The 57671-nt window shown below is 50.3% G+C and carries 37 protein-coding genes, 1 pseudogene and 1 riboswitch (2 of these 39 cut by a window edge); of the genes and pseudogenes, 30 read left to right on the top strand and 8 right to left on the bottom strand.

Annotation, left to right across the window (positions count from 1 at the left end; genetic code table 11):
- From TX85_RS15330 to TX85_RS15240, 19 genes and pseudogenes are all read left to right on the top strand, one after another.
- Positions 1–846 carry the 3' portion of a DUF4129 domain-containing protein gene (locus tag TX85_RS15330; protein ID WP_044480392.1) on the top strand. The gene continues 531 nt to the left of window position 1, outside the view, so only the last 846 of its 1377 coding nucleotides appear in the window; the start codon falls outside the window, past its left edge; it ends in the stop codon at positions 844–846.
- Positions 847–984: 138 nt separating this feature from the next.
- A pseudogene (locus TX85_RS27600) lies at positions 985–1245 on the top strand (IS4 family transposase); the annotation flags it as partial.
- A 612-nt stretch (positions 1246–1857) separates the two neighbouring features.
- Complete coding sequence (locus TX85_RS15320; protein ID WP_158297334.1) at positions 1858–2745, top strand: nucleoside hydrolase; 888 nt, start codon at positions 1858–1860, stop codon at positions 2743–2745.
- A 62-nt stretch (positions 2746–2807) separates the two neighbouring features.
- On the top strand, positions 2808–4070 hold the full coding sequence (locus TX85_RS15315) for an ABC transporter substrate-binding protein (RefSeq protein ID WP_049894983.1): 1263 nt from the start codon (positions 2808–2810) through the stop codon (positions 4068–4070).
- A 79-nt stretch (positions 4071–4149) separates the two neighbouring features.
- Positions 4150–5019 carry a carbohydrate ABC transporter permease gene (locus TX85_RS15310; RefSeq protein ID WP_049894982.1) on the top strand — a complete coding sequence of 290 codons (870 nt, stop codon included), beginning with the start codon at positions 4150–4152 and terminating at the stop codon, positions 5017–5019.
- Positions 5019–5858 carry a carbohydrate ABC transporter permease gene (locus TX85_RS15305; protein WP_044480389.1) on the top strand — a complete coding sequence of 280 codons (840 nt, stop codon included), beginning with the start codon at positions 5019–5021 and terminating at the stop codon, positions 5856–5858. The genes TX85_RS15310 and TX85_RS15305 overlap by 1 nt, the downstream gene beginning before the upstream one ends.
- 17 nt (positions 5859–5875) lie before the next feature.
- Entirely contained in the window at positions 5876–8011 is a 2136-nt protein-coding gene (locus tag TX85_RS15300) for an ADP-ribosylglycohydrolase family protein (protein ID WP_044480387.1), read from the top strand.
- A 31-nt stretch (positions 8012–8042) separates the two neighbouring features.
- Positions 8043–9053 (top strand): LacI family DNA-binding transcriptional regulator, encoded by a 1011-nt coding sequence (locus TX85_RS15295; RefSeq protein WP_044480386.1) that lies wholly within the window; start codon positions 8043–8045, stop codon positions 9051–9053.
- Positions 9050–9994, top strand: coding sequence for a ribokinase (rbsK, locus tag TX85_RS15290; RefSeq protein ID WP_044480385.1), 945 nt, complete (start codon positions 9050–9052; stop codon positions 9992–9994). Before TX85_RS15295 ends, rbsK begins: the two co-directional genes overlap by 4 nt.
- 73 nt (positions 9995–10067) lie before the next feature.
- Positions 10068–11750, top strand: a complete 1683-nt coding sequence (locus tag TX85_RS15285) for a glycoside hydrolase family 13 protein (protein ID WP_044480383.1) — start codon at positions 10068–10070, stop codon at positions 11748–11750.
- A 14-nt stretch (positions 11751–11764) separates the two neighbouring features.
- Positions 11765–12826: an NAD(P)-dependent alcohol dehydrogenase gene (locus TX85_RS15280; protein ID WP_044480382.1), complete on the top strand. Its 1062-nt coding sequence runs from the start codon at positions 11765–11767 to the stop codon at positions 12824–12826.
- A gap of 255 nt (positions 12827–13081) precedes the next feature.
- A complete protein-coding gene (locus TX85_RS15275; RefSeq protein ID WP_044480381.1) occupies positions 13082–13519 on the top strand; it encodes a DUF4129 domain-containing protein in 438 nt (145 codons plus the stop codon).
- A gap of 184 nt (positions 13520–13703) precedes the next feature.
- Positions 13704–14420 carry a response regulator transcription factor gene (locus tag TX85_RS15270; protein ID WP_044480379.1) on the top strand — a complete coding sequence of 239 codons (717 nt, stop codon included), beginning with the start codon at positions 13704–13706 and terminating at the stop codon, positions 14418–14420.
- On the top strand, positions 14420–16069 hold the full coding sequence (locus TX85_RS15265; protein ID WP_044480378.1) for a sensor histidine kinase: 1650 nt from the start codon (positions 14420–14422) through the stop codon (positions 16067–16069). The genes TX85_RS15270 and TX85_RS15265 overlap by 1 nt, the downstream gene beginning before the upstream one ends.
- 112 nt (positions 16070–16181) lie before the next feature.
- Positions 16182–17840, top strand: a complete 1659-nt coding sequence (locus TX85_RS15260) for an extracellular solute-binding protein (protein ID WP_044480377.1) — start codon at positions 16182–16184, stop codon at positions 17838–17840.
- A 99-nt stretch (positions 17841–17939) separates the two neighbouring features.
- Positions 17940–18818: an ABC transporter permease gene (locus TX85_RS15255; protein WP_233500781.1), complete on the top strand. Its 879-nt coding sequence runs from the start codon at positions 17940–17942 to the stop codon at positions 18816–18818.
- Positions 18819–18827: 9 nt separating this feature from the next.
- Positions 18828–19715, top strand: a complete 888-nt coding sequence (locus tag TX85_RS15250) for a carbohydrate ABC transporter permease (RefSeq protein WP_044480376.1) — start codon at positions 18828–18830, stop codon at positions 19713–19715.
- Positions 19716–19747: 32 nt separating this feature from the next.
- A complete protein-coding gene (locus TX85_RS15245; protein WP_044480375.1) occupies positions 19748–21016 on the top strand; it encodes a glycoside hydrolase family 125 protein in 1269 nt (422 codons plus the stop codon).
- Between the two features lie 26 nt (positions 21017–21042).
- Positions 21043–23781 (top strand): carbohydrate-binding protein, encoded by a 2739-nt coding sequence (locus TX85_RS15240; RefSeq protein WP_044480374.1) that lies wholly within the window; start codon positions 21043–21045, stop codon positions 23779–23781.
- A gap of 200 nt (positions 23782–23981) precedes the next feature.
- Here the strand turns inward: TX85_RS15240 and TX85_RS15235 are convergent, their stop codons facing one another.
- Positions 23982–25298: a hemolysin family protein gene (locus tag TX85_RS15235; RefSeq protein ID WP_044480373.1), complete on the bottom strand. Its 1317-nt coding sequence runs from the start codon at positions 25296–25298 to the stop codon at positions 23982–23984.
- 253 nt (positions 25299–25551) lie between these two features.
- A riboswitch (purine riboswitch) is annotated at positions 25552–25651 on the top strand.
- A 60-nt stretch (positions 25652–25711) separates the two neighbouring features.
- Between TX85_RS15235 and TX85_RS15230 the strand changes: the two genes are divergently transcribed.
- Positions 25712–27148, top strand: coding sequence for an NAD(P)/FAD-dependent oxidoreductase (locus tag TX85_RS15230; RefSeq protein WP_044480372.1), 1437 nt, complete (start codon positions 25712–25714; stop codon positions 27146–27148).
- A 729-nt stretch (positions 27149–27877) separates the two neighbouring features.
- Here the strand turns inward: TX85_RS15230 and TX85_RS15225 are convergent.
- On the bottom strand, positions 27878–29002 hold the full coding sequence (locus TX85_RS15225) for an IS110 family RNA-guided transposase (protein ID WP_044477366.1): 1125 nt from the start codon (positions 29000–29002) through the stop codon (positions 27878–27880).
- A gap of 406 nt (positions 29003–29408) precedes the next feature.
- Here TX85_RS15225 and pulA point away from each other — a divergent pair, with 406 nt between their 5' ends.
- Entirely contained in the window at positions 29409–31382 is a 1974-nt protein-coding gene (gene pulA, locus TX85_RS15220; protein WP_044480371.1) for a type I pullulanase, read from the top strand.
- Positions 31383–31733: 351 nt separating this feature from the next.
- Here the strand turns inward: pulA and TX85_RS15215 are convergent, their stop codons facing one another.
- Entirely contained in the window at positions 31734–32771 is a 1038-nt protein-coding gene (locus TX85_RS15215) for a LacI family DNA-binding transcriptional regulator (protein ID WP_044480370.1), read from the bottom strand.
- A gap of 35 nt (positions 32772–32806) precedes the next feature.
- Positions 32807–33865, bottom strand: a complete 1059-nt coding sequence (locus TX85_RS15210; RefSeq protein ID WP_044480369.1) for a carbohydrate-binding family 9-like protein — start codon at positions 33863–33865, stop codon at positions 32807–32809.
- A gap of 415 nt (positions 33866–34280) precedes the next feature.
- Between TX85_RS15210 and TX85_RS15205 the strand changes: the two genes are divergently transcribed.
- The 7 genes from TX85_RS15205 (at position 34281) to TX85_RS26305 (ending at position 48623) form a co-directional block, all read left to right on the top strand.
- Positions 34281–35210 carry an ABC transporter permease gene (locus TX85_RS15205; protein WP_044480368.1) on the top strand — a complete coding sequence of 310 codons (930 nt, stop codon included), beginning with the start codon at positions 34281–34283 and terminating at the stop codon, positions 35208–35210.
- Positions 35211–35223: 13 nt separating this feature from the next.
- Positions 35224–36156 carry a carbohydrate ABC transporter permease gene (locus TX85_RS15200; protein WP_044480367.1) on the top strand — a complete coding sequence of 311 codons (933 nt, stop codon included), beginning with the start codon at positions 35224–35226 and terminating at the stop codon, positions 36154–36156.
- 72 nt (positions 36157–36228) lie between these two features.
- Positions 36229–37857: an extracellular solute-binding protein gene (locus tag TX85_RS15195; protein WP_044480366.1), complete on the top strand. Its 1629-nt coding sequence runs from the start codon at positions 36229–36231 to the stop codon at positions 37855–37857.
- 116 nt (positions 37858–37973) lie between these two features.
- Complete coding sequence (locus tag TX85_RS15190; protein ID WP_044480834.1) at positions 37974–39338, top strand: alpha-L-fucosidase; 1365 nt, start codon at positions 37974–37976, stop codon at positions 39336–39338.
- Between the two features lie 8 nt (positions 39339–39346).
- Positions 39347–40399, top strand: a complete 1053-nt coding sequence (locus TX85_RS15185; RefSeq protein WP_044480832.1) for a glycoside hydrolase family 18 protein — start codon at positions 39347–39349, stop codon at positions 40397–40399.
- Between the two features lie 39 nt (positions 40400–40438).
- Positions 40439–43075 carry a transglutaminase domain-containing protein gene (locus TX85_RS15180; RefSeq protein ID WP_222860713.1) on the top strand — a complete coding sequence of 879 codons (2637 nt, stop codon included), beginning with the start codon at positions 40439–40441 and terminating at the stop codon, positions 43073–43075.
- Between the two features lie 268 nt (positions 43076–43343).
- Complete coding sequence (locus tag TX85_RS26305) at positions 43344–48623, top strand: endo-beta-N-acetylglucosaminidase (RefSeq protein WP_081671759.1); 5280 nt, start codon at positions 43344–43346, stop codon at positions 48621–48623.
- A gap of 65 nt (positions 48624–48688) precedes the next feature.
- Here TX85_RS26305 and TX85_RS15165 read toward each other — a convergent pair whose 3' ends face one another.
- From TX85_RS15165 to TX85_RS15150, 4 genes are all read right to left on the bottom strand, one after another.
- Positions 48689–51007, bottom strand: coding sequence for a glycoside hydrolase family 65 protein (locus TX85_RS15165; protein WP_044480364.1), 2319 nt, complete (start codon positions 51005–51007; stop codon positions 48689–48691).
- 89 nt (positions 51008–51096) lie between these two features.
- Entirely contained in the window at positions 51097–51756 is a 660-nt protein-coding gene (pgmB, locus tag TX85_RS15160; RefSeq protein WP_044480363.1) for a beta-phosphoglucomutase, read from the bottom strand.
- Between the two features lie 88 nt (positions 51757–51844).
- Complete coding sequence (locus tag TX85_RS15155) at positions 51845–52879, bottom strand: LacI family DNA-binding transcriptional regulator (protein ID WP_044480361.1); 1035 nt, start codon at positions 52877–52879, stop codon at positions 51845–51847.
- Positions 52880–53088: 209 nt separating this feature from the next.
- A complete protein-coding gene (locus TX85_RS15150) occupies positions 53089–54840 on the bottom strand; it encodes an alpha-glycosidase (protein WP_044480359.1) in 1752 nt (583 codons plus the stop codon).
- A gap of 433 nt (positions 54841–55273) precedes the next feature.
- Between TX85_RS15150 and TX85_RS15145 the strand changes: the two genes are divergently transcribed.
- Positions 55274–56596 (top strand): sugar ABC transporter substrate-binding protein, encoded by a 1323-nt coding sequence (locus tag TX85_RS15145; protein ID WP_044480357.1) that lies wholly within the window; start codon positions 55274–55276, stop codon positions 56594–56596.
- A 92-nt stretch (positions 56597–56688) separates the two neighbouring features.
- Positions 56689–57671: the 5' portion of a carbohydrate ABC transporter permease gene (locus TX85_RS15140; protein ID WP_044480355.1), read on the top strand. Its footprint extends 319 nt past the window's final position; the window shows 983 of its 1302 coding nt (coding positions 1–983); it begins with the start codon at positions 56689–56691; its stop codon lies beyond the right edge, outside the window.

The following is a 57671-nucleotide window of genomic DNA, read 5'->3' as shown; positions in this document are numbered from 1 at the left end:
AGTTCGCTTGCCTCTAGTTCAGAGAAAAGCGCAATTCCCAAAGGAGTGCGCCGCTACAATACCGTATGGATTGTATCTATTTTTGTAGTGGCGCTATTACTGGCTGCTGGTGCTGGGCGTTGGGCGGGAAATTTGCTGTTAGGCTTATTGAGGAGAATCGTGCAGTGGCTGCTGCGCCCATCGGATGAGCCGGCAAATGAACCGGAGCCGCCTTCTTCGCAGGGTCCGCCTGCTGAAATGGTATTGCCGGAGGAGACGGGACCGCCAGGCTGGTTATCCCAAGTGCTGGACATTCTCTACAATATCGTTGCAGGAGTGTTGTTCCTGCTAGTGCTTGCTCTAATTGGATATGGAATCTATAAATATGCGGGTCCAACGTTGTCCAGGCTGCTGCGCACGTTAAAGAAATTTTTCCTGCGCAAGGGGATAGAGCCTGCCAGGCAGGAATATGAGGATGAAGAAGTTCGTCTCACCATCCGGGGGAAGGCAGGAAAGAACCGGGGACAATGGGCGGGCAAATGGACCGCACGCCTTTTCAAGCAAGGGGAGGCCTGGGATAAGCTTCGAGACAATCGGGATCGGATCCGATACCTCTATCGAAGACAACGGCAGTTGGATGAAGCGAGAGGACTATCGCAGCAACTCTCGCTCACGCCGAGAGAGCAGGAGCAGGAGCTTCGGAGGCAGGTATCATTGACTGATGGAAAAGGAAGACGAACTTCAGCGGCATACACGAACCGCGATGTAATGGAGCCCCTTCTGGAGGCGTATTACCGGGTACGCTATGGTGATCAGCAGCCTGGAGATGAAGAAGTTAAATTGCTTAAGGATAAGATACAGCCGTAGCATCACAAATAGAGTATGGAATTTATCTGTAACAAACGAAAGGCTCGCACAAGCAGGTAATTATGACCTCCCTGCTCTGTACGAGCCTTGCTTCATTGCACGATTGAACTGCATTGTGCATATTAAACAGTCCCCATGGTGGTGATCGTGTTTGTCCGCCATCATTCCGAGAAAAGCGAATGGCTTGCCCTTCTTTCGACCGATCTTAGTCTGACGGCTCAAGACATCATCGGAATCTACCCGATGCGCTGGGACATCGAGGTTTCCTTCAAGTGCGCCAAATCACTGTTGCGTCTGCAAAACGAGTTCCAAGGCCGTTCGTACGACTTGCTCGTGAGCCACACGACCATTGTGTTCTCGCGCTATATCCTGTTGGCTTGGGAGCACCGACAAAGCAGCAGGTTAATTTCGGATCTCCCGATGCAACGAATAGAAACAGTCGGCTTTTGTCGATAGGGTATGCCAAGGAGGGAAATACAACAGATCAAGGTATACAAACGTTCACCCTAAAGCAAATTAAAAATAAGACAATCTTCGAAGAGATCAAAAGCAGCAGGCACGCCTCTTTCCAGCAAATAGACGGGCAGAAATTCACAGTGGCAGTGAGTTCTTTGACGCCGGCGGGCCACGAGGTGTTATCGGACCGGAAAATATAAAAAGAGGGCGAAGTGTGCTTTCAGGTCCAATTTAAGGGAGGGGCGGCGAGCAGATGAATGAGGTAGTTGCGTCCTTAATCCGCGAACGACAGTGGAAGATGAAATAATTTTAAAGTGTGTAAAATTTACATCTTAAAAATAAAGCGGATAAAAAGATGGAATATCCTTATGTTACATGGCTTTTTTTGATTGAAACTCAACGTGGACAAAAAAATATATAACTGGGCACTTGATGAAAACGCTTATATTTGTTATGATAGCGCTACAAAAAGCCGAAAATGATGTAAAATTTACACACTTAATTTGAAGGTGTAGCAAATTTTCCATTTTGATCGCTTTTGAATCCATAAAGGAGGTGATAGAGATAAGACGGATCGTTATTGATACGGATATTGGGGATGATATTGATGATGCGCTGGCTATCGTATTGGCTTTGAATTCTCCGGAATTGGAAGTGGCCGGACTGACGACGGTATACAGAAATACCGACTTGCGCACGAAGCTTGCGATGCAACTGCTCCAAGCTTACAAAAGGCCGGATATTCCCGTGGCCACCGGAATCGGCAGCCCGCTGCTGGCCAAAACCGATATGGACAGCATTCCTTGCCAATGGTTGGACGAGTATCTCGACACCGAACCAAACTGTAGTGAGCACGCGGTGGACTTTTTGATCGAGCAGGTGAGACGTGACCCGGCGATCACGATTGCGGCAATTGGACCTCTTACGAATATTGCCTGCGCCGTGATGAAAGCGCCCGACGTGATGCAGCAGGCGAATATCGTTATGATGGGCGGAATGCATTCGGCGCATTATCCCGAATGGAATATCGTTTGCGACCCGGAAGCGGCGGCGATTGTGTTCGGCTCCGGCATGAAGCTAACGATGGTGGGGCTTGATGTTACGTTGAAATGCCGCCTGATCCAGTCCGACGTGGAAAGGATCAAGCATAGGGGCAAAAGTGAAACGGCTTTCTTGTCGCGATTGCTGTCGCAGTGGATGGATTCGTCGAAGCATCTTCCCATTCTGCATGATCCCTTGACGATTGCTTATCTTAGTCATCCGGACTTGCTGGAGCTTAAGCCGAAGAAAATCTCGGTAGAGTGCAAAGGAGAGTTTACGCGAGGCATGACGGTGGAACATCGGGACGTCTTTTTCGACAGGCCGATGGATACGAACGTATTGGCCGCCGTAGATGTGCGAAAGGATGCTTTTATTCAACTATTCCTGGAAAGATTGCTTTAAGAGGTAGTTCAAAAAGTCATCTTTGGATCACGAAATCTTTTAAATGAACAGGGGGATTACAGATGAAGAATAAGAAGTTGTGGATCATTTCCGTCCTGGCGCTGGTGCTTGTTGTTGCAGGCTGCGGCGGCAAATCTTCCGGGGGGAACGCCGGCGAAGCGCAGGGAGCGAACCAGGGAGCAGGCAAAGAAGAGCAGGTGACGATCGAAATCTTTAACCAGAAGTCCGAGGTGAAGGACTATCTTAACCAGATTATCCAGAACTTCGAGACGGAGAATCCGAACATCAAGGTGAATCAGGTTCAGGTTCCGGATTCGCGGAAGGTTCTGTATAATCGGCTGGCAAGCAACGACGCTCCAGACATCATGTCCATATTCCCGAATGAATCCGATTTCAGAACACAAGCCGGATCGGATTTCTTCATGGACTTAACGGGCAGCGATGTGCTGGCGAACATCAACCCGCAGTTTCTTGAGGGCGTTAAGGTCGACGGCAAGGATTACAGTGCGCCGTTGACGATGAATGCTTACGGGATTTTCTACAATGCGGCCAAATTCAACGAGCTTGGCTTGAAGGTTCCGACGACGTGGGCAGAGCTGGAGCAGACTGCGGCGGCAATCAAAGAGAAAGGCTCCATTCCGTTCGCGACCAGCTTCAAAGCATCCTGGTCTGTCGGGCATCTCACCGAAGCGCTGCTGACCAATGCCGTTGGTTACGAGACGGCCGACAAGTTCTTCCAGGATCCGGCGGCCAAAGCGGATAGCGATCCGTCCATCCAGAAGCTGCTGGCGCAGATGGACTTTATCGGCGCCAACAGCCAACTGGACGCCGCTGGAGCGGACTATCCGGATGCCGTGAATCTGTTTGCAACCGGGCAGGCACTGATGCTCCCGCAGGGGATCTGGGCGGTGCCGGTGATCGAACAGGCGGGCATGGAAGACGAGTACAAGATGTTCCCGATTCCGAACGACAGCGGCAATGGCGTCGTCGTTGGCGGCATCGACTATGCGCTGGCGATCTCTGCCAACACGAAGCATCCGGAAGAAGCCCAAAAGTTTGTGAAGTTCATGACCGAGCAGCAAACGGCGCAATTTTTGGCGGACAACGAGAAATCGCCTTCGACGATCACGGGCATCAAGGCCGACGCTCCTCAAACGGAGGATGTCACAAAATTGCTATCCGAAGAGGGCCGTTTCTATCCGTGGCTGCACTTTAATTGGAAAGCTGGGCTTGATTCCAGCTGGGGTACGGAAACATCCGCCTACTTGATCCTGAATGATAAGAATGCCCTGCTGAAATGGATCAATCAGGAATTCGGCAAGTAAATAGATAGAGCCGGAACTGGAGAGGATACATGATTCTCTCCGGTTTCCGCATTATTTTTTTGAAATGAGGGGGATTGTGATGAAAACCATCAACAGATATGCCCATTACCTGTTTACGCTCCCAGCGCTTCTGTTGTACGCTGTTTTCTTCCTTTACCCGATGGTGAACGGCTTTTTGTACAGTCTGAGCGATTGGGACGGGCTGAGCAAGACGAGTCATTTCATTGGGGTGGATAATTACGTACGGCTGGCTCAGGACGACCGGATCCTGAACAGCTTGGGTTTTACCTTTAAATACGCATTTGGCTTGATCGTTCTGACCGTTGTGCTTGCCGTACTGATCGCCGTTCTGCTCAATCGCGTTCGCCGGTTTCAATCGTTTTACCGGACGACGTATTTTATTCCTGCCGTGCTGAGCATGATTACCGTAGGATTGATTTTCAACCAACTGTTCTCACAAGCTCTTCCCGCTTTTGGCAAGGCTATCGGCTCGGATGTGCTCTCGCGGAATTTGCTGTCTAATCCGGATTGGGCTTTCTTCGGCCTGCTGTTCGTAAGCCTGTGGCAGGGCTTGGCCATTCCGACGCTGCTATTCCTGGCCGCCTTGCAGAGCGTACCCAAAGACTTGATTGAAGCGGCCAGCCTGGACGGTGCGACTCCCTGGCAGCGATTCCGCTCCGTCGTGATTCCGTTTCTGATCCCGACCCTGAATATCGTCGTTATCCTTTCGGCCAAAAGCGGGCTCACCGCGTTCGATTACATTATGGCGATGACGGGAGGCGGACCCGGCAGAAAGACGGAAAGCGTTGGTTTGCTCGTCTACAATTTCGCGTTTCAGGAATTTAAATTTAGCTACGCGAGCTCGCTGGCGATCATTCTGTTCGTGATCATCGCCATCGTCTCGATCGTGCAGATCCGTTCCATGAGCAGACTCGAGGTGAATGCGTAATGAACAGCAGCAGCGAAAAAAGATTATCCGCAATCAGCTACATCCTGTTGTCATCCGGCCTCGTGGTCGTCTTTTTACCGTTGTACCTAACCGTGATTACGGCCTTTAAGACCAGCAAGGAGAGCGCAAGGAATTTCTTCGCTTTTCCTTCGGAGTTGTATTTGGGGAATTTCCAAGAAGTATTGTTCAACAACGATTTCGCGCAGTTTTTCACCAACTCGGTATTGATCACGGTGGTTGCCATCGCCCTGATCCTGCTCGTGGTGCCGCTTACGGCCTATGCGATCAGTCGCAATATGAACAAATGGTATTTCAAATCGCTGTATATTTTATTTATTATGGGGATTATCATCCCGTTTCAGGTCATTATGCTGCCGGTTACCAGACTGATGACGGAACTGGATTTGCTGAACCGTTTTGGCCTGATTCTGCTTTATGTCACGTATGCGTTGACGCAAGGCGTGTTTCTATACGTAGGTTATATTCGCACGACGATTCCGAAAGAACTGGAAGAAGCAGCCGAGGTGGATGGCTGCTCCAAGCTCAGAACCTATCGCTCGGTCATCTTCCCATTGCTGGCTCCGCTTACGGCAACGGTGATTATCGTCAATTCCTTCTGGATTTGGAACGACTTCCTGTTGCCGCTATTGATTTTGAACAAATCGGAGACGTACTGGACGCTTCCGTTGTTCCAATATAACTTCAAGTCGCAGTATTCCTTCAATTATAATTTGGCTTTCGCTTCGTTCGTCATGACTGTGATTCCGATCATGCTGGTCTATGTGTTCTTCCAGAAGCAGATCATTGCGGGACTTACGGGCGGGGCCGTTAAAAGCTAACCATCGGGGTGATGAGGATGAAGTTTCCTAACGATTATATGGAGAGATTGTACGGAGGCTGGCTGGGAAAAGTGATCGGCGTGATCCATGGCGCCAACATCGAAGGCTGGTCTTACGAGAGAATTGAGCAAACGTTCGGCGAAATTACGGATTATCCTTATTTCTTTAAACATTTCGCAGCCGATGACGACATTAACGGTCCTGCATTGTTCATGCGGGCGCTGGACGATTTTGAACCGGCGCGATTGACGGCGCAGGAAATGGGCCATACGCTGCGGAACTATACGGGAGAAGGGCACGGCTTCTTCTGGTGGGGAGGCTACGGGGTTTCCACCGAACATACGGCTTATATGAATTTGAAAAATGGCGTACCGGCTCCGCAGTCCGGATCGATCGAGCAAAACGGCAGAACGACGGCGGAGCAGATCGGCGGTCAGATCTTCTCCGACTGCTGGGGGCTCGTCTGCCCGGGCGACCTGGAGAAGGCGGCCGAGCTCGCGGGCATGATGTCGAGCGTGACCCACGGCGGGGACGGAATCCGCGGTGGACGGTTTATCGCGGCTTGCATCGCCTCCGCATTTGTAAGGGAGCGGATCGAAGATATCGTGGAGGATGGCTTGCCCGTAATCGAGGAAACCAGCGATTACGCACAGATGGCGCGGGATGTCATCGCCTTCTGCAAGCAGCATCCGGACGATTGGCGTGAAGCATTCGCCTATGTCAAAGACAAGTATGGCTACCAGCATTACGAAGGGGTCTGTCATATAATTCCTAATGCGGCCGTAATCGTGTTATCCTTATTGTACGGACAAGGAGATTTCAGCCGCACGATTAATATCTGCAACATGTGCGGCTGGGACACGGACTGCAATGTCGGCAACGTCGGCACGATTCTCGGCGTCCTTAACGGACCGGAGGGAATCGAACGGAAATGGACCACCCCGATCAACGATTTTGTCTGCTGTTCCGGTATCGTCGGCAGCTTGAACCTGCAAACAATCCCGCAGCTCGTGACCGATACGGCCAGGCTGGCGGTCAAGCTGAACGATGAGGAAATTCCAGGGTGGGAAGACATCCTGCAGGACGGCAGTACGCATCATCTGCATTTCGAGCTGCCGGGCTCCACACACGCGCTGGAGTGGAAATACCGTGGGAATGAGCGGATCCTGCTCGCCAATACGAGCCGCGAGGCTTATAAAGGGCGGCGTTCCTTGCAGCTGACGGCGCCTTCCGTATTTACGGGAACGACCTTCGATGTGTTTTTCCTCACCTACGGATCTCCGAGCGACTTCGACGACAGCCGCTATGATCCGGACATTTCGCCGACCGTATATCCCGGCCAAACCGTAGAGGCTTGGCTGAAGCTCGATGAATCGGTAGGTACGGGGCTGCATGTGCGCCTGTTCGCCGAGGACGACCTCACCGGGCGCCGCTTGTACAGTAATCTGTTCATATTGAACGGGGAATGGCAGAAGGTGAGCTATCGGATCCCTTATGCCGATGATTTCATCATCGGCAAAATCGGCATGGAGTATGCGGTCAGCGGAGATTCCAGCCTGCGGGAGAAATCGTTCTCGCTGAAGTGGTTCCTGGACGAGATGAAAATATATGGGCCTGCCGACTATGCCATCGATTTCGCTTCCCAGCGGATGGAGAAATGGAATGCCCTGCACCAGACGGTGTCCCAGCTTACCTATCTGCGGGGAATTTGGAGGCTGGAGGATGGTAGGCTGGCCGGCGGCCATGGCTTTGAACCGGCTGAATGCTATACGGGCTCGCACCGGTGGAACGATTACCTGTTCCGGGTCAAACTGAAGCCCCTTTCCGGCGATCATCACTCTGTTTTGTTCCGTGTCCAGGGGGCGATGAGGAGCTATGCCGTCGGATTGGCTCCGGGACAAACGATTGCTTTGCACAAAAATTTTGAAGGCTACAGGGAGCTCGAATCCAAGCCGTTTCCGTGGAAGCACGGTATAGAATACGAGGTCGAAGTTCGGGTCCAGGGCTCACTGATCGAGGTCTCGATCGACGGGAATGCGGCGCTTCGCTTCCGCGACGAGGATGCGCCTTACCTGCGCGGCTCCATCGGCTTCGGCAACTCCGGCGGCAGCCGTACGGCCTACTCGTCTTATCAAGTAAGATCTTTAGTATAAATATAGATATTTGATGTGGTGGTGTTGAATCTTGGCAACAATCAAAGATGTGGCGGAAATGGCCGGGGTATCGATTGCAACGGTATCCCGCATGGTAAATCAAAACGGATATGTCAGCAAGCAGGCCGAACAGCGGATTATGGAAGCGATGGATCGGCTCGGATACGAGCCGCTGATCTTCCGCCGGCTGGCGGATCGAAGCATGCCTACGATTGCGCTGATCCTGCCGGATATTACGAATCCCTTCTTCTCCGAACTGGCTAGGGCCGTTGAGGATATTTGCCAGCAGCGGGGGTATACCGTCTTCTTCTGCAATTCCGATAATCAGGATTTCAAAGAGAAGACCTATCTGGAGGCGCTGCGCAAACGGCGGATCGACGGGATCATCTATGCGTCCAACTATTTGACGCAGGAGGAGTTGAGCAAGCTCGGCCGGGAGAACATTCCCGTGGTTGTGCTGGACCGTTCGTCCGACACGCAGAAATGCACGCTGATCCGCTGCAACAACTACGAGGGGGCCCAGTTTGCCGTCAAGCATCTGCTGGATATCGGCTGCCGGAAAATCGCCCACATCTACGGTCCGCAAGAGATCGTCACCGCCCAGGAAAGGCTTAACGGCTACGAGGATTACGTCAAATCTTTTTCATGGTATACCCCGTCACTGATGGCTCCGGGCCACTTCCAGCTCGAAGGCGGGATGCAGGCGGTGGAGACACTGCTGCTGCGCCATCCCGACATTGACGGCATATTCGCCGGCAATGATTTTATGGCGATCGGCGCGCTTAAGGCGCTGCACCGGAGAGGCGTCAAGGTTCCGGACGATATCGCCGTTTGCGGCTTTGACGGCATCAAGCTGGCTGAGATTATCGAACCCGAGCTGACGACCGTCGCCCAGCCTATTTATGAAATGGGAGAAAAAGCAGCCCGCATCCTGATTAAACAAATCGAAGCCCGGGACACCAAATTCGATTCGGAAATGATAGAGATCAACGTGTCGTTAATCATCAGGGATTCAACACGAAGGGAAAGTGAGAAGAAATGATAGGCACTCAAGGTCCTAATATTGTCGTCATTGGCAGTATTAATATGGATATTGTCATAGAGACCCCGTTTCTCCCGGAAAAAGGCGAGACAATTATGGGCAGCGAGATGAGGCTGCTGCCGGGAGGAAAAGGGGCGAATCAAGCGGTGGCCGCCGCCCGCCTCGGAATGGATACTTCCTTTATTGGTGCGGTCGGCAAAGATCGCTTCGGCGAGCAGATGCTTCAGGAGTTAAACCAGCATTCCATCGTACAGTCGTTGACCGTGATGCCGGAGGAGAAGACCGGAGTGGCATCGATCTGGATTCACGACCAGGACAACCGCATCGTCGTTGTGCCCGGCGCCAACGGGAAAATTACCTGGCCTGACATCGAGGCCCGCAAGTCTTATATCGACCGCGCGGATGTTGTGCTGCTGCAGCTTGAGATCCCGCCGGATACCGTGGTAGAGTGCATCAAATATGCGTACGGGAAAGGGAAGAAGGTTATTCTCAATCCGGCTCCCGCCCATCCGCTGCCAGAGGAAATCTACCCGCTTTTGTATACGCTGACGCCAAACCGCCAAGAGCTATCGATATTGGCGGGCGCGCCGGAGATTTTGACCGCAAACGATTTTACGGTCTTGCATATGGCGATGCAGAAGATGATCGACAAGGGATTGCCTTCGATTATGGTTACGCTGGGTGCGGACGGCGTAGTATATATGAACGCATCCGGGCATACGTTCCATATCCCCGGCATGAAGATGGATGTGACGGACACGACGGGGGCCGGAGACTGTTTTAACGCCGCCCTAGCGGTATCCGTCGCCAGAGGCTGGAGCATGAAGCAAGCCGCCGAGTATGCCGTGGCCGCATCGGCGCTGGCGGTGACCAAATTCGGCGCGCAGAACGGAATGCCCGAAGCGGCGGAGGTTGAGCAGCTTATGGAGCGCGCGTATTGAATTATTCTATCCAATTATGAAAATTTCATGAAAATCGCAGTAATAAATTGTTTCTTTACATGGGGGAGAAAAAATGCGAAAGATATGGTGGAAGGAAGCCGTCGCGTATCAAATCTATCCGCGTAGCTTCATGGACTCGAACGGAGACGGGATCGGCGATCTTCCCGGCATCATGGCCAAACTGGACTATTTGAAGGAACTGGGCATCGATGTGATTTGGATTTCTCCGGTCTATAAGTCTCCCAATGACGATAACGGCTACGATATCAGCGATTATCAGGACATCATGGACGAATTCGGCACGATGGAGGACTTTGACAAGCTGTTGTCCGGCATTCACGAACGCGGGATGAAGGTGATCATGGATCTGGTGATCAATCATACGTCCGACGAGCATCCGTGGTTTATTGAATCCCGCTCTTCCCGCCACAATCCGAAGCGCGATTATTATATTTGGCGGGATGGCAAGGACGGGGCAGAGCCGAATAACTGGGAGTCGATGTTTAACGGCTCCGCCTGGGAATACGACGAAATGACCGAACAGTATTACTTACATTTGTATTCACGCAGGCAGCCGGACTTGAACATGGAGAATCCGGAAGTCCGCCAGGAGCTGGTCGACATGATCCGCTGGTGGCTGGATAAGGGCATCGACGGGTTCCGGGTCGATGCGATCACGCATATCAAAAAGCTGTCGGGATTGCCGGACATGCCGAATCCGCACGGGCTCCGGTATGTGGATTCGATGGCCGGACACCGCAATATCGAGGGGATTCACGATTTTCTGCAACAGTTCAAACGGGAAGCCTTCGCCGATTACGATATCATGACGGTGGGCGAAGCAAGCGGCGCACCGATCTCAGAGGCCGACCGCTGGATCGGCGAGCAGAACGGGGCTTTCAACATGATCTTCCAGTTCGAGCACGTAAATCTGGATTTCGGGCAAGAGGGACGCTGGGACTTCGGGTCTTGGGATTTGGCCCGGTTGAAGCAAATTATGAAGAAATGGCAAACGGGGCTCGAAGGCATTGGCTGGAACGCCCTGTACCTGGAGAATCATGACCAGCCCCGATCCGTTTCCCGCTTTGGCGATCCCGTAAATTATCCCAAAGAATCGGCCAAAATGCTGGCGACCTTCTTCATGTTGATGCAGGGCACGCCGTTCATTTACCAGGGGCAGGAAATCGGCATGACCAACGTGGTGTTCAGGGAGCTGGAAGATTACCGGGACGTGGAAATCTTCAATTTCTACCGCGAGCGGCTGATGGACGGCAAAGACGTGGAAGATACGATGCGCAAGATCGCTTACCGGGCCCGCGACAATGCCCGAACGCCAATGCAGTGGGACGATTCGCTGTTCGGCGGGTTTACGACCGGCTCGCCTTGGATCAATGCCAATCCGAATTACCACGATATCAACGTGAAGCAGCAGCTTGAGGAGGCGGATTCCGTCTTGAACTACTACAAAGCACTGATCCGTTTCCGCAAGCAGCATGAGGCCCTGATTTACGGCAAGTACGATAGCTGGCTGGAGGACCATCCGGAGATTTTCGCCTATTCGCGCACGTTCGAAGGGCAAGCGTTCCTAATTGTCTTGAACTTCTACGGCAATACGCCGGAATTTGCCATTCCAAAGGAGCTTGGCGGGCGCAAGCGGCGCGTGGCGTTTTCCAATTATGGCGACCGTTCGGAACGAGAGCAAGACCGCTTCACCATGCGCCCTTATGAGGCCGTCGTATTTGGCCTGGACGACTAAGGAGGAGAACGACAATGGAGAAAATGATGCAAGCCGCCGTACTGGATGCGCCATTTAAGCTTGAGGTCCGGCAGGTTCCCGTTCCGAAACTGGGGGCGGACGAAGCCTTGATCAAGGTGCACTGCATCGGGATTTGCGGCTCTGACGTGCATTATTATGAGCACGGCCGGATTGGTCGATACGAAGTGAAGCAGCCGATTATTCTCGGACATGAGCTGGCCGGCGTGGTGGTGAAAACAGGGGAACGAGTCAAAAACGTGCGTATAGGCGACCGGGTTGCCGTCGAGCCTGGCGTCACCTGCGGTACGTGCGAGTACTGCAAGAGCGGGCGCTACAACCTGTGTCCGGACGTTGTGTTTATGGCCACTCCGCCGGTAGATGGGGCCTGGGCCGAGTATGTGACCGTCCGCAGCGACTTCTTGTTCCCGCTGCCTACGGAGATGTCCTTCGAGGAAGGCGCCCTGCTTGAGCCGCTTTCCGTGGGGCTTCACGCCGTGAGCCGGGGCCGAATCCGCTCGCACGACCGGGTATTGGTACTTGGTCTCGGCCCGATCGGCTTACTGACGCTGGAAGCGGCGAAGATGCTCGGAGCCGCGCAGGTGTACGGCACCGATGTGATGGACTTCCGCCGCAAGCTTGCCATGGAAATGGGCGCACAAGGCGTATTCGACCCGTCCGTCCCGCATTCCCTGGACGTAGGGGTGGCTGCGGTAACCGGGGGCGAAGGCTTCGATCTAATCATCGAAACCTCGGGAAATCCTGGAGCTATCGCCGACACGATCCGTCTCGCCAAGCGCGGTGGCCGGGTTGTGCTGGTCGGCCTTCCAGCCACAGACGCCGTATCGGTCAATATCAGCGAGCTGATCGACGCAGAGTTGGACGTATACGGTGTTTTCCGTTATGCCAATACCTATCCGTCCGCCATCCAAATCCTGAGCCGTGGCAAGCATGATATCCGCAAGATCATAACGCATAAGTTCGCTCTCAGCGATATCAAAAAGGCGGTGGAGCTGGCCAGAACGCAGAAGGAAACCAGTGTCAAGGTGATGATTTACCCCGGCGAGGGGCTTGAATAAAGAACAACCGCATGATTGGAAAGGGCACCACAGCCGAGAACCCGACGTTCTCGCTGTGGTGCCCTTTCCAATAGCTGTGCCTATTACTGGATAGATTCCACTTCAACAACGGGAATCCATATTTGCTTAGACTCAGTAAGATTTTGAAGCAATCCATTCAGCTTTCCGTTAACCTGCCACCTGTCGGATTAACCACTTGGAGCGTTCCATCTGGCTGTACGGTCAGACTGTCTCCCTCGATCGAATAGAGGAGCAATGCTGTTATCCTGTACTTCAAAAGATGCCAAGCAAGAATATGAGGATGAAGAAGTTCGTCTCACCATCCGGGGGAAGGCAGGAAAGAACCGGGGACAATGGGCGGGCAAATGGACCGCACGCCTTTTCAAGCAAGGGGAGGCCTGGGATAAGCTTCGAGACAATCGGGATCGGATCCGATACCTCTATCGAAGACATCGGCAGTTGGATGAAGCGAGAGGACTATCGCAGCAACTCTCGCTCACACCGAGAGAGCAGGAGCAGGAGCTTCGGCGGCAGGTATCATTGACTGATGGAAAAGGAAGACGAACTTCAGCGGCATACACGAACCGTGATGTAATGGATCCCCTTCTGGAGGCGTATTACCGGGTACGCTATGGTGATCAGCAGCCTAGAGATGAAGAAGTTCAATTGCTTAAAGATAAGATACAGCCGTAGCGACCGTATAGATGGCATGACGTGATTGCCAATAGAGCAGGAGGCCTGAATGAGAGGCCTCCTATTATGGTTTCATTATACAAATAAATATATAATAATATGCTATATCGACTGGAAGCGCTTAACTTAAGGTGGAACCTGGTATTAAACTCTAATTTCACATTATCTTCTGGGGGGCGATTGTATGATGAACGTATTGGTGGTTGACGACGAAAGCACAGAGAGAGAAGGAATCAAAAATTTGATTGAACAGCATAAATTTCCTTTCCGCATTCTGGAGGCAGAGAATGGTCAGGCAGCGGAGAAGATATTGAACCGCAACAGCATCGACATCCTGATTACGGATGTGAAGATGCCATTAATGAACGGCATTGAATTGTGCCAGGTGGCTAGAAAGGTACAGGAGAATTTAAAGATTGTGATTTGCAGCGGCTATGGGGAATTTGAATATGCAAGAAGTGCGATCAAGCTCGGGGTAGTTAACTATTTGTTAAAGCCTCTAATTCACGATGAATTTCTGGAAGTGCTGGAGGAGATTTCAGAAGTGAAGGCCTTTGTGGAACCGGACAGAACTACAGAGGAATCCAAGGTGATTCAGCAGGTAAAGGACTTTGTAAAGAATCATTTTCAACAGAATATCTCATTATCAGATGCGGCCAATGAGGTATATCTCTCTCCGGGGTATTTGAGCATTCTGTTTAAAAAAGAGGCCGGTGTGAATTTCTCCAAGTATTTGACGGATTATCGGTTGCGTAAGGCCAATTATTTGCTCAGCCAATCCAATATGAAGATTAACGATATTGCCGAATTCGTAGGCATTGATAACCCCTCGTACTTTTGCAAGCTGTTCAAGACGAAATTTGGTGTTAGCCCTGCTCAGTACAGAAAGGCTGATGCTTAATGATCAGGCTGATTAAAGGCGTACTCAATGACCTGAAATTTCGTGACAAGCTGCTGCTATCCCACCTTATCATCGCACTAATTCCAATCCTGCTATTGGGAATCTTGTCCTTCTCGCAATCCTACAATATTCAGATGAAAGAAATGAACAGCGAAGCTACGTCCAGTCTGGAACAGACGGTAAATATTCTCGATTATAAGATCAATCGCTACAATATGCTTAGTGAGTTTATCGTATTGAACCGCGAGTTCTCCCGGATTTTTCTGAAGAACTACGAGGACAACTACTTTAATATTTATTTGGATTTTCGCGATGTGCTGGACCCGTTAATCTCGCAGATCAAATTCATGGATAGTGATATTGAAGAGGTCGAATTTTACACCTCGGGCGATTTGTTGGGTATTCGGGGCGATATTCATCCGTTAAGTGATTTACAAAACAAGCCCTGGTTCGATCAGAATGACAGTACGCGCTGGATTGTATATGACAAGCAGGTGTATTTGCTGCAACAACTAATTGGCAATCGAAAGACAAGCAGCTATATGGTCATCTCCATTAGCTATGACAGCATCTTCTCCAGTCTGGAGGGAGTCTCTGATCATATCGCGGTCTCTATTCGGGATGATCAGCAGGAGTTGATCTTTCCGGAGACGAGCGATCAGCTCATGCGGTCTGAACGGACAACGGAGTTGCAGAAGAGTCTGAACAATAATGACTGGACTCTGAACTTTTCAGTATCCCATGCCAATGCTTACAAGAATGCGTTAACGTTTTTTCAGATCACCTTTTTTGTCATTTTATTAAGTCTATTGATCACATTCAGCCTGATCTACATCTTCTCCAGCAGCTTTACACGACGGATTGTTCATCTGAAAAACAAAGTAGACAAGGTGGAGCAGAACAATCTGGGGATCATCATCCAGAGCCATTCCAGAGATGAATTTGGGGAATTGACGAATGGAATCGGGAAGATGCTGCAACGCATTAATGATCTGATCAGTCGAGTATATCAAGCGGAAATTTCCAAGAAAGAAAGTGAATACAACCAGCTCATTGCCCAGATCAATCCGCATTTTCTATACAATACACTGTCGTTTATTAATTGGAGAGCGGTCAAGAAGCAGGATATCGAGACTGGCTATATGGTTAACGCTCTGGCCAAGTTCTATCGGACGGCCTTGAATAAAGGGAAGAAGCAGGTAACGATTCAGGATGAACTCGAGAATATTAAGGCTTATATTGATTTGCAGCTGATACTGCATGACGGCAGCTTTGAGGTGGACTATCAGATTGACAACGAGCTGCTCGAATATCGCATTATTCACTTCATCCTGCAGCCGATCGTGGAGAATGCGATCAAACATGGCTTTGCAGAGCCGGGAGAGGACGAGCATCAATTGGTGATCTCTGTTCATGCAGAGCATGATGCCCTCTTTTTGAAGGTAACGGATAATGGGATGGGCATGTCTGTGACACAGCAGCAAAGGCTGTTGCTTGCAGAGAGCAGCGGATATGGGATTCGCAATGTTAATGAACGCATCAAGCTATATTATGGCTCTGCCTATGGGCTGGAGCTGATTAGTGAAGCCATGGTAGGGACTTCGGTGATCATTCGTCTTCCTTATGATGCAGAGTACAGGTCTGTATGAGCGGGTTTGGAAAAGGGATATAAATCTTGCTATAAATCAAAAAAACGTTGCATAGGAACCTCTTTTGAAACCGATTACAATTAGGGCATCAACTGATAAAGGGGTTAGTGACATGAAGAAAAAGTGGAAACTGGCTTTGGTTCTTTCTATTTGCCTCAGTATGCTGGCAGTCAGCGGCTGCGGTGGAGGCAGTAATAGCGGCAATGCTTCTGGAGGGGGCACTTCCGGGGGGAACGCCTCGACAGATTCCGGGGTCAATTATGAGCCTTATGGAAAATATGATGAGACCGTTGAATTTACGATTGGCCGTCACACCAACCATGTGAACAATTTGCCTGAAGGCGACACGATTGAGAACAATCTGGCTACGCGCTATGTAGAGAGCAGAGTCAATGTCAGAGCGAAGGTAGCCTGGGAGACAGATGACATGAAGCAAAAGCTGTCCCTGTCTATGACAACTTCAGATTTGCCGGATGTTATGCTGGTTGACCGTGAATTGTTCAATCAGTTGGTTGATAACGATCTGATTGCTGATATGACCGAGGTATATGAGAAGACAGCCTCAAGTGGTGTAAAGGAATTCTACAGCTCCTATGGTGATTTGCTGCTTGATCAGGTGACGGTGGATGGCAAGATTATGGGTCTGCCAATGACCAACATCGGTAACCAGCATCAACTGCTGTGGGTGAGAAAGGACTGGGTGGATAAAGTAGGCGCAGAGCTTCCTAAGACTCTGGATGATGTGTGGAATCTGGCACGGACCTTTATCGAGAAGGATGTCTCAGGAACAGGGGAAACTGGCGGCTTCGTTATGGATCAGAACGCGATGAACTTCTCTCCGGTGTTCGCAGTGTACAATGCCTTCCCGACCCAATGGATCACAAATGCAGAAGGCAAGGTTGTGTATGGCTCTGTACAGCCTGAAATGAAGGAAGCACTTCAGGATTTGAGCGATCGTTACAAGGAAGGTCTGATCGACAAGCAGTTCGTTATTCGTTCCAATGAAGAAAAGGAAGCTTTAGTAATCGACGGTAAGGTGGGCATGCTGTTCAACCCTTGGTGGATCGGCTATACGAACTATAAAGACTCGATCAAGCAAACGCCCGAGGCTGAATGGGTAGCGGTATCGGCTCCTGTGGATGACAATGGCAAGTTCAAGACCATTCGTCAGGACCCGGTTGGGGGCGGAATTGTAGTTGTGAAGAAGAGCTATCCACATCCGGAAGCGATCATGAAGTCAATTAACCTGACAACCGATTTCTTATATTCCTTGACAGATGATGCAGTGAACTACAAAAAGGAGCATCCGGATGAGCTTTTGACAGACAACAGCCGCTGGAACAATGACCCGACACAAATTCCAATGCAGGTTGACTATAACGATGTTCTAAAAAGATACTACGAGGATATTATCAAGGCTGACGAAGCTGGCGATGAGTCCATCATCCAGGCTGACCGTATCGTATCCCTTCGCGCATATCAGGAATTCAAGGAAAAGGGCAATGACGTTGATGTGAATACGTACGGAGAATATATCTCGCGTATTGAAGGACAGCGTGAAGCCAATAACCCGAACCTTGAAGTCATTCTTGGCGGATTCTATGGCACAACGGAGACGATGAAGCTCAAGTGGGCCAACTTGGAGAAGATGGAGGAGGAAACCATCCTGAAGATTATTATGGGCGAAGCGCCAATCAGCGAGTTCGACAAGTTCGTTGAGACCTGGCACCGCACAGGCGGAGACGAGATTTTGGCGGAAATCAATGGTTAATGACTTTGAACGCAGGATGTGATAAGCATGGCTCAGACCGAAACTGAATTAACACACAAAACGCAAATACCACTGCGGAACAGCCGCATCCGGAAACGGATGAATGGGCTCGCCTATCATGCGATGCTGCTTCCAGGCATGATCATGTTGTTCATCTTCTCGATTGTTCCTATGTTCGGTGCTGTCATGGCATTTCAGCGGTTCATTCCTGCCAAGGGGATCAGTAGATCCCCATGGGTAGGGCTGGACAATTTTACGTATATGTTCCAGCTTCCGGACAGTACGCAAATTTTCGTCAACACGGTGGTTATTGCAGTCGGGAAAATTGTCCTGGGATTGATTGTCCCGATCATTTTCGCACTGCTGCTGCATGAGGTTCGGCTAAAGGTGTTCAAGAGTACCGTCCAGACGATCGTATATCTTCCGCACTTTATGTCCTGGGTCGTTCTGGGGACAATGCTGACGATGATCTTCTCTTATGATGGCATGGTGAACAATTTGCTGGAATGGCTGGGAATGGAACGAATCATGTTCCTGGCAAGTAACACCTGGTTCCGGCCATTGCTGATTTTCACGGATACCTGGAAGGAGTTTGGCTACGGCACAATCATTTATCTGGCGGCACTGACAGCCATTAATCCTGCCCTATATGGATCGGCGGCTCTGGATGGAGCGAACCGATGGAAGCAGATGCTTCACATCACCCTGCCGGGCATTTTCCCGACCATTGTGCTGCTGGGCACGCTTAGCTTGGGCAATGTGCTTAACGCAGGCTTTGACCAGGTATTCAACATGTATAACCCGCTGGTCTATGAGACAGGAGATATCATTGATACATTTGTCTATCGAATGGGTCTGATCAATATGCAATACTCATTTGCTACGGCTATCGGATTAATGAAATCGGTCATCAGCTTTGTGCTCATCATCATCTCCTATAAGCTGGCTTCCAAATACGCCGGGTACAGGATTTTCTAGGAGGACTATATGGTACAGTCGCAAACCTTGGCATCAAGACTTGTTAACGTCATCATCACGACCTTGTTAATTATTATCGCGTTCATGTCGCTGGCGCCGCTACTCAATACAATCAGCATCTCGATTAGCAGCAGTACGGCGGTCAATGCAGGACGAGTGAATTTTGTGCCAATCGATATTAATTTCTCTTCCTACGAGAAAATTTTGAATGATACCAAGTTCTGGGGTTCCTTCCTGATCTCAGTGGAACGTGTGGTTCTCGGCGGAGCCATAAATATGGTGCTGACCATTCTGATGGCTTATCCATTGTCGAGAAGTGTAGGTCAATTCAGATCAAGAAACGTTTACATGTGGGTCATTATATTCACGATGCTGTTTAGCGGGGGGATCGTTCCCTGGTATATGGTTATCAGTGAATTGAAGCTGATTAATACGATCTGGGCGCTGGTGCTCCCGGGAGCAGTTCCTGTATTTAATGTTATTTTGCTGATGAACTTCTTCAAGGGCATTCCGAAGGAACTGGAGGAAGCGGCCTTTATGGATGGAGCGGGTCCGCTTACCATATTGCTCCGAATCTTCCTGCCCGTATCCTTGCCCAGCCTGGCCACGATCACACTGTTCGTGATTGTCGGGCACTGGAACAATTTCTTCGATGGGATTGTGCTCATCAACGATCAGAACAAGATTCCGTTGCAGACCTATTTGCAGCAGCTCAGTCTGACCCGGGATCAGATGCAAAACCTGTCCGTGGAGCAATTGCAGCAATACAATAAAATTTCCAATACGACACTGAACTCGGCAAAAATTCTGGTGTCCATGATTCCGATCATGATGATCTATCCCTTCCTTCAGCGCTATTTGATCCACGGCATTGTGCTGGGTTCGGTGAAGGAATAGCGGAGAATGAAGACTGATAAAGGAGAATACTCATGACTGAACGATTAAGCCAACGCGATATTATACGACTGGTTGAGCAAAAAATGAGCCATAGACCGAAGATTGTAACGATGTTCAAGAACTGCTATGAAAATACGCTAGAGACGACGATTCACCGCCACGAGGATGGTACTGTCTTCATGCTTACCGGAGATATTCCGGCCATGTGGCTGAGGGATTCGGTTAATCAGCTCAGACCCTACCTGATCCCGGCTGGCCAGGATGCCGAACTGCAAGCAGTGATAGAGGGCGTGCTCCGCTATCAATGTCAATCGATTCTGCGGGACCCTTACGCCAATGCCTTCAACGAGTTCGATAATTATCACGGTCATCATCAGGATATCACGGAGCTGACAGGCTGGATTTGGGAGCGAAAATATGAGATTGATTCCCTCTGCTATCCGGTTCAGCTTGCCTATTTATATTGGAAAAACACCGGCGTTACCCACCATTTCTCCGAAGAATTCAAGCAGGCTGCGGAGTTAATTCTGCAAACCTGGCGTGTCGAGCAACGTCATGCCGAATTATCCCCTTATTCGTTCGAGCGACCGAACGGAGGAAAGACGAATACGCTTCCCGGGGAGGTCGGTTATACCGGCATGACCTGGTCTGGCTTCCGTCCCAGCGATGATGCTTGCGAGTATGGTTATCTGGTTCCTTCCAATATGTTTGCGGTGGTTGTCCTGGGTTACTTGCGCGAGATCAATGAGCTGTTCTATAAGGATGAAGCCATGTCGGCGCTAATTGACTCCTTGCAGGGAGAAATCCGTCAAGGGATTGAAGATTATGCTCTTATTGAGGATCAGGAATTCGGACAGGTGTACGCCTACGAGGTGGATGGATTGGGCGGCATCAGTATCATGGACGATGCCAATGTTCCCAGTCTGCTGTCCCTGCCTTACCTTGATTACTGCCTGAAGGACGATCCAATCTATCTGAATACTCGTCGTATGATCCTTAGCGAACGGAACCCTTATTACTATCAGGGCAGCTGTGCTCGGGGAATCGGGAGTCCGCATACACCGAAGGATTACATCTGGCATATTGCCTTGTCGACTCAAGGCATTACTTCAACGGATGCAGCCGAACAGGAGGCGTTACTGGACATCTTCGAACGCTCCGATGCGGGAACCAATCTTGTGCATGAGGGCTTCCATAAGGATGACCCGCACCAGTATACCCGGGAGTGGTTCTCCTGGTCGAATGCCATGTTTGTTGAATTTGTACTAAGTCTGTGTGGGCTGACTATTAAAATGAAATAAATAATACGAGTCCCGGGAGGTTGCGAATGAATCGGAAGAAGGGTAAATGGGTGTTCCCCCGAGTATCCAGTTGTCTGCTGGCATTAGCGCTTGTTGTTACTTCATTTTTCAGTGGAGGTGCAGCTCCGGTCAAGGCGTATCAAAGTACAGATGCCGATACGGCAATGAAGGCTTTCAATCAGAAGTTCTGGGACCCGCAAGCAAAGTATTTCTGGGAGAATACGAATCAAGGCGATGCGTATCAGAGCTTCTGGATTGAGGCGGAGCTATGGGAGCTGGTGATGGATGCGTATCTTAACACCTCTGACCCGGTGCTAAAGACGGAGCTTCGCGCCCAGATTGACGATGTCTTTAATGGCGCAGTGGCGAAGTATGGCTCCGACTGGCTTGATAACCCCTTTAATGATGACATTATGTGGTGGGCTATGGGCAGTGCAAGAGCCTATGAGATCACGAATGACAGCAAGTATCTGGACAAAGCGAAATACTATTTTGACTTTGTGTATGATACCCAGAGGGACGATGAATTCGGCGGGGGAATCTGGTGGTTGAACAGTGAGCATGTGACCAAGAATGCCTGTGTCAATTTCCCGGCCGCCCAGGCTGCCGTATTCTTGTATAACATTACTGGCAATTCACATTATCTGGATGCAGCAACAGACATCTATCGTTGGGGCAAGACAATTCTGTCCGATGGCAATGGCAAGATATTTGACCGGATCGAGCCGGTAGCGGGACCTATCCCTCACGCAACCCATTACAATCAGGGAACCTTTATTGGCGCTGCCGTAGGTTTATATGAAATAACGGGCGATGTGGTCTACCTGGACGATGCGATTAAAGCAGCCCAATTCGTCAAGGAGCATCAGGTGGACGATAACGGTATTCTTAATTATGAGGGACCGAACGTAGATTTAAAGGGCGGCAAGACCATTTTGCTTCGCAATTTTGCGTATCTGTTGACGGCTCTGGAGGGAAGTGGAATTTCGGCGGCGCATTTGCAGTTTGGCGAGGAACTGAGTGACTGGCTTGCCTTCAATACCGAGATGGCCTGGAGTCACCGGAATGCAGATGGCCTTGTCGATGGCAATTGGATTGGTCAGAAGGTATCCGGAACTTATGATTCATGGACGGCCTCCAATGTTGTGCAGGCTCTGACGGTATTTGCTCCTGCGCAAGCAAGCCTGAACTATGTCTCCAGGGATGCGTATGAGAAGATTGAAGTACGTACCTATAACATTGGAAAAGGCTTTGTACTAGAAGGAAGTCCGGAAGGCTCCCTGCAGCTTGGAGGAGTTCAGGATGGACATTATGCGGCTTATAAAAATGTGGATTTCGGCAATGATGAGGCTTCCGGCGTAATTGCCCGAGCTTCCAGCGGAACCGGCGGAGGCACGATAGAGGTTCGGCTGGATGGATTGACGGGACCTGTCGTCGGTACGATTCAGGTGGAAGGCACTGGCGGCTGGAGCAATTTTATGGATGCCGCAGCCTTATTGAAGGACGAATCGGGGGATCCGGTACAGGTTACGGGCGTTCATGATGTGTATTTCCTGTTCAAGAAGACGCAGGATGACTACCTATTTAATCTGAACTGGTTCAAATTCACGAAGAATGATCCAACACGAAGTAATGCCTATACGAAATTGCAGGCCGAGAACCTGGATGATGGGGTAGGCCTAAGCATAAATGGAAGCGGAACATATGTGGATCATGTGATGAACGGAGCCTACGCGCTGTATCGGGATATGGACTTCGGCAGCGGGGCTGCAGGCGTTACGTTATTCGCCGCCAGTGGTCACCAGGGGGGAACCGTTGAGATTCGTCTGGATAGTCTGACAGGTCCGGTCATTAGCAAGATTCCCGTTCCGGCGCTAGATGATTGGAACAGCTGGGTGAGTCTGATGGGGATTGTGGATGATCAGTCGGCTGTCGGAGTACATGATGTCTACTTTGTATTCAAGGGGAAGGATGGTAATGATTTCCCTTGCAACCTGGACTGGTTCAACTTCACAATGGTCAAGGGCAGAGAGTGGGAGGCTTCCGGTAAAATAGAAGCTGAAGACTACACGAATGCTGCTAGTCTGGGCAAGGAGACAGGCGGAGGTCAGACTTATCTTGCAGGATTATATGGGCCTAATAATCCTTACGCTATGTACAACTATGTGGATTTCGGAGCAACCAGTCCACAGAAGCTTTACATTCAAGCAGCCAGTGATGCCTCTGGCGGCGTAGTTGAAGTAAGAATTGACAGTATGCAGGGGCCTGTCATTGCAAATGTTCCGGTGACCGGAACGAGCGGCTGGCAGAATTTCCAGGTGTTCTCGACAGACCTTGAGACGCAGGTCACAGGTGAGCATGTCGTATTCTTCCTGTTCAAGGGCTCGGATTGGCTGTTCAATGTGGATAAATATACGTTCGGTGATCCAGCGGTATTCACAATGCCAGAACCGGAGCCAGAGCCAGTCACCGATACCGTGCCTCCAGGTGAGGTTGAGAATGTGAGGGCGGTACTCGATGGCAATCAGGTTCGCCTGTATTGGGATGGCCCGTATGATCTGGACGGTTCCAAGGTGCTGATTTCATTGTATTTGTGCAATCAGCAGGCAGGCGCAACACTGGAAGTCGAGCGCGGAGTACAGACGGTACTGCTGCCGGGTGTGTCTGGTCATGAAGGCTATACAATAACCATACAGTCAGTTGATCATTCAGGAAACAACTCGAGTGGCTACAGCTTTTTGCTAGAGGATAAACTTAACCTGTAAGCTATCTTTATAGGATCGATGCAGAGACATCCCATGCATCGGTCCTGTTTTGTTATGAAAAGCACGGAATTGCACGTTCTTGGCTGTGCGAGCCTTGTTCCATTGCATTGAAGTGCCGTATACCAAATAGTGCATATGGGAGTAGTACACTGTAAAAGGCTACTCATTACTGAGTAGCCTCCTATCCAATCAAGCTTATCTTATTGCTCTGTCTCAGGAATCATCTTGACGATCTCCAGCCGTTTGAAGCGGTGAGGCTCTTTGTCCAGCAGCTTGAAGATCAGGTTCTGATGCTCAAGTGTCTCCCCGACGTTCATCTCCGGATGTGTACCGTACAGCCAACCGCCGATGGTGTCCACGTCCTCGGTGTCCAGTTCGGACAATAGCAGATCATTGATCTGATTGACACCCACCTTGCCATCGACGATAAGATGATTATCGCCCAACTGCACGATAGGCTGCTCTTCCTCTTTATCAAATTCGTCCCGAATCTCTCCAACGATCTCTTCCAGAATGTCTTCGATGGTCACCAGGCCTGCCGTACCGCCGTACTCATCAATCAGGATCGCGATATGCGTACCTTCCTTCTGCATCCGCTGCAGGAGCTCGTTCACCGGAGTTACTTCCGATACAGCCATGACCGGCTGCAGGATCGAGGTGACATCCAGGTCCGGATTGTTTCTAAGCGCCAGGAAAAATTGCTTCGTGTTGATAATGCCAATGACATTGTCCTTGTTTTCCTCAATAACCGGGAATCTTGTATATTGCTGCTCCACGATAATCTCAAGGTTCTCATCCCGAGTCTTGTCGGTATAAAGACATACCATATCGGTACGGGGAACCATGATTTCTCTTGCCAGCATATTATCAAATGCGAAAATGCGGTTTACATAGCCATATTCGCTTTGATTGATTTTACCGCTCTCGTAGCTCTCGTTGATAATAATCTGAATTTCTTCCTCGGAATGGGCTTCTTCATGCTCAGAAGCCGGCTTGATCCCGATCAGCTTGACAAGCTGGTTGGCGGAGCCATTCAGCGTCCAGATAAAAGGGCGCATAATCTTGGTGAACAGAATCAGCGGTTTTGCCGTCAGCATGGCTACGGCTTCCGCCTTGCGAATTGCGATAGTCTTCGGCGCAAGCTCACCGACTACCACGTGTAAATAAGTGATCACAATAAATGCGATCAGAAACGAAAGAATACCGGTTACTGCTTCAGGTATTTGGAGGCTGTGGAACACCGGGTGCAGAATTTGCTCAACCGTCGGTTCACCTAGCCAGCCAAGTCCGAGTGCTGTAATCGTTATGCCCAATTGGCATGCCGACAAATAACCGTCAAGATTGGAGGTTACCTGCTTTACAGCCAGCGCATTTTTGCGCCCCTCGGCAATGAGTTGATCGACTCTGCTGCCCCGCACGCGAACAATAGCGAATTCCACCGCTACGAAAAATGCCGTCAGGGCGATCAAAACGACGACCAAAACCAAATTTAATACCAAAAGCCTGTCACTGTCCATTCTTACCATCTACTCCTTTTGTCGATTAAGATATTTAAAATATAAAAACATATGCTCATTATATAGCATGTGGATAGAGAAAGCGAACGGGCAAGAACATCAAAAAAGGTTAAACAACGTTCGTGTTTTGTCGATATATACATTTTATTATGGAAAAATAGCTCGCCTAAGCTAGTTAAACACGAACGAAATGAAATTTAAGAGTTGACTTATTCGCCATTTAGAGATAATATTACATCCGTAATGCAACAAATGACAAATAGCTTGATCGATTCGTATAACCTCAAAGATACGGTTTGAGGGTCTCTACAAGGAACCATAAATTCCTGGCTACGAACGGGGTGTTTCGCATACCTGTTCATAGCCGGGATTTTTTTTGCTGAAAATCAATCTTTAGGAGGAACTGCGACCGTATGAGTAAGTATGATGTGATCGTTGTTGGGGCTGGACCTGCCGGAATTTTTGCTTGTTACGAGCTGACAAGAAAGGCTCCGCATTGGAAGGTATTGCTGGTGGATAAAGGACATGACATCTACCGCAGACGTTGTCCGATTCTTGAAGAGAAAATCACCCTTTGTCCGCCTGCCGCAGGCAAAAAAGACTTTGCAGGCTGCTTGCCGGCATGCTCTATTACGGCGGGGTTTGGCGGTGCCGGGGCGTACAGCGACGGGAAATTCAACATTACCAAGGAATTCGGCGGATGGCTGACCGATTATATTACACCATCGAAGGTGCTGGAGCTTATCCGTTATGTGGATAGCATTAATTTGGAGCATGGGGCAACAGAGGTCATTACCGATCCGATGACAGATGTCATTCGCGGGATTGAGCAACGGGGCTATGCTGCCGGGCTGAAGCTATTGCGGGCCGAGGTGCGTCATCTGGGGACGGAGCAGAACCTGGAGATTTTGAAGTCGATATATGAGTATCTGAAAACCCGGGTTGACATGATTTATAAGGCTGAGGTAGAGGACCTGATCACTGAAAAGTCGGAAGATCAATACACCGTGCGCGGGATTGTCCTGAAGAATGGGGACACCTATGAAGCCGATCAGGTCATGGTGGCACCGGGACGCGATGGCTCGGCATGGCTGACGGATATCCTGAAGCGGCGCCGCCTGAAAATGACGAATAATCAAGTCGATGTGGGTGTCCGGGTTGAGACATCCGACGTGGTTATGCGGGAAATTAATGAGCATCTATATGAGGGGAAATTTATATTTAATACGTCGGTGGGTACTCAGGTTCGTACATTCTGCAGCAATCCTTCCGGGCATGTAGTTGTCGAAAATCATAGCGGCGTGATGGCTGCTAACGGACACTCCTATAAAGACCCTGCACTGGGCTCTGCAAATACGAACTTTGCTCTTCTCGTATCTCATAAATTTACCGATCCGTTTGATAAGCCGAACGAGTACGCACGGGAAATTTGCCGGAGAGCTAATGATCTGTCGAACGGCGGAGTCATTATTCAGAAGTATGGAGATATTTTACGGGGTCGACGCTCCACGACCGGACGTATTGCTGAAGGCTTCCTTGAACCGACCTTGAAGGAGGCTGTTCCGGGAGACCTGGGCCTTGTCCTTCCTTATAACACGATGAAGAGCTTGATTGAAATGGTTGAGGCGCTGGACCGGGTTACACCGGGGATTGCTTCGGAGCACACGCTGTTCTATGGGGTGGAGGCTAAATTCTATTCGGCTCGCCCGAAGCTGTCAGCTTCTCTGGAGACGGAAATTCAAGGACTGTACTGCGGAGGAGACGGCGCCGGAATTACGCGCGGCCTCGCTCAGGCCGGCGCAGCCGGGGTCTGGATTGCACGCGGGATGATGGAGAAGGCGGGATTGTAAGAGAAACGGAATATCCGGATTCGCCAACGGAATAATCCCGGACTCGCCACGAAATATCTGGATTCGTTAACGGACATTTAAGACTCTTAGCCGACTTTTTCGCACATTTTAGGGGGTAACGGACATTTTCGGCACTTAGGACGCTCAAACGGCTCTGGTTGACTCAAAACTACTCTCTTAGGAGCCAAAATGTCCGTTACAGTTCTGGGCTGATCAACATTGGGCCGTAAGGAGAAGTAATGTCCGTTGATATGAACGAAACCTGTCAAGCGCCTCTGTGGCTCTCTCGTTTTTGACGCGCTTAAATAAGAGCCTGTCAAGCGCCTGTCTTGACAGGTGGCTCTTTCCAGCGATACTTTTTGAATGTCCCTGGCCAAGGCCAGGGGCTGCCATACGGCGAGTAACGGGTGCAGGGAGTGCACTTCCTGCGTTTCCCCTTGTAGGGGACGGAAGGGGTAGATCATGCTTTAGCTCGGCGGCGAAAACAATTCGCTGGTTGGCAATCTGATATTCGTGGATTCACACACATTCTACATACGTCTGAAGAAGCTGGCCGCTAACTAGAAACGTGCGTGGAAGCCGAAGCTTTGCACAAACGGACATCGCGGGTCTCTTCTTCACCTTGCCTGATTTTGCCGCCGAGGTAAATCACGATCTACTCCCAGCCTCACCTCCTTGCTTCATCCATCTCACTTTGAACAACCCTCTGTCCGTCAAACGGTTCCCTCATTACGAAGCCTTGGCTTTAGTCATTTCCACTTCTTTCGCAATCGCCCACACAAACCCGGCAAGTTCCCTGGCAATGGCCACCGCGATGGCCCCCTTGTGTTTTCCCATGCGTAACAAGCTCTTGTACTTTTGATGCAAACGATGCTGGGCCTCCCAAGCGATTCGCTGTACTTCAGGCGGTAGACCCAAAATACGCTGTCTCATCTTCTTTTTCACGGCGGGACTGTATCGATAGCTCCAAGCGGCTTCCACTAACACTCTTCGGAGATGGGCATTCCCCGCTTTGGTGATCTTCCCTTGCCGGCGGCTGTCTCCCGTCGAATTTTCACTAGGAACCAGTCCGCAATAGCTCATAAAAGCCGAGGCCAACGGAAATCGCGCGGCTTCGATCATTTCTGAGGCAAGGGTGGTCGCGGTAAGCACGGCCACGCCTCGTAACGCTTGCAGAGCCTGAATGAGCGGAGCTTGCGCACAGCTTTCGGCTTGTCGTTCGATCTCCTGCTCGTACCGGCGAATGCGTTCTTTCGTTTCCCAGATCGATTGGCGATACTCTTGAAACGTTACCTGCTGACAGTGATCTGCAAATTTTAAGCTGTCCAACCACGCTTCATACGCATGCGTCCATGGGGTGGATCCCTTGGGGGAAGCCAGTTGATTACGTAGTAGAAACTTCCCTAACCGTTGCTTTTGCCGGGCCAGATCTTCTTTGGCATCTTCCCGAGCTCGAACTAAATCCCGCAATGCTTCATCCGCCGGTGTCGGAATGTAAACCGACGTCAGTTCCCCTGCACGAAACAACTGAGCGAGCCGAAGGGCATCTCGTTTATCCGTTTTGACCCGATCTCCCGCACGCTTGGGAATGAGGGACGGGGCCACGATGGTACAAGAAATATTCATTTCTAGCAGCCAGCGATAGAGCACATATCCCGTAGGTCCGGCTTCATAACAAACCTCCAAGGTGATGTCTTCGGATTTACTCAACTGTTGCATCAGTTTGCCCACCGCTTCTTTCGTATGGGTAATGGTTCCCCAATACCGTGCTTCTCCTCGGCCCTCATCGGCAATGGCCACCGCGATTTTGGATTTGGACACGTCTAAACCTACATACTTTGTGGTAATACTCATTCTTAGACCGACTCCTTTTTGTTTTATAGCTCTGATTGTGGAAAGTCCAATGGGTTGAGCTTACTTCTCATTATTTCCACAATTAACCTACGTAGTAGCAATTAGGATGTCGGTTTCGTTCATTATAACTAGATCAAGTCCCCCCTCCTTCCCTTCCCCCCGAGCAAATGTACCGACTGGGATTATCTGTTGTGCAAACGATTGACCTATAGAAAAGAACGATGATATAATGCGCTCATACAGGAGGGAAGGGCTTGTCCTGCCTGAGAAACCCCTGTATTCAGCGCGGAGGCCGTGGAACGTTTCAAGGAATCCATGCCATATGATATATCGGAAGCCATTTTCAAGGAAGCGATTACAGTGGGAGTATTGAAAAGACTTCATCTGTACATGGGGGAGTGATTACATGTCGGTACAGAAAGAGCTTGAGGTAGTGACGGATTATGGCGATCTTGCCGTAACGAACGGGATTTCCGTATTTGATCCTGCGTTTGATGAGGCATTCTATTATGGAGGAAATGATCTAGGGGCAACTTATTCTCCGGAGAAAACCTTCTTTCGTCTATGGGCGCCGACTGCGTCCGAAGCAAAAATTGTCTTCTATAATAACTGGAACGACGGGCCGGTCAGAGAAATGCCGATGACCCGTGATATTCAAGGAACCTGGGTGCATGAAGCGACCGGGGACTGCAAAGGCATTTATTATACCTACAAGGTCAGAGTAGGGTTGGATTGGAACGAGGCGGCTGATCCTTATGCAAAGGCTGTTGGAGTCAATGGAGATCGAGCGGTTGTGCTTGATCTGCGGAGTACGGATCCGAAAGGCTGGAACATGGAGAAGCCTCAACTGGATTCACCAGTGGATGCAGTAATCTATGAGCTTCATCTTCGCGATCTGTCGACTCATCCGGACAGCGGAATTCTGTATCCTGGCAAGTACCTTGGTCTTGTGGAAAAGGATACCCGCGGACCGAACGACATTCCAACAGGAATTGATTATATTGCCGGGCTTGGCGTGACACACGTTCAGTTGCTTCCTATATATGATTACTCGACGCAAAGTGTTGATGAGACAAAGCTGCATTTGCCTCATTACAATTGGGGCTACGATCCTAAAAATTACAACGTGCCTGAGGGCTCGTATTCAACAGATCCATATACGCCGGCAACCCGGATTACCGAGCTGAAGCGCTGCGTTCAGGCGTTGCATGACCGCGGGCTCCGCGTCATCATGGATGTAGTCTATAACCATGTATACGACGGATACCTTGTAAACTTTACTAAATTGGTTCCAGGATATTATCTCCGCTATCAAGCGGACGGTTCCTTCTCAAACGGATCGTTCTGCGGCAACGAGTGCGCAACAGAACGTAAAATGATGCGGAAATTCATTGTAGATTCTGTTGTTCACTGGGTTCAGGAGTACCATATGGATGGCTTCCGCTTTGATCTGATGGGTCTGATGGATACGGAAACGATGAATGAAATCCGCCGCAGGCTGGACGAGATCGATCCGACGATCTTAATGATCGGTGAAGGCTGGAATATGGAGACTGTGCTGCCGGGTGAACAGAGGGCTCATCAAGGAAATGCCTGGAAAATGCCGCGAATTGCCCATTTCAATGATGGACTTCGGGATAGTGTGAAGGGCAGCACCTTTATTCATGGATCTCAAGGCTTCATTAGCGGGGGAGCCGGAATGGAAGAAGGCGTGAAGCGGGGAGTTGTTGGTGGAATTGATTACGGCGGCTCGATCAGACAATTTGCTCAGGAACCGGTTCAAAATGTAAATTATGTCGAATGCCATGATAACCACACCCTTTGGGATAAGCTTCAGTTGTCTTCGAGCCAGAAGACGGAGGAGCAGCGCCGCTGGATGCATCGGCTGGCATCGGCGATCGTGCTCACCAGCCAAGGCATCCCGTCCCTGCATGCCGGCCAGGAATTTATGCGCACGAAGAATGGCGATGAGAATAGCTATAAGTCTCCGGTCGAGGTGAACTGGCTGGATTGGGAGCGGTGTGCGGAACATCAAAATGATGTGCTGTATGTGGCCAGCCTGATCCACCTGCGGAAGAGCCATCCGGCATTCCGGCTGCGGACAGCTCAAGAGATTCGGGAGCATTTATTCTTTGAAGATGCCCCGGAGCATGCCGTAGCTTATACCTTACGCAACCATGCAGGCGGAGATCCTGCACGCCATCTGTATGTGCTCTACAACGCCAATGCAGAGTCCCGGTCTCTCAAGCTTCCTGATCTGGGAGCATGGGAAGTGTGCTATGGCAGCGAATGGGTGGAGGCCCTGGATGCGGGCAAGGGGATCCTCCGAGTGAATGGAATTGGTATGGTTGTGTTAAGGACGAGTAACTATATAAGTTGAACTAGAAAAATATACAAAAATGGCATAAGTGAGAAGTGTTGTAAAGAAGCATCAGCGTTACCCTTTGAGAACGGATTTCTACTCTATGATGGCTTAGTTCAATCAAAGAAATCCGTGAACAACAGCGATCGTAAGAACACTTCTCACGTTGCCTCCTGTGTATAATCATTAGTTCAACTTATATAGTCTATACCAAGACAAAGAAAAAGAGCAGGTTATCGAAAAGATAGCCCGCTCTTTTTTATAGAATAAAAAGTAGACCTGGACAGTCGTTGGAAATGTGTAAGTGAAGCCTTCACCCGGCGCTCCGGGAGATGGAGGCCATCACTCTCTCCGCTCAATACTCTCCGCTCAATTACCGCGAGAAGAAGCGGCTGTTGAACCCCGAAAAATGACCTGAGAAGCAATCGTGATGACTTCGTAGGGGATATTCGGATATTCGATCCGGAACAAAATTTGTTGTGCCAGCCGAAATCCGATATGCGGATTGAATACCTGTACGGTGGTCAGGTCTTCAGCCAGTGAATCCTCCTGGTTGGCATCAAATCCGGATACGGCCACATCCTCGGGAATACGCACGCCGCGCCCCAAGAGCAGCTGCATGACAATGCAGGCTACATAATCGCTGGCGCAGACAAAGGCATCCGGCAGGTCGGAAAGTGCGGCGAGAAAAGCGGATATTTCTTCTTTATAGGTATCTCGGCCGATAGGACCGGTCAGGCTAAATTCCGGATCCGCAGACAGGCCATGTAGCAACAGCGCTTTGCTAAACCCTTCAAATCGCTCGTGGTTGGACTGGGCATAATCGATATCACCGATAAACCCGAAGGTTTGCCGCCCGCTGGCGATCAACTGCTCCGTAATCCGGGAGACGCTAAATCGATTCTCCGTCAGAACTAGATCTCCGTTCAGCTCTGAGGGAGGAACTGCGGTGGAAGTGTCGAGATACACTTTGGGGATGGGTGATGCTGACAGCAGGCGCAGCAGCTGTTCGTCATAGACATTGATGATAATGATCCCATGCGTACCGCCGCTGGTCAGCGAAGCGGGCAAGGTATAACCTGCGTCAACAGATAGGGGCAGGTACGTGTAGATCAAGTTCACATCATGCCGGGACAGCTCTTTGGCAATCTGATGAATGATCGTCATCCAGAACGTCGAGGTCTCGGGACGACATACGGCAAGGGCGATATTGATCGGCGCGTCGGCAACCGAATCTGTAGCCAGACCGGAGCTTTCCGGGACAGTATAGTTCAATTCCCGGGCTTTGGCGATCACTTTACTCCGCAGTTCCTGGGAAACCCCTGCCTGACCGCCAAAGACCTTCCAGACTGTGGTGCGGGAAACGCCAAGTGAATCGGCGATTTCTTGGATTGTAACCTTCCTCATACTTTCCTCCATAACTTCCTCTGAATCTGGAATCCTTACTTTATTTCTACTTTTCCATTCGAATAGATTAAGATCGTTCTCTGCCGATCAGCAGTCGGGCAGGAGATCACGAAGGTGCGGGACGTCGTTTCGATGACATAAGGTAATGGTAGCAGCGATCGGTTCTCCTCGCTCAGCGCGTAGACTGTCAAAATATCCGTCAACTTTTCCAGTTGATCGCAATAGCATCCGTGCAGATCGAGATGAATCTGCTCAGCATAGTAGAGCTTTCTCAGCTCCCATTTGTAGTATTCATCTTCGGGGATGACGACCGTGGACGCTTTCTGACTGGAATCGACGAAAAAAACGAAGCCCCATAATTCCGGGTAGTGAATGTTGATCACACCGGTCGGCGCCCACACCCAGTTATCTTCCGGCAACGCCCGGCCGGTCACCGGATCGGTTTGCTTCTTGTATTGCCCATCGACGATATCGGTTTTCCAGTGCACTCGCGAGAAATTGATTCGATAATAATCGCCTGCTCGCGGAGGGTGCTGCTGCGGCAAGCATTCGGTGATGGCAGCAAAAGGGATGACAATCTCCACAGACCAGCTGCGATTAGCGGCAGATGGCTGATTGATCGACCCGTCCACGAATACGGCAGTGCGCAACCCCCGGATATCATAACCATTCAAGGCGCTGCCGTTATCGCGATATGCGACCGGGAGAAATAAATCCCATACGGTATTTAGTACATTCATTTCAAACTCGTAATACTGTTGCGTATCAGAATCAGGATCAATGAAGACTTCAAAGTCGTTATCCTGAAAAATGACATCGTCACGCCGGGTAACGGAACCCCAGATTTCATCGCCATCCAGTTGAGCGCCAATATAAAGGTGCTCATCATCCCAGAGCAGCTTGGCCCGAGTGCGAAAACGCGGTCTGGGCAAATTTATCCCTTCGATATCGAGGAAATCGGCAGTGAAGGGAGCGTCTTGCCAAAAGAGCTTATCCAGCTTTCCATCTAATTGAAAGGGGACGGTAGCCCGATTGCAGGCATAGACGGGAGGATTAAAACCAACTGCAGGAATAGGAATTCGAACAGGAGCCACAGGGACCTCGCTTCTGCGCCAACGGCGCATATAGTTTATTAACTATATAAGTTGAACTCAACTTAAATAGTTGATGATGAGTTGAATTATAACATAGAAAGCGTTTTATTAAAATAAAAAAGTTAACATTAATGAACATTGGTTAACTCGACATAAAACGAAAAAACAAACGGAGTATATATAGATTACAGAACATATACATAGAGGTAACATGGTATGTAAGCACTTTCAAAAAATCATTGACAAATAGTTTGGACGCGTGTTAAAGTTTGTTCAATAAAATCACCTTAAAAACAGTGAACGAAAATGAACAATTTAGAACATAGTTCACACTGGGTGGAAGGGCAGCTCGAATGAACCAGCCATCGAATTTTTGAAAGATTTATGAAGCAGCTTAAATATGGGAGGGGAGTTCATGGATTCTACGGCGATTAAACGGAAAAGCCGCTTCGCACGGGTGCTAAAAAGAGACGCATCTCTCTGGCTATTTTGCATTCCGGGTATTATATTGACGTTCATTTTCAGTTACGTCCCGATGTATGGCATTCTGCTGGCGTTTAAAAGGTTCAATGCCAGAGCCGGCATCTGGGGGAGTGAATGGCAAGGGCTGTACTATTTCAAACGATTCTTCGATTCGCCTTATTTTGAATCTACCATTTGGAACACCTTAGTTTTAAGCCTCTATGGCCTGCTGGTGTCGTTTCCGATCCCGATTATTCTGGCTCTTTTGCTGAATTCGTTTCAGCACAAGCGCTATCGAAAGGTGATCCAGACCATTACATACGCGCCTAATTTCATCTCTGTCGTTGTCATGTGCGGGATGATCATCCTGTTTCTATCACCTACGATAGGCGTTATCAATAGTGTTTTGGAATTCTTCGGTATTGATGCGGTCAACTTCATGGCAAAGAAAGAGTATTGGCGACACATTTATGTGTGGAGCGGCGTCTGGCAAAGCGCTGGTTGGAGTTCCGTCATCTTTTTTGCTGCTTTAGCCGGGATTAGCCCCGAACTGCACGAGGCGGCGCGCTGTGACGGAGCAACAAAGTTCCAGCTGATTCGGTACATTGACTTCCCTTCCATATTGCCAACAGCGACCATTTTGCTGATCCTGAACTGCGGCAGTATTCTTTCTATCGGGTTTGAAAAAGCTTATCTGTTGCAAAACAACCTGAATTTGACGGTTTCCGAGATTATTTCTACTTATGTGTACAAAGTCGGTCTGATTAACAACGATATTTCTTATTCGACGGCGATAGGCCTGTTTAATACCGTAGTCAATCTGGTGTTGCTGCTCGCGGTCAATAAAGCCGCCGACAAGCTTTCCGGCAACAGCCTTTGGTAAGGGGGGATCAGATATGTTGAGGCCGGTTGTAGCCAACCAGCTTGAAGTTAAAGCCAAGCGCAGCAAGGAAGATGTCGTGTTTGATACGATCAACTTTATCGTACTGACCTTAGTTCTGCTCATTGTGGCGTACCCGCTTTATTGGGTAATCATCTCATCGATCAGTAATCCGGGCGCCGTATCAAGCGGTGAAGTCCTGTGGCGTCCGATCGGGTTTACTTTGCAGGGATATGCCGAAGTATTCAAGGATAGTGCAGTTATGCGCGGGTTTTGGAACTCCATTGTCTACACGGTTGCCGGTGTATTGGTGAATCTAGCGGTCACCTTGCCGACAGCCTATGCCCTGTCCCGCAATACCTTCAGCGGCAGAAAGGCGATCACGATCTTCTACATGATCACGATGTTCTTCGGCGGCGGGTTGATTCCGACTTATCTGGTGATTAAAAACCTCCATATGATCAACACGATGTGGGCGCTTATACTTCCGGGCAGTCTGAGTGTATACAACATGATTGTCGCCAGAACCTTTTTCAAAATGAACATCTCCGAAGAGCTCTATGAAGCGGCGGAAATCGACGGCTGTACCCAGGGGAAATTTTTCTTCAGAGTTGCGCTACCCCTGTCCAAAGCGATCATTGCCATCCTAGTGCTGTATTACGGCGTAGGGCATTGGAATTCCTATTTCTCCGCGTTGGTCTATATCTCGGACAAGGACATGTATCCGTTGCAACTGGTGCTGCGTAATATTCTGATCACGAATGAGGCAGCGCTGTCGCAAACGGCGACCTCAGAAGCTGCAAGAGAAGCGTTGCGGGAAAAGCAGCAGCTTATCTCTGTGATGAAATACTCGCTTATCATTATTAGCAGCATCCCGGTGCTGGTCTTGTACCCGTTCATCCAGAAGCACTTTGTCAAAGGGGTCATGATCGGCTCGGTCAAAGGTTGAGTGCAATGCTGTAAGGAATAGTGTGCCGGAGTTCTCGTATCGGCTGCTAGATAAAAAAGGAGGGTTTTAAGCATGAAGAGAAGGATAATCGCATTGTCTTTGGCCGTAGTCATGGGTGCGGCAACACTAGTGGGTTGCAGCGGTGACAACAAGAAATCTGCGGACAACGGAGGCTCGGCCAACTCATCCGCGCCGGCAGTCGTGGATGAACAGGGCAAGGTTAACGGACTGATGTACAAAGAAGGGCTGCCGCTCGTCGATGAGGGTGCGTATAAATTTTCCATTTTCGTCGATGATTCCAGTCCTACCGGTGAGTTCTACATGCTTAATGAATTTCAGAAGCAGACCAATGTCGAGGTTGATTTGCGTATATTCCCCAATGCAACAGCCAAAGAGCGCTTGAATCTGGACCTGAATTCCGGCGATTATGCCGATGTGGTCGGTGGCTGGACCTTAACGGACAGCATGATCCTGACCTATGGTGTCCAGCAAAAGGTATTTATCCCTCTGGAGGATCTGTTTGAGGAGTACGCGCCGAATATCTCGGCAATTCTTGATCTGCCTGGTGTGCGCGAGCAGATGACGGCACCGGACGGACATATTTATACGATTCCTTACGTAACAGGAGATACCAGTGTTAACTATTCTCCTTACATCAACAGTAAATGGCTTCAGAATGTCGGGATGAGCATGCCGACAACGACAGAGGAATTCGAAGCTGTGCTGAAAGCCTTTAAGGACAAGGATGCTAACGGCAACGGCGATCCGAACGATGAAATTCCGTTCTCCACTGATCCGAACAACAAGCACATTGAAGCGATGGCCGGCTGGTTCGGTATGCCGATGGATAAGTTCGGGCTGGCGATCGTGGACGGAGAGGTGGTATATGGCGGCGCCAGCGACGCGTACCGCAACTTCCTCAAGTGGTTTTCCGGTCTCAACAAGCAAGGTCTGATCGACGTAGAGCTATTCACTCAGGACAAATCGACCTGGGAGGGCAAGGGCAACAAGGATCTCTACGGTGTATCCATCGCTTACGGCAGCAAGGAGTTCACCGGGTATGCCGGCAAGGATAAAGGCGACTATGACGTATTGCCGGTGCTGAATACGGATAAGGGCGGAATTTGGCTGCGGGATACGAATGGCTTCAGCGTGTTTAAAACCCAGGCCGTGATCACCGATAACGCTAAAAATCCAGAAGTCATCGTTCGCTGGTTTGATAACGTGTTTGAGCTGGAGAACGGCATTGGCGTTAATAGAGGTCCGGTCGGAAAAATGACCTTCAAGGAAGGCGACCAATATCGGTCGATTGATATTGAAACCCTGCCGAAGGAGGAACAGGAAGCGCTTAGCTGGAGCAACCTGTGGCCGCAGGCGCTGCCGAAGTATTTGCCGGCAGGCTTTGAATTCCTCGAAGACAATCCTGCATACAAGGAAAAGGATATGATGGAGGAAACTTATGAGCCGTATTTGACCAAGGCCATCATCACCAACCCCTGGATCGGCCTCGACGATGTCGACCGCTACGCCGATATCAGTACGGCGCTTCAGGATTATTTCACCCAGCAGCAAGCCTTGTTTGTGACCGGGGAGAAGGATGTAAACAATGACGCTCAATGGGAGGAATACGTAAAAGGTCTCAGCTCATTAGGGTTGGAGGACTGGATGAAGATCCGCGGAATTGAAACGATCGCCAAATAAAGGTTGCAATAACGGAGGGACAGTCGACAATGGCAAATGACGAACTTGGCCGCCAACTATCATTAGGGGGCACCGATACAGCAGAAGGGGAGGGCCCGGCTGCGGCGGAGGAAGCGATGGAGGCACGGATTGAGCAGGGCGTGCACAATTACAGCGCCGCAGAGGATTATGTCTGGCCGACCGATCCGGAGGTTCGGAAAAAGCTGGAGTGGTTTCAGGATCAGAAGCTGGCTCTAATGATGCATTGGGGACCGTATGCCCAGCTTGGCGTGGTTGAATCCTGGGCGCTGTCCGACGCCGATGCCGACTGGTCCAGGACGGGAATCGACTGGGGTGTCAATGCGCAGGAATTCAAGCAGCAGTATTTCGGATTGAACAAAACGTTTAATCCTGTCCGCTTTCAGCCGGAACAATGGGCGGAGCTGGCTGCGGAAGCAGGCATCCGCTATCTGGTTTTCACCACAAAGCATCATGACGGCTTTTGCATGTGGGATAGCGCTTATTCCGATTACAAGATTACGGCGGAGGATTGTCCTTATCATACCAATCGGTATGCCGATATCTGCGGGCATTTGTTTGAAGCATTCCGCAAAAAGGGAATCGGTATCGCCGCCTATTTCTCCAAGGCCGATTGGCACAACGAGCATTATTGGTCCTCGAATTACCAGCGGGGAGACTATATGTGGAGAGGCCCGGCCTATGTGCCGGAAGAACACCCGGAAGAATGGGAAAAATTCGTTCAGTTTACGCATAACCAGATTAAGGAGCTGGCCAGTCAGTATGGCAAGCTGGATGTTATGTGGTTCGATGCCGGTTGGGTTTGCGAGGAGGCCGGACAAGACATTCGTTTGGGCGAGGTGATCGATCAAGTCCGGACCTGGCAGCCGGGGATGCTGTGCGCTGACCGCACTGTAGGCGGTCCTTACGAGAACTACATTACACCGGAGCAGTGCGTGCCTGAAGAGCCGCTTGGCGTGCCGTGGGAGAGTTGTATCACGCTGGGCACCTCATTCTCCTTTGCTTATGAGGATACGTACAAGTCGCCGCGCGAGGTCGTCTGTCTGCTGGTTGATATCGTAGCCAAGGGAGGCAATCTGGCAATCAATGTCGGTCCCCAGCCGGACGGCCGGTTGCCGCGGGGAGCGGTAACGACGTTGCGCGGGCTGGGCGAATGGCTCGCCGTCTATGGCGAGGCGATCTATGGCACCCGCGTCTGCGCGCCGTACAAGGCGGGAAACCTCGCTTTCACCCGCAAAGGGGATAAGGCAGTCTATGTGTTGGAGCTGTTTGCCCACGAGACGGAGAAGGTTCCCGCCGTGGTAACAATCCCTTACCTGGGAGCTGTGCACAAGATAACCTTACTAGATACGGGGGAGGAGCTGCCCTTTACTGCGGATAAGGCAGGGATTACAGTGAACGTCCCTGGCGAACAACAGGGAGGCGCTCCGATCGCCCGGGTCTACAAATTGGAGACGGAATGAGTAAACAGATGAGAAAAAAAGTAATTGGTTACGTAGGTACGAGGGATCTTTCCACGGTACGAGAGCAGGATATCCTTTCCCTCGATGTTATTAATATTGCCTTTGCCGGCTTGGTGGAGGGGCGTGTGGTCTGGCCCGGCGGCGAGGAAAGTCGCGAAGCGCTGCAGCGAATTCGCCGGATCCATCCCGGAATCAGGCTGGTGTTGTCGGTCGGCGGCTGGGGGGCGGACGGGTTCTCGCAGGCTGCGGCGAATCAGGCGGGAAGAGAGCGGCTGGCTGTCAGTGCGGCCGAATTGGCGGATGAATATGGCCTGGACGGTATTGATATTGACTGGGAATATCCAGGGACCTCCCTTGCGGGGATCGCGGCCTGCCGCGACGACAAACAGAACTTTACGCTGCTATTGCAGCAGCTGCGGGAAACGCTGGATGCCGCCGGTCCCGGGCGGATGTTAACCATCGCCGCTGGCGGCGATACGTATTTTACTTTACAGACAGATATACTGGAGATTTGCCGTTATCTCGATTATGTTATGCTGATGACTTATGATCTGCAGGGCGGGTTCCAGACTGTGACGGGCCATCACGCGGCGCTGTATCAAGGCAGGACCAATCTGATCGATGCGTGTGTGGACAAAGCGGTTCGAGTATTCGGCGAAGCCGGCTTGCCGGCGGAGAAGATGGTGGTCGGCGTGCCGTTCTATTCTCGTCAATGGGACAGAGTAAAGGGCGGCGGCGACGGCCTCGGGCAGGAAGCGGAGACGATCGGTCATTATGGTCCGGATTACGGCAGTCTGGTTGATTACATCGGTCCGGCGGATCGGGGCAATCCGGAGGATCATGCACCGCATGGCGCATATCGCCGCTATTGGGATGCGGAAGCCGGAGTTCCCTATTTGTTTGACGGCAGCACCTTCATCAGCTATGAGGATCAGCAGTCACTGGCCGGCAAGGTTGCCTATATCCGGGAGCGGGGCTTGGCCGGCATCATGTTTTGGGAATACCGCTCCGATCCGACCGGGACGTTGATTCCATTCATAAGAGAAGAACTGGATAAATAGACGGAGGAAGGAGAAGCTTCGCGTATGTTGTCTGCTCAATTGCAAGAATTCGCACTGACGCGGTATCAGTCCAGGAAGGCAGTCTATGGTCCGCTCTGGCAAGAGATCGAGTCGGCCTTAGGTGAATGCACGGAAGATGAAGCTGTGTTGATGCGCTATCTCTATGGAACTATGCCGGTACGTGATGCGGGAGAATATGCTTTTTCTGTTTTCTTGAGCTATGTGCAGCATTCCCTTTGGCTGCGGGCACACATGCCTTGGTGCCGTGAGCTGGAGGAGGACATTTTCATCCACCATGTGCTTTATTATCGGATCAATACGGAGGAAATCAGTGACTGCCGGCAATTTTTCTATGAGCAGCTGCAGGATAGAATCCAGGGCATGGAGCCGGAGCAAGCAGTGATCGAAATCAACTACTGGTGCGCGGAGCATGTCGTCTATGAATCGACGGATGGGCGCACGGTTTCGCCGATGACTCTATTCCGCTGTGGCAAGGGCCGCTGCGGGGAAGAGTCGACTTTTACCGTCACGGCTTTTCGCAGCGTCGGCATCCCGGCCCGGCAAGTCTACACACCGCGCTGGGCGCATTGCGATGACAACCACGCCTGGGTGGAGGTGTACCTGCAGGGCAAGTGGCATTTTCTCGGCGCCTGCGAGCCGGAGGAGGCATTGAATCGCGGGTGGTTCACGGTACCCGCTAACCGTGCGATCCTGATCCACAGCCGGATGTTTTCCGATTTCGGCTTAAGCTCGACAGAAGAACGCATCGGTCGGGAGGGCCTGCTCTGTTATGTTAATCATACGGCTTTCTATGCTCGTACGGGCGAGCTTGCTGTAGCGGTGAAGGATGAATCCGGACAGCCGGTTCCCGGAGCCTCAGTTGCAGTGGAGATTCTGAACATGGCGGAGTATTACCCCGCCGCCACCGTGAAGACGGACGACGGAGGAATGGCGCGGCTGACGATCGGGCTGGGCGATGTGCGGATCAGAGCCTGGAAGGATGGGGCGTTCGCCGAGCAGCAGGCGTATCCGACGATGGCGACAGATTCTTCGGCCCCAGCCAGCCTGATCGAGCTGACGCTTCAACGCGCTGTGGAAGCTCCAGGCTGGCCGGCTGACCAATGGGAGCAGACGACGCTGCATGCACCGCAGGAGCATCCGCTGCATCTCGGTGAGGAGACGGCGGAGCAAGCCGCGCGGAAAGCGCAGCGGATGCAAGCCGCTGTCCAAATTCGCGAACAGCGCTTGGCGGCTCTCTATGATGAGCAGCTGGCCGCCGCGTACCCGGAGGCCGCCGAGCTGATCCGCGTTGCGGGCGAGAACACCGAAGAGCTGCGAAAATTTCTGACCCGGGATGACAATCCGAACCGGCGGCAATTGCTGAACAGCCTGGTGATCAAGGACGGCAAAGACCTGCGCAGCGAGATTCTTGAGGATCACTTGAGCTGTGAGCAGGGCAGCTTGCCTGCGGAGATCTATGAGCGGTTCCTGCTTTGTCCGCGAATCTGGCTGGAGGAGTTAACCCCTTACCGCAGCTTTATCAGGCAGTATTTTTTGAAAGAAGAGCAGGAACAGTTTGTACAGAACCCGGATCAGATTTGGCAGTACATCGCAGATACCATAGATTATGATTCAGATGCGGATTATCCGACGATCTGCGCCACCCCGATTGGCTGCCTGAAGCTGCGGCATGGTAATCCGCTCGCACAGAAGATATTGTTTGCGGCGATCTGCCGCAGCTTGAATATCCCGGCCAGACTGAATCCAGTCACACAGACGCCGGAATATTGGCGGGACGGCGCGTTCGCCGTACCGGCCGGCTTTGGCGCGAGGGCGACAGCAGAGTCAGTTGCTGCGATAGGGCCGGGCGTGTACGCCCAGGGAGCAGTCGAGCCGCGCGGCGAGGATCAAGCGCAATTCGGTCAGGGCGAAGCGTTGCGCACGGGTGGTTCGGCGACCCTGGTGCTGCAGGTAATGGAAGCGAGCGAGTGGAAGTATGGTCAGACCTGGACGATCAGCAAGCTGGATGGCGTCCGTTTCGATACGCTGAACTATGCCGGCAGTTCCTTTGAACAGGGCGATCTGGAGCTGAGGCTTGATCCGGCGATCTATCGCCTGATCACCACGCGGCGCTTACCTAGCGGCGACCAGCTCGCGGCTCAGCGGGTATTCCGGCTGGCGAGCGGACAGCGCAAGACAGTAGAGCTGCTGCTGGCGCAAGCCGATGAAGCAGATCTGCTGGTGAACCGCCAGCTGAGCGATGTTTCGCTGCAAACGGAGTCAGGCGAGCAAATCAAGCTTTCCCAGCTGACTGACGAGCGCCCTACGCTGTTGGCATTTTTGGGAGTGGGGGCGGAGCCGACCGAGCATGTTTTAAATGAATTGTTGGCGGGGGCTTCTCGCTGGAACGAGACGAATGCTCGTATGTTGCTGGTTCTGCGGAATCCGGCCGAACGGAGCAACCCTGCCTTTGGCAAGGTGCTCAAGACACTCTCGGGAATCGAGGTGTGCTACGATTCCAAGCAGGCTTGCGCGGCTGCAGCGATGGATATGGGCGTCGACGGGGCGCGGCTGCCTGTGCTCATTCTACTGTCTGGCGGGTTGACCGGCATTTATGCCTGTGCCGGATACAATGTCGGCAGCGTTGAACTGATGCTGCGGCAACTGACACCGTGAACGAATAATACTGGAAATAATAGTGGAAGGAAGGGCCGTTTTAGCGGCTTTTCCTTTTTTTGTTCATGCATAGCGTTGATTTCATTAAAATTCTTTAATTTGTCCAGTATATCTTTAGTTTTTCCTCTATTTGTAAGTGCTTTCATTGGATAAATTCTTGATAAGAATTGCTGTGAGGAGGGGGGATCAAAGAGAGGCTGACAGGCATGGGATAATCTCAGGCCAGTTCGAACGACATTATAGTCTACTAAGAATTGGAGGTTAGGTAATGAATTTTGGCAACAAGAAAAAGATAAAGATAGCCTCGACTATACTGACATTTGCTTTGGTGCTAACCAGTTTCCCGCTTTACGTGCAGGCGGGTGACACTTGGCCGTTTACCGGGGAAAGCGCGCATGGTGAAAACCAGCCAAGTGTACATGGTTATACCAGCGGGCATGTTTTGAATTGGAGCCCCGAGAGTGATCCGGGCGCTGAACTGCTCAGATCCAGAGTGCCATTGCAACAGCGGATTGACCCGCTGGCCGCTACGCAAAGCAATCCCGACCTGGATCCGAATATCAAAATGACTAACGTCAGCGGCGATTACGGAAATGCTTTTATTGAGAATGCTCCATACACCAATAAATTTGCTCAATATCACTTCGGCTTCTGGCAGTATGTAGACTATTGGTCTCCTTGGCATGGTACGGCTACAGCCTATACTCCACCGGAATATTATGATGATCTTGCACAAAAGGACTGGCAGCAGAAATGGTTTGAGTTCGGCATGCTGAATATCCCCAATCCGACCTACACCGATGCCGCCCATAAGAACGGGGTAATGTCGCTGGCCGGCATTTTTTTCTCCAATAATGACCGCGGCCAGCAAACTTACAAGCAAATGATCGTGAAGGATGACGACGGGAATTATCCTGTAGCAGAAAAGCTGATTGAAATGGCCGAGTATTTCGGGTATGACGGCTACTTCATCAACCAAGAGGAAGTAGGGCCCAATGTCACCGTAGCAGATATTCCCGATTACATCGGATTTATGAAAGCGCTGCAAAAGGGCGGACTGTATATTCAGTGGTATGATTCATTGAATACAGCGACCGGCAGCAATACATTTGCCAGAACGATTAATGATAATAATATTTCCTTCCTGTATGACAAGAACGCAGGGGAGCAGGTTTCGCAATCCTTCTTTTTCGACTATGGCATGGGGAGCTCCCTGATCACTTCCGCCAAAGCCTATCTAAATAATTTGAACCAACAGTACGGCACCGATTTTGACCTGTTCGATGTCGGATTTGCCGGCCTGGAGGCTGGGCGCGACCGCTTCAAGAGCGTTCAAGGAAACGCATTGTCAAACAAGCTCTCCAACGGCTTACCACAAGTTAGCATTGCCACACTGGGCGCTGACTTTGTTCATGCCGGTCTGGATGAAGACATGGGACTTGCCTGGCCTGTCAATCATCGCGCGGAGAACGACTATCAATGGATGACGAAGGTACGGGAACAGCTATGGTGGTCGGGCCCTAATATTGATCCGAAAAACACGGCAAAATCAAGTGTAAATACGGCCTCCGATGTCTATGCCGACAACCGTTATTGGCCGGGAATCGCATCCGTCATCGCGGAAAGGTCAGTCATTGGCGATTCCAATTTCTATACGAATTTCAATACCGGTCACGGGCTGTCTTACTATGTTGACGGAAATGTATCGAATGACAGCGAATGGTCCAATATGAGCCTCCAGGATATTCCGGTAACCTGGCAATGGTGGCAGGATACCGATGGCAACCGGCTGACCGTTGATTTTGATTATGGGCCGGAGTATAGCCTTGCCTCAACTCAACGTTTTAACTATCAGCAAATTGGAGCTTATCAAGGCGGTAGTTCTCTGGTCATTAACGGCGATTTGGATGCGGAGAACTTTCTCCGGCTATACAAAACGGATATAAGCGTGAATCCGGGATCCAAGCTGTCAATTACTTATAACAAATCATCCCAGGATGACGGATCTACGCTGCAGGCGGGCCTCATCTTTGAGGATGATCCTGCGAATGTAGTGAAGGTTGCTGTGCAGGATAGCGGAAAGGAAACGAACGGCTGGGTTACCGCAGAGCTCGACCTGAGCGCGTATGCAGGTAAATCCATTGCTGTTCTTGGTTTAGTATTCGATCCTGGCGCAGGCGTCGTAAATGACTATCAAATGAACATTGGCCAAATTTCCATTTCTGACGGTTCTGCTGTTGTACCCGACGCTCCGGCCGGATTGTCCATTTCAGAGCTCCACCCGAACACGAAGGAATTGATCGTAAAGTGGAATCTGGACAACGATTATTCCAGCGTAAAACAATACAATGTCTACGTAAATGATGTGTACATGGGCGGCAAATATGATGAGGTGTTTTATGTAAAACAGCTGCCTGCCGATTCAGGGGTTATCAAGGTTGCGGCTGTCGGGGCGGATGGACGCGAGGGTCCGGCTGCTACGCTTCCTTACGACTTGACGTCGGCTCCGTCGAACATAACTGTAGACTCTCGGGAAGACGGGGTGCTGGAGGTAAGCTGGATAAATGCACCTGGTACTAGCGGCGATATTACCGTCAGCGTAACATCCCGAAACTGGATCACAGCGGAACAACCCGTCAATGAACAAACGGTCGTTCCGTCTGGCTCCACCTCTGCTGTGTTTAACAATATGCCGGTCAATGGCGACGATTACCTGGTTACGGTCTCTTCTGCCGGCGGACAGTCTGTAATGGCCAGCGGGAGCTTTATCGATAAGATTGCCGAGCCTTACGCAGAACCATGGGCCTGGAACGGAGATACCTTAAGCCTGCCGATGCCGAATACCAGGGATTGGCGGTATATGTACTTCTATGAGGATGGTGAATTGAAAAATTTCCCGGTAACCTATATCAGCGGTGCTGCCGGCAATAAGGACCGGATCATACGCGGGCGAACCACCAAAGCCAGCCTGAGCTTCAGCTCCACTGCAGAAAATATCTATGTGGTGATGGAGGACTATGCGGGGAACAAGTCGGCGCCAGTCTATCTGCGAGGCAAGGAGCGCTATACGGTCACCTTTGATTCGAATGGGGGAGAGCATGCGGTTCCAACCGTGGAGTCTGCATTTGGGGCCAAGATCAGTGAACCCTCAACAATGATGACCAGAGAAGGCTATGAGTTCCTGGGCTGGTATAATGGCGATACCAAGTGGAGCTTTGCGGCAGATAGCGTGAAGCAGGATCTGACGCTGACAGCCAAATGGAAGCTTAAGGATCCTGAAGTCGTGCTTATTAAGGAGGGCTCCTTCCGTGAAGGCGCCGCGGCTGCCTTAAAGGCGGTTGCTGCCGGTAAAGGAGCACTATCTTATTCGTGGGCTGTCGATGAGGGAAGCGGCTATAACGGCATTTCCGTGACCGATACCGTCTATTCGATCCCGCGGGTTACTCTGGACATGGAAGGATTCAAGTACAAAGTAATTGTCACCAATGAGGAAGGAGGAGTAGGAGAAGCCGAGACTGCAATAACCGTCACACCGGCGTCAGCCGATCCCGTAGCTCCTGATTTTGAAAGGAACTTGGATGCAGGAAAGACAGTGAAGGAGAATGAGGAAGTTACTCTTTTCGTAAGCACCACCGGTGATGTAGAGCAAGTGGTCTGGGAAGCAAAGCTCAAGGACTCCGACACATGGACCCAGGTAGGGGAAGGCTCCAGCGCTTATACTTTTACGGCTCAAGCTGAGCACGACGGCGCTCTGTTCAGAGTAGTGCTGCAGGGCATTGCTGGCAGTAACCCTTCCACAGCCGTTAGCAATGAGCTGCTCCTGCATGTGATCCCGCTCGTTGTAAATGCCGATCCGGTAATTCATACGGTAACGGCTTCGAAAAATCCTGCCGAGGTTGGCGATACAGTTACCTTTACAGTGCAAGCATCCGGCGAGGGAGTATTGAGCTATCAATGGTTTAAAGATGGAGCTCCTATAGCGGGAGCCACAAATGCGGAGTATACAATTGACAGTGCAGCCGCTTCCGACGGGGGTGCCTATAAGGTTGAAGTAACGCATACCATCCACTTGCACGGACGAGATTATATTGGGGTAAAAGAAAGCGATGAAGTGCTATTTACGGTGGAGACAGAACAATCTGCGGAATGGAGTCTGTTATCCTCCCTAATTAACCAAATCAAAGCGTTGAAAAATGATGTTGTATATACCGCTCAATCCATTGCCGAGTTGAAGTCCAGTTCAGCGTATCTTACGGCTGTTGCCTTAACGGCAGATAGCCCAGCCGATACAGTGCGAACCGCTTATGAGAATTTGGTGCAGGCTCGGAGCCGTATTCTCAAGCTATATGTCCCTGTATCCCCAGGCACAGGTACGAACGAAGGAGCGGGCGGAGATAGCGGAGGAACAAAGACGGAAAATGGAACTTCACCGTTGCCTCCTGCGAACCCGTCCCAAATGATTGTCTCGGGGCAAGATTTGTTGAAAGCCAGCGAGGCGGGAGTTGTAGCCATCACCGTAAAAACGGAAGTTACAAGCATCGACTTGCCTCTAAATGCTGGAGAACTGTTAAATCAAAATATTCTTCGCATTGAAACGGATACACTGACCCTGGACATTCCGCCGGAAGTGCTGAAGCAAATGAAGGATTTGTTGGGGGATTCTCCTCTCTCCACAAATAAATTGCAGCTCGGTATCCAACCGATATCCTTGGATCAGGCTGGCGTTACCGCCAATTCAGAAATATCGATCAAGGGCTCGACAGTTAAGCTGGATTTGAAGGTTGTCGATAATCAAGGGGCGACAGTAAAAGAAATTACGGAACCCACCATTCAGCCTTTGAACATCAAGATGCCGATTACTACCGGTCTGAATGCCGACCTCTTGGGAATCTACTTGATTAATAATGATGGCACATTGACCTATCTGGGGGGAGCCCGAAATGGTAATGTGATGGGCTTGGAGGTTGAGCAGGCAGGGACCTACGCGCTTCTGGAGTATAAGGTCAACTTCCAGGATGTTTCGGATACTCATTGGGCGGCAGATGCTATCCAAATCCTTGCGGCGAAGCATTGGACGCAAGGTGTGCCGGGTAATAAGTACGAGCCCGGCCGAACAATTACTAGGGCAGAATTTACAACCCTTGTTGCCAAAGCACTGCACTTGAAGGAGCAGAGCGAGTTGAAGTTCAATGACGTTCCTTCAGACGCTTGGTACAAGGATGACCTTGCCAAATTAGTGAAGCTCGGCTTAGTCAGCGGACGCTCAGCGGACCGTTTCGAGCCTGATGCCGAAATTAGCCGCCAGGAAATTGTTACTATTCTGATGCGCGCTTTGGAATTGCAGCAGGATGTAGATGCTCCGGCACCATCTGATTCATCCCGCTTCAAGGATGATTCAAGCATCGCTTCCTGGGCTCGCGCAAGTGTGCATGCTGCTGCCGAGCTTGGACTTGTTAAAGGCCAAGGGGATCATTTTGCACCGGCACAATCTGCAACAAGAGCTGAAGCGGCCCAATTTGCAATAAACTTCTTGCTGAATTCGGAATAGGGCATGATAAAAGAAGAGGGTGTCCCGAAGTAAAATTCTGGGACACCCTCTTGTTCTATTCATCTTTACAGGACTACCTGAGATCTTTCGGCTGCTACCTTGCCGTGACCATCTACCGTATAGCTCTCATCATAGATCCGTACGGCAGCAGGAATATCCGTCTCGTTCGTTACAGTAATGCTGTTCTCGCCGACACTAACCTTCAAGGTAGCTCCACGGAACATCACATTGAAGGAGAAGGACTTCCAGTGCGACGGGATGAATGGACGCAGCACCAGCTCGTTATTGTGTACGCGCAATCCGGCAAAGCCTTGGATAACGGCCATCCAGGTTCCCGCCATGCTTGTCGTGTGGCAGCCGTCTTCCGTGTCGTTGTTGTAGTTGTCCAGGTCCAGACGGGCAGTACGCAGGTACATCTCATAAGCCTTTTCCTGGTAACCCAGTTCGCAAGCAAGAATCGAATGGACGCAAGGCGACAAGGAGGACTCGTGAACCGTCAATGGCTCATAGAAGTCGAAGTTCCGTTTCTTCGTCTCCAGATCATAACGATCTCCGAGGAAATACAACCCTTGAAGCACGTCTGCCTGCTTAATGTAGCAGGAGCGGAGAATCCGGTCCCAGGACCAGTTCTGGTTCAGCGGGAGATGCTCCGGCGCCAATTCCTTGACCGGAACAAGCTCTTTATCCAGGAAGCCGTCCTGCTGCAGGAAGACGCCGCGCTCATTATCCAACGGATAATACATATTCGAAATAATATCCTTCCACTTGCTCGTTTCTTCCTCACGAAGGCCTAGCTTCTCAACCAATTCCTTATAACGCGCCGGCTCATGCTTGCTTAACTCCTCCAGCACTTCCAGCGTATATTCCAGCGTCCAGACTGCGATCCGGTTCGTGTACCAGTTGTTATTTACGTTATTCTCGTATTCATTCGGACCGGTAACGCCCAGCATCACGTATTTGCCTTTATCCTTGGAGAAATTAACGCGCTCTTCCCAGAACCGGGAAATTTCCGCAAGCACCTCAAGTCCATATTGACCTAGGTAAGCCTTGTCTCCGGTGTAATTGACATAGTTATAAATGGCGTAGGCAATCGCACCGTTCCGGTGAATTTCTTCAAACGTAATTTCCCACTCGTTGTGGCATTCTTCCCCGTTCATCGTTACCATCGGATAAAGCGCACCCTTGGTGAAGCCAAGCTTGCGGGCGTTCTCCTTAGCCTTTTCCAAGTGCTTGTAACGATAAATAAGCAGATTGCGGGCAATGGACGAATCAGCCGTGCTGAGGTAGAAAGGCACACAATAAGCCTCGGTATCCCAATAAGTGCTGCCGCCATATTTTTCACCAGTGAAGCCTTTAGGTCCGATATTCAGACGGTCGTCTTCCCCGGTGTAGGTTTGATTCAATTGGAAAATATTAAAGCGAATGCCTTGCTGTGCCGATACGTCACCTTCGATGATGATGTCACTGCCCTTCCATTTTTCCACCCAGACATCAGCCTGTTCTTGAAGGAGGACATCGAATCCGGCCGATTTCGCTGCAGACAGCGCTGCTGTCCCTGCTTCAACCAGCTGGCCCAGACCATGATCACGGGAGGTGACATTGGCCACATATTTATAAAGGGTCAGCGTCTCATCCTTAGCCGTCTCAAAGGAAACCTCGGAGGACACATATTTCTCGTTCTCAACTAGCACAGGCTGGAGCTCAAGCGCCGTTCCATTCTTTGTTACATCAAAGGACATCACCGAAGTGACGTGGAAATCAAGCTTCTTCGTCTTCAGAGTCAGGTAGGAGCGCTCCGGCCCGGCATTTTTCTCAACCTCAAGCCAGAACTTCTCTTCATAGTTGGAGTCCTTGTTCTTCACATCGCCGTCCAGATAAGGGACGAAGGTGATCATACCTGAGAAATTAAGCGGAGTGACCGCATAGCGGATGGCTCCGATCTCATGGCGCTTCATGCTGACAAATCGAACGGTCTCAACCCGCAGCTCCTTGCCGTCCTCCATGACAGCCGTGAACCGACGGGAGAGGTAGCCTTCCTTCATATTCAATTCACGGACGAACTCTTTGACCTCGCATTGAGCCAGATCCAGGGCAACTCCGTCTAGGAGCACATGAATACCGATCCAGTTCGTACTGTTCAGCACCTTGGCAAAATACTCCGGATACCCGTTCTTCCACCAGCCGACACGGGTTTTATCGGGATAATAGACACCGGCCATATAACTGCCCTGCAGGGACGCGCCGCTGTACTTCTCTTCAAAGTTAGCCCGCTGTCCCATATATCCATTGCCGATGCTGAAAATACTCTCGGAAATCTCATGGGTTGACGGGTCGAAGGATTCCTCGATAATTGACCATTCATCCATTTTTAAGTATTGTCTCATGAAAACCTGCTCCTTTTAGAGGTAGTTCAAAAAGCCGACTTTTTGACCCCGCATTTTAAATTTATTCTGGTATTGAACAAGAAATACGATTAAGCCTGCAGCTCTGAAAGACGTCGGTAGGACATATGCTCAAGCGACGGAATGACCAGATTCGCTTCGCCCAATGTTTCTTCCGATCCGATGCCAATGCTGCGCATCCCGGCGCGAGCCGCGGCCTCAATCCCGGCTTCGGCGTCCTCGAAGACGATGCATTCCTCCGGGCTTACTCCAAGTTCAGCCGCCCCCAGGGTGAATACCTCAGGATCGGGCTTGGCTGCTGAGGTCTTGGTTCCGTCGACGATCGCGTCAAAATACGGTGTCAACCCGGTATTATTGAGAATGGTCATTGCATTTTTACTGGCTGAGCCAAGTGCAACCTTGATTCCGTTATTCCGGCATTCCTGCAAAAACTCAAGGGCCCCGGGTAAAATCTCGGAACGATCCATTTTCGAGATCATATCGACATACCAATTGTTCTTGCGTTCAGCAAGCTCTAGCCTGGCAGCCTCTTCAAGGCTGATTCCGCCGATACTAAGAAGTATGTCCAAGGAAGCCATTCGACTGACACCCTTCAGGCGCTCATTATCCTGCTCGGTAAACGCGAAGCCTAATTCCTCTGCAAGACGCTTCCAGGCCAGGTAGTGATATTTGGCGGTATCGACCAATACGCCGTCAAGATCGAATAAGCAGGCCTTGACTGAATTTGTCATTATTTATTTCCCCCTTTATAGCGCAAACGTTTGAACAATACTTGAAAAATAAAAGAAGCGGCTGTCGCTCCTTTTATTCGTCATGGAGTCATTTCTTGGAGACAGAATACATCGATGAGTCTCGCACGATCAGCCGATGAGGGATGATCTGTCTGCGTTGATACTTTTTGTCGTTGTTGTTCTGAATCGCCTGGATCAGCACCTGGGAAGCGGTATAGCCCAGATTGTAGATGCCGATATCGATACTGCTCAATGGAGGCGTGGACAGCTCGGCAATCGGGATGTTATTGAAGCTGACAAGGCATAAATCCTCCGGCACCTTGTACTTCAGCTCATGCAATCCGCGCAATACACCGAAAGCCACCACATCGTCAATGACGACAATGGCTGTCGGACGATTAGGCAAATTCATGAAAAAGGACATCGCCCGGTAGCCGCTTTCCTGCAAAAACTCTCCCTCGACAATCCATTCGGGACGCATTTCCAATCCGGAATCATTCAAGGCGTTCATATATCCCTTGAGCCGATCTCTGGATACGACAAGATCAGGAGGACCGCTGACGAATCCAATACGTTCATGCCCCAAGGAAATAAGATGCTTCGTGGCATCATAGGAAGCCTGCACATTATCATTATCCACGGATAGACATTCGGGATAATGCTCGCTCCGGCCAATCAGGACGAAGGGATGACCGTTTTCTTCCAGGAACCGGACAACAGGGTCATCCTTTCTTGAATACAATAGAATGACGCCATCAACCCGCCGACCGTTCAGCAGCCTGGAGACACATTCAACCTCTTCCTTCTCGTTGGCGCCTGAACTAATCAGGATATCATAGCCAAGCTTGCTCGCCTGGGTTACAATTCCTCGAATCAATTCCATAAAGAAATAGTTCGAGAAGAGTTCCTCGGCAGACTTCGGAAGCATAATGCATATGCTGTTCGTCGTCTTGGAGACCAGACTCTTAGCCATGATATTGGGGTGATAACCAAGTTGATCCATGATTTCTTTGACTTTTCTCGAAGTTTCGATACTAATTCTTGGATGATTGGATAGCACCCGGGACACCGTAGAGGGGGAAACACCGGCCTTTTTAGCAACATCTTTAATAGTTACAGCCATAAAAAACCTCCTCTGTGGAACCGTTTGCTTTACATTGTAATATTAATCTAAAGACTCAGGAAAGTAAATAGATACACCGGGCAATCAATCTTTGAATGTGACAAAAGCACTTAAAAAATACAAACGTTTGCGCGAAAAATGAGACAGAGAACCAGGGGCAGGCCGCCCGTGGGCAAGAAGCGCGCAGAACGGCCTGTAGCGGGCTTTGGCTAAATTTGTTTTTTCAAGATCGTGTATCCATAGGCAGGAAGACGAACCTGCAGCGAGGCATCTTCCTCAGAGGCTTCAAAGAGATTGCCGGTCCATGCATCGACCCAATTTGCACCACCGTGATTCACCTTTAACGTCTGGGCAGTATCCAGATTATTCAACAGCACGATCACCCGTTCCTTGCCGAGCTTCCGTTCAAATACTAGGGCGCTTCCTCCAGCATCCGCGGTCAGAAAACGAATTGAGCCCGTCCGAAGCGGAGCCAAATCCTTGCGGATTCCAATCAGCGTACGGTAGAACTCATAGAGCTCAAGATCCTGGTCCCGGGGATCCCAAGGCATACATTTACGACAATCGGGGTCGGCCCCGCCGTCAAGCCCGATCTCATCGCCATAATAAATGCAAGGCGTACCTGAATAAGTGAATTGAAACAGGGCAGCGAGCTTCATTTTTCGCTTATCTCCCTTGCATAGGGTCAACAAACGCGGAGTATCGTGACTGTCCAGCAAATTGAAGGCCACCTCGCTGGCCTGACGCGGGTAACGCGACAGCTGTCTGCCAATACTCTCGGCAAAGCCCTTCGCATCCAGAGTGCCTCGAACCACAAAATCCAGAACGGCGTCCGTGAACGGATAGTTCATCACGGCATCGAATTGGTCGCCTTGAAGCCAAGGAGAGGATTCATGCCATATTTCGCCAAGAATATACGCCTCCGGATTCGCGGCTTTGACCGTCTGGCGGAATTCTCTCCAGAACTGATGATCGACCTCATCAGCCACGTCCAGCCGCCAACCGTCGATTCCAACCTCACGCACCCAGAAATCCGCCACACCGAGCAGGTATTTCTGAACGTCGGGATGCCTGGTGTTCAGCTTGGGCATCATCGGCTCAAAGGCGAATGTATCATAGGTCGGCACCCCGTCCTTTACCTCCAACGGGAACTGCCGAACGGAGAACCAGTCCTTGTATTGAGATTGCTCTCCTTTCTCCAGCACATCGACAAAGGGGGCAAAGGTTTTGCCGGAGTGATTGAAGACGGCATCGAACAGAACCCGAATTCCCCGGTCATGACAGGCTTGAACCAAGCGCTTGGCTGTCTCCAAATCGCCGAAATGCGGATCAATCTCCATATAATCAGCCGTATCATATTTATGATTTGTGGTAGCGAGAAATAGGGGCGTGAAGTATATCGCCGTTATTCCCAGCTCGCTAAGGTGATCGAGATGATCCATGACGCCCTGGAGATCTCCGCCAAAGAAATTGTCACGCTCCGGTTTGCCGCCCCATGGAAGCACGCCTTCGGGATCATTGTCAGGATTACCGTTGGCAAAACGCTCCGGAAAAATCTGATAGAATATCGCATCCTTGACCCAATCGGGCACTTTGTAGACATCAGCAGGATTGATGAAAGGGTACTCAAATAAACGGTCCGGCTCGGCGGGCTCTTCCGTAAAGAACTTATTCTCGTTCATCCATACGGTTTCATCGCCTGATTTCAGCTGGAATCCGTACTTGAGACGCCGATAAGGCGGTTTAACTGCACACTCCCAATAATCAAATAATTCGTCGGACGTCAGGATAGACATAGGTACTAATTCTTTACTTTGATCCCACATATACTTGTCGCCGATCCAAGCAAAGACCTCGGTTAAATCTCCCTTTTTACAGCGCAGGCGAAGGTGAATGGTTTCAAGATCATAAGCGTAGCACCAATTCAGCTTTGGCCTGTGAAATACAGCCTCAAGCAGCATAACGAAACCTCCTCAGTTGATAATCAAGCTGACAGCAATGGCATTCCCCAAGTTGCATAATTGCATTCTGGGTGGGGAAAATAACGGCATTATAACATTCGTTTTTCGAAGGTACAAGCTATGAAACAGAAAGGAGCGCACAAATAATTATTATGATTTATTATGAAATAGAGAGCATATCAAAGGATATGGAAGAAAATTAAAGGGAATTACCCAATAAGCACGTGTGCAAACGTTTTTACAAAATGGACCTCATGTTGTATTATGATTTCAGAAATAAAGCGCTTTCCGGTCAGAAAAGCAAGGTTGGATCCCTGGATTCAGCGAAATAACACGAATCCTTTGCTTTTGATTGGAATCGTTTGCGCAAGTTTCTGAAAGTTAAATTCCTTAATTGAGGCAGCTTGTACAAAATTTAGGAGGGGTTCGCTTTATGAAGTTGAAAAAGACAATGGTATTACTCGCAAGCCTGACGTTGGTTGCATCGCTTACGGCATGTGGCGGCGGCAACAATACGGCAAACAATGGAGCAAACAACGGAACAAATACACCGGTTGCCGACAATCAAACCAATACAGGCTCTGAAAACACCGGAACAGAAGGACTTCAGCCTGAAGAAGGCGCTGAGCTTCTGGTATGGGAAAGTAAAGAAGAAGTAGCTTTCACTGAAGAAATTGCCAAGCAATTTGAAGAGAAATATGGTGTAAAGATCAAGATTGAAGAAGTCGCGGTTCCTGACCAAGTCGGCAAGATTACGACGGACGGACCGTCGGGTCTGGGTGCAGACGTTATGGTTATCCCGCACGATCACCTTGGTAACGCAGCTCAATCGGGCATGATTCTTGCGAACGACGAGTTCGGTGAAGAAACGACAAAGAATAACACGGAAGCATCGATCATTGCTTCTACTTACGAAGGGACATTATACGGCTATCCTAGAGCAGTGGAGACAACAGCGTTGTTCTACAATAAATCTTTGCTTCCTGAGCCGCCAAAGTCGTTTGATGATGTTATTGCCTTCGCGAAGACTTTCAATGATCCTGCCAAGAAGAAATATGCATTGATGTGGGAAACAGGCAACATGTACTTCAACTATCCGTTCATCGCAAGTACCGGCGGTTACCTGTTCGGCGACAACGGAACGAACAAGGATGACATGGGTCTTGCCAATGAAGGTGCGATTGAAGGCTTGAAGGTATTCCAAAGCCTGAAGGAAATTCTGCCGATCAACAGCGGCGACATCAACCCGGATATCAAGCGCGGCTTGTTCAATACGGGTGACGTAGCCATGGACATTAATGGCCCTTGGGAGCTTGCTGGCTATAAGGAAGCTCTTGGTGACAACCTGGCTGTAGCTCCAATTCCTACAGTTGCAGGTAAACCAGCAATCTCCTTCTCCGGAGTTAAGATTTATGTTGTCAGCTCCTATACGAAATATCCGAATGCTGCCAAACTCTATTCTCAGTTCGCATCCAGCAAAGAAGCGCAATTGCTGTTGAACGAAAAGATTGGTTCCATTCCTACGAACCTGGAAGCTCTTGAAGTAGATCAAATCAAGAACGATCCATTTATCTCGGGATTTGCTGAGCAAGCCAAGAACTCCCAGCCAATGCCTTCGATACCGGAAATGTCTAATGTATGGTCTCCAGTGAATGCAGCTCTGCCTGAAATCTGGAACAACCAAGCTGATCCTAAGACTGCAATGGAAAAAGCAATTCAACAAATTACTGATTTGAATAACGGGGCTGCAGAATAAGCTTACTTCAGCGGGCCTAAATGATTTAGTTGACCCGCCGCCACTTGGCGGCGGGTAATTCCTTGATTTTCAAGGGAGAGGAGAATAATGTGATGGACCAACATCGGAACAAAGCAACGATACTGTCGATTTTAAGTATGGGCCTGGGACAGATATATAACAGGCAATATATTAAAGGATTACTGTTTCTTGTATTTGAGTTTTTTTGCGTCAGTTACTTTATCAACAATTTGGGCAGGGCCTTCTGGGGCATTGTCACCTTGGGGGATGTTCCCCGTACATTAGTCAAAGGAAAATGGGTTGAGGGCGACCATTCCATCTTCATTATGATCGAGAGCTTGATTACCATTATATTCTTAATCATCTTTCTTGTGGTCTACATTCAGAATATTCGCGACGCAAGAAAGGTTGCTCGCCTTCGTGAGGAAGGCCATCCGTCGAACAATTTCGTTCAGACGGTCCGTTATGTGCTTGATTACAAATTCCCGGTGGCCATGTTAAGCATTCCAACGCTCGGAATTCTATGCTTTACGATTCTGCCGATCATTTTCATGGTGATGATCGCCTTTACGAACTATTCGTCACCTAATCATATTCCGCCGGTAAAGCTTGTCGATTGGGTCGGATTCGATACCTTTAAAAATCTGCTCGCGCTCAAAACCTGGAGCCATACGTTCTATGGCGTTCTGACCTGGACCATTATCTGGGCGGTTCTGTCGACTGTGACCACCTACTTTGGCGGTCTGCTCGTAGCTCTGCTGATCAATCAGCAAGGCATCAAGTTCAAAGGGTTTTGGAGAACGATCCTGATTCTTCCCTACGCCATTCCGCAGCTCATCTCGCTGCTTGTCATGAGAAATATGTTTAACGGCCAATTCGGCCCGATCAATCAGTATCTGCAATATTTCGGGATCGACCAGATTCCTTGGTTGACCCATGAAATCTGGGCTAAGGTCACCGTAATCCTAGTCAATATGTGGGTTGGGATTCCGGTCTCGATGCTGCTTATTATGGGCGTACTGACCACGATCCCAAGAGATCTCTATGAGGCTGCCGAGGTTGATGGAGCCAGCGG

Origin of the sequence: Paenibacillus antibioticophila, assembly GCF_000455265.1 — a bacterium.
GTDB classification, from domain to species: Bacteria; Bacillota; Bacilli; order Paenibacillales; family Paenibacillaceae; genus Fontibacillus; species Fontibacillus antibioticophila.
Note: the sequence above shows the minus strand (reverse complement) of the source record. Positions and strands in the feature narration are given on the sequence as shown.

What these genes read in the sequence shown, in the direction of transcription:
- TX85_RS15315 (WP_049894983.1), top strand. Translation starts at nt 2,808, where the DNA reads ATGAAGAATAAGAAGTTGTGGATCATTTCCGTCCTGGCGCTGGTGCTT.
- TX85_RS15310 (WP_049894982.1), top strand. Translation starts at nt 4,150, where the DNA reads ATGAAAACCATCAACAGATATGCCCATTACCTGTTTACGCTCCCAGCG.
- TX85_RS15305 (WP_044480389.1), top strand. Translation starts at nt 5,019, where the DNA reads ATGAACAGCAGCAGCGAAAAAAGATTATCCGCAATCAGCTACATCCTG.
- TX85_RS15300 (WP_044480387.1), top strand. Translation starts at nt 5,876, where the DNA reads ATGAAGTTTCCTAACGATTATATGGAGAGATTGTACGGAGGCTGGCTG.
- rbsK (WP_044480385.1), top strand. Translation starts at nt 9,050, where the DNA reads ATGATAGGCACTCAAGGTCCTAATATTGTCGTCATTGGCAGTATTAAT.
- TX85_RS15285 (WP_044480383.1), top strand. Translation starts at nt 10,068, where the DNA reads ATGCGAAAGATATGGTGGAAGGAAGCCGTCGCGTATCAAATCTATCCG.
- TX85_RS15280 (WP_044480382.1), top strand. Translation starts at nt 11,765, where the DNA reads ATGGAGAAAATGATGCAAGCCGCCGTACTGGATGCGCCATTTAAGCTT.
- TX85_RS15275 (WP_044480381.1), top strand. Translation starts at nt 13,082, where the DNA reads ATGCTGTTATCCTGTACTTCAAAAGATGCCAAGCAAGAATATGAGGAT.
- TX85_RS15270 (WP_044480379.1), top strand. Translation starts at nt 13,704, where the DNA reads ATGATGAACGTATTGGTGGTTGACGACGAAAGCACAGAGAGAGAAGGA.
- TX85_RS15265 (WP_044480378.1), top strand. Translation starts at nt 14,420, where the DNA reads ATGATCAGGCTGATTAAAGGCGTACTCAATGACCTGAAATTTCGTGAC.
- TX85_RS15260 (WP_044480377.1), top strand. Translation starts at nt 16,182, where the DNA reads ATGAAGAAAAAGTGGAAACTGGCTTTGGTTCTTTCTATTTGCCTCAGT.
- TX85_RS15255 (WP_233500781.1), top strand. Translation starts at nt 17,940, where the DNA reads ATGAATGGGCTCGCCTATCATGCGATGCTGCTTCCAGGCATGATCATG.
- TX85_RS15250 (WP_044480376.1), top strand. Translation starts at nt 18,828, where the DNA reads ATGGTACAGTCGCAAACCTTGGCATCAAGACTTGTTAACGTCATCATC.
- TX85_RS15245 (WP_044480375.1), top strand. Translation starts at nt 19,748, where the DNA reads ATGACTGAACGATTAAGCCAACGCGATATTATACGACTGGTTGAGCAA.
- TX85_RS15240 (WP_044480374.1), top strand. Translation starts at nt 21,043, where the DNA reads ATGAATCGGAAGAAGGGTAAATGGGTGTTCCCCCGAGTATCCAGTTGT.
- TX85_RS15235 (WP_044480373.1), bottom strand. Translation starts at nt 25,298, where the DNA reads ATGGACAGTGACAGGCTTTTGGTATTAAATTTGGTTTTGGTCGTCGTT.
- TX85_RS15230 (WP_044480372.1), top strand. Translation starts at nt 25,712, where the DNA reads ATGAGTAAGTATGATGTGATCGTTGTTGGGGCTGGACCTGCCGGAATT.
- TX85_RS15225 (WP_044477366.1), bottom strand. Translation starts at nt 29,002, where the DNA reads ATGAGTATTACCACAAAGTATGTAGGTTTAGACGTGTCCAAATCCAAA.
- pulA (WP_044480371.1), top strand. Translation starts at nt 29,409, where the DNA reads ATGTCGGTACAGAAAGAGCTTGAGGTAGTGACGGATTATGGCGATCTT.
- TX85_RS15215 (WP_044480370.1), bottom strand. Translation starts at nt 32,771, where the DNA reads ATGAGGAAGGTTACAATCCAAGAAATCGCCGATTCACTTGGCGTTTCC.
- TX85_RS15205 (WP_044480368.1), top strand. Translation starts at nt 34,281, where the DNA reads ATGGATTCTACGGCGATTAAACGGAAAAGCCGCTTCGCACGGGTGCTA.
- TX85_RS15200 (WP_044480367.1), top strand. Translation starts at nt 35,224, where the DNA reads ATGTTGAGGCCGGTTGTAGCCAACCAGCTTGAAGTTAAAGCCAAGCGC.
- TX85_RS15195 (WP_044480366.1), top strand. Translation starts at nt 36,229, where the DNA reads ATGAAGAGAAGGATAATCGCATTGTCTTTGGCCGTAGTCATGGGTGCG.
- TX85_RS15190 (WP_044480834.1), top strand. Translation starts at nt 37,974, where the DNA reads ATGGAGGCACGGATTGAGCAGGGCGTGCACAATTACAGCGCCGCAGAG.
- TX85_RS15185 (WP_044480832.1), top strand. Translation starts at nt 39,347, where the DNA reads ATGAGAAAAAAAGTAATTGGTTACGTAGGTACGAGGGATCTTTCCACG.
- TX85_RS26305 (WP_081671759.1), top strand. Translation starts at nt 43,344, where the DNA reads ATGAATTTTGGCAACAAGAAAAAGATAAAGATAGCCTCGACTATACTG.
- TX85_RS15165 (WP_044480364.1), bottom strand. Translation starts at nt 51,007, where the DNA reads ATGAGACAATACTTAAAAATGGATGAATGGTCAATTATCGAGGAATCC.
- pgmB (WP_044480363.1), bottom strand. Translation starts at nt 51,756, where the DNA reads ATGACAAATTCAGTCAAGGCCTGCTTATTCGATCTTGACGGCGTATTG.
- TX85_RS15155 (WP_044480361.1), bottom strand. Translation starts at nt 52,879, where the DNA reads ATGGCTGTAACTATTAAAGATGTTGCTAAAAAGGCCGGTGTTTCCCCC.
- TX85_RS15150 (WP_044480359.1), bottom strand. Translation starts at nt 54,840, where the DNA reads ATGCTGCTTGAGGCTGTATTTCACAGGCCAAAGCTGAATTGGTGCTAC.
- TX85_RS15145 (WP_044480357.1), top strand. Translation starts at nt 55,274, where the DNA reads ATGAAGTTGAAAAAGACAATGGTATTACTCGCAAGCCTGACGTTGGTT.